Genomic DNA, 56,294 nt, shown 5'->3' on the forward strand with positions numbered 1-56,294 from the left:
AGAAACTCAAGCAGGTACCTCGACCAGCTCACGGCCACCGTAGCCGCTCCCAGGGCGTATTCCAGCACCAGATCCCAACCGATGATCCAGGCCACAAATTCCCCCATGGTAGCGTAGGAATAGGTATAGGCACTGCCGGCAATGGGGATCATGGAAGCAAACTCCGCGTAGCAAAGGCCGGCAAAGGCACAACCCACGGCGGCCAGTACGAACGAAATGGTGACAGCGGGCCCGGCGTGTTCGGCGGCAGCAATGCCCGTCAGCGAGAATAGTCCTGCTCCAATGATAGCTCCAATTCCCAGCGCGACCAGGCTGGTGGCACTCAGTGAACGCTTCAGTTGATTCCCTTCGTCGGACGACTCCCGCATGAGCTTGTCCAGGGGTTTCTTGCTCCAGAGTTGGTTTAACATACACAGAAGTTTAGGGCGGTAGCTTAGGCGGCTAAACGAATAAAGAGTACATGTAAAAAGGGGAAAGTGTGCGCTTTCCCCTTTTATGCGGCCGGTTGGTTAGGCCTTGGCTGTTTTACTTTTTTTGGCGGTTGCCACGGGCTCCACCGAGACCGGAGCAGCCAGCACTTCCTTCTTTTTCTCGCGCTGGAGGGCATCCACTACCAGCGGCGCCGCAATAAACAGCGAAGAGTAGGTACCTACGATCACGCCAATGAGCATCGAGAATGTAAAGCCACGAAGTACCTCCCCACCAAAGATAAAGAGTACGATAAGTACCATGATGGTGGTGGTACCCGTTACGGCCGTACGGCTGAGGGTGCTGTTCAGGGCGTTATTAATGATCGTCGGAATGTTTTCCGTTTTGGCTTTACCATCGTTTAGGTACTCCCGAATCCGGTCAAAAATAACGACGGTATCGTTCATCGAATACCCCATGATGGTCAGAATGGAACCAATGAAAGCCTGATCTACGTCCAGCGAAAAGGGTAACCAGCCGTTGAAGAGCGAAAAGATAGCCAGCAGGATGAATACGTCATTGACCAGCGCGGCTACGGCACCGTAGCTAAACGCCAGGCGACGGAACCGTATGAAGATATAGCCAAAGTTGACGGCCACGGCCAGCAAGACCGCCCAAATGGCCGAGATCATGGTGTCGTAAGCGATGGTAGGCCCTACCTTATCCGTCCGGACGATAGTACCCTGGTTGCCTTGTACTTTCGAAACCGCTTCCATGATTTTGGCTTCGGCCTGGCGGTCGGCGTCCGGCGAAGTTTCGTCAATCAGGTAGGCCGTAGTGATTTTTACTTGGTCGAAGCCACCGTAGGTTTTTACTTCCGGGGTAGTACCCAGGGCTTCCGTGGCTGCCACGCGGACTTCATCCGTATTAACCGTCTTTTCAAAACGAACCACGTAGGACCTTCCTCCTTTGAAATCAATACCCAAGCCAAAGCCTTTGAAGATAAAGGAACCGATCCCGATGACGATAATGACCGACGACACCAGGTAGAACTTGCGACGCTGGGTCACAAAGTCGAAGTTGGTATCCTTGAACCAGTTCTTGGTTAGCTGGGTATAAAAAGTATAGGTCTTTCCTCGTTTGATCTGGGCTTCCAGGATCAGGCGCGTAATGAATATGGCCGTAAACAGCGAGGTAAGTAGCCCGATGATGAGCGTTGTAGCAAAGCCAAGTACCAGGCCGGTACCGAATATGAAGAGGATAATCCCCGTCAGCAGCGTCGTGACGTTGGAGTCAATAATGGCCGAAAGCGCATTCTTGAATCCGTCTCCGACAGCTTGGCTAAACGGCTTCCCAGCCTCCATTTCGGCCTTAATACCTTCGTAGATCAGTACGTTGGCATCGACCGACATCCCGATAGTTAGGACAATACCGGCAATACCCGAGAGGGTAAGTACCGCTCCCAGCGAAGCCATGATCCCCATCAGGAAAAACAAGTTGACAAACAAAGCGATGTCAGCCACCCAACCAGCCCGGCTGTAGTAGGTAACCATGAAGGCTACTACAATGAGCAGACCGATCATGGAAGACAGCAAACCTGCCGTGACGGCTTCCGAACCCAGCGTAGAACCAACCACCGCTTCCTCCACGATATTGGTGGGGGCGGGTAGTTTTCCGGCTTTCAGGACGTTGGCCATATCGCGGGTTTCGTCCACGGTGAAGCTGCCCGAAATGCTCGAGTTACCGTTTGGAATCTCTCCGTTGACCGTCGGGGCGGTATACACCAGGTTATCCAGAATAATGGCTACCGGGCGGCCCACGTTATTGGCCGTTAGCGTACGCCATTTACGGGCTCCTTCGCCGTTCATACGCATTGTTACTTCCGGGCGTCCACGATCGTCGTAGTCGTTGGTGGCGTCTACAATCACATCCCCTTCCAGCGGAGCCTGTCCGTTGGGTTTTTTGATAAAGTACAAAGGCAAGATCTGCTGGCCGTTGGTGGCGTCCATTCCTTTACGATCCCACATAAAGACCAGGTCGCCGGGGAACATTGAACGTACTTCCAGGCGGCGTAGTATTTCACCCGCCCGGGCGGTATCTTTTAGGTAAACGCCCAGTCCCTGGGGCAGAGGCACAAAGAGGTTCGTAAGGGCTGCCGTCTGAGCTGCCAGGGCCGACGTGTCGGCCTGTACCGAGTCACTTTTCTGGGCCAACTGAGCTTCCAGGCTGCTGGTAGCGCTAGAGGCCGCCGTATCCGTGGTAGTTTGAGGGGTCGTAGGGGCGCTCAGTTTGGTAGCGGCTTCCTCGCGCGACAGGTACACTCCCAGTTGGTCAATGGCGGGGGCTACTTCATTAATGGTATATACTTCACAGAATTCCAGCTTAGCGGCTCCCGATAGCAGTCGGCGCACCCGCTCGGGGTTATCTACGCCGGGTAGTTCTACCAGGATCCGGTTGGTACCTGGCAAGCGTTGCAGGTTCGGGTTCGTCACGCCAAACTTATCCACCCGTGCCTGAATGATTTTGAAAGCGCGGTCAATGGACCCTTCCACTTCGTCTTTGAGCAGACGAATGACTTCGGCGTCAGACGAATTACTGTTTATTTTTCCGCGGTTGGCGCTGTTGGAAAATACACTCGCCAGGCGGGTGTTGGGTGCTACTTCTTTGTAAGCATCTACAAACAGGTTCACAAAGCTGCTTTGGCTACTTTTCTGGGCCTCTTCGGCTTTTTTCAGCGCTTGCTGAAATTGGGTACTTCGGGCATTGCCACCCGCCAGGCCCCGCACAATATCGGTAGCCGATACTTCCAGCACCACGTGCATACCACCCTGTAGATCAAGGCCTAGCCCCAGCTCGCGTTCCATTACTTCCTGCAGCGTGTGGCCCAGGTACACCTCTTCGCGCCAGAGCGAGTCGATGTAGCGTTGTTTTTTTGAAAAATCTACCTTGCCACTGGCATCGGTAGCGTAGGCTTCGGCATTTTGCTTGTGGTTGCGCGCCACAAACGTGAAAGACAGGTAGTAGATGCTGATCAAAGCAAGTACTACCGTAAAGGCTATTATTCCGGTTTTATTCCGCATTTTTAAAATAGATAAATAAATTTTACAGAAAATGAAGGAGGAGAGGGCTACGGATACTTAAATCCGGACCCACTTTTTTTCGAGAAAATAATACAAACAGTTTTCTCCTTAAACAGAGCTAAGGAGCATTGATGGCGATATGATGGCCAAAAACCTTACGGAAGTAAGAAAAGAAATGGAAGAATTCGTGGAAACAAGCCGGTACGGTAGTAAGTACCTCAATAGCCCGCCAGCTAGGGGGCGGCAGTACATAGTACTGCTGGGAGAAGTCAAAGGAGGAAGCGGGCGTAACGACGGCATCTAGCGAGAGAGCGCTGACGTTAGCCTGCTCAGATTGTTTTTCGGGGGTAGCGGTACTTTTTTCCGTGGCGGGTACGCTACGGCTTTTTTCAGGAAGCACGGACCATGACTTTCCTCCCACGGCTACTACAAGCAGCAAGGTAGCTAGTAGCCAGCTAAGGGATTGGGTGATAGTTCGTTTTGCTTGTACAGTCATGACAAAGTACTTCCTTTTCAAGCCGCAAAGATTACGCGAAAAAATTAGATAAACAAGTATTTTCCCTAGAACGATGGTATTATTGAAAGAGATATATAGATCATTCGGAGTTTGCTCAAAAAGTACCTTCAAAGTACTTTTAAAAATTAGTATGCTTGCATAATACTATTCAATTTTAGTACATTTGTAGAAAGGGGTTCGAGACACCAAACCATAGCTAAGGGTATGCGCAAAGAAAAAACGATTGATTTTCACATAAAATGGGCCTGGCACGCCATCTCCCGGATGTACAACGCCTACGCCGCGCAGTATGACATGACCATGGCCGTTGGCTACGTGCTCCTCAACATCGATAGTGAGCAAGGTACCCCCGCTACCAAGATTGCCCCGCTGCTGGGTATGGAGCCCCGCAGCCTGGTCCGGATGCTCAAAAATCTGGAAGAACGCGGCCTCATTCGGCGACAGGTCTCGGTCGTTGATAAGCGCTTTGTGCGCATTATCCTGACCGACGAAGGCCGCGTGAAGCGGGAGCAGGCCCGCGAAGGTGTCATTACCTTCAACAACAACCTTCGGTCGAAAATTGACCCCGAAAAGCTGGCGGTATTTCTGGAAGTTATTCAGGATATAAACCACCTGGTAGAAGAAGAAAACCAAAAATTGAAAGCCAGTGAGGGCGTAGAAGAGTTATAGAAGTAGGGAAGGCGAAAACAATAACAGCGGGCCATTCTCTATAAGGCACACCTATACGTAACGATCCTAAAAACCAACCAATTCCTTAACAATGAACCGTACTATTCGAAAAGTAGCCGTACTGGGCTCCGGCATTATGGGCTCGCGCATTGCGTGCCATTTTGCCAATATTGGGGTAAATGTACTTTTGCTGGATATTGTTCCCAAAGAACCCAACGATACCGAACAAGCCAAAGGATGGACCCTGGAGCATCCGGCGGTCCGAAACCGGATTGTCAACGAGTCGTTCCAAAGTACCCTTAAGGCCTCTCCCGCCGCGCTGTATAGGCCCTCGTTTGCGAGTCGGATCAAACTCGGCAACTTTGAGGATAACCTCAAAGAAATAAAAGACTACGACTGGATCATTGAGGTAGTGGTAGAGCGGCTGGACATCAAGAAAAGTCTTTTTGAAAAAGTAGAAGCCCTCCGCAAGCCAGGTACCTTGGTCACCTCCAATACCTCGGGTATTCCCATCAAGCTGATGTCTGAAGGCCGCAGCGACGACTTCCAGAAGCATTTTTGCGGAACGCACTTTTTCAATCCGCCGCGCTACCTGCGCCTGCTGGAGATCATCCCCGGCCCCCAAACCGACCCCGCCGTGGTGGACTTCCTGATGCACTACGGGGATCTGTTCCTGGGCAAAACCACGGTACTTAGCAAGGATACGCCGGGCTTCATTGCCAACCGCCTGGGGATCTACGCCATGGTACAGACCATCCGGGCCGCCGAAGAGATAGGGCTCAGCGTGGAGGAGGTCGATAAGCTGACGGGCCCCGTCGTGGGGCGCCCCAAGTCAGGTACCTTTCGCCTTTCGGACGTTGTGGGGCTGGATACGACCTTTCACGTTGCCAAAAATCTGTACGAGTCGGGCGAGGGCACGGATGAGTCCCGCGAGGCTTTCGTAGCACCGGGCATCATGCAGGAGCTCTTCAATAAGAAGTGGTTGGGCGATAAAACCGGACAAGGTTTTTACAAAAAAGTAAAGGACGAAAAGGGTAAGTCGGTGATTCTGGCGCTGGATTTCAAAACGATGGAGTACCGCCCCTCCGAAAAAGTAAAGTTTGCCACGCTGGACAGTACCAAGGCCATCGACAACCTCAGCAAACGCTTCGGTACCTTGCTGGAAGGAAAAGACAAAGCCGGGGAGTTTTACCGGCAGACCTTCGCCGACAGTTTCCGCTACGCCACCTTCCGGATTCCGGAAATTTCCGACGAGCTCTACCGCATCGACCAGGCCATTAGCGCGGGCTTTGGCTGGCAGCTGGGCCTCTTTGAAACCTGGGACGCCATTGGCCTTAAAAAGATGGTCGGCATCATGGAGGAGCTTGACAAAAAACCGGCCGCTTGGGTATACGACATGCTGGAAGCGGGGCACGAGTCTTTTTATAAGGTTAAAGACGGCAAACGCCAGTACTACGACATCCCGAGCAAGTCGTACCAAGCCATACCGGGCCAGGAAAGCTTTATTATTTTGAGTAATCTATCCAACCAGGTTGTTTGGAAAAACGCGGGCGCTACGCTGTATGACCTCGGCGACGGCATTCTGAACCTCGAGTTCCGCTCCAAGATGAATACCTTCGGGGCGGAGGTAATTGAAGGGGTACAAAAGAGCATCAGCCTGGCCGAAAAAGATTTTCAGGGACTGGTGATCGGCAACGAATCTACCGAGGCCTTTTCGGCGGGTGCCAACCTGGCCATGCTCTTCATGTTTGCGGTGGAGCAGGAGTTTGACGAAGTGAACCTCATGATTGCGCAGTTTCAGCAAACCATGATGCGCGCAAGGTACTCGTCGATCCCGGTGGTGGCGGCTCCGCATACGTTGACGCTCGGTGGTGGTTGCGAGCTCAACCTCCACGCCGACAAGGTAGTAGCCCACGCCGAGACCTACATGGGCCTGGTGGAAGTAGGCGTAGGGCTGATCCCGGCCGGAGGAGGTACTAAGGAAATGGCCGCCCGCTGCTCGGATCTCTACCAATCGGGCGATCCCGAGCTTAACATTCTTCAAAATGCCTTCATGAATATAGCCCAGGCTAAGGTATCTGCCTCGGCGCACGAAGCGCTCAGCATGAACTACCTCCAGGCGAAAGACGCCATCGTGCTCAACCGCAGCCGGCTCATTGCCGAGGCCAAGCAGGCGGCTTTGGAGCTAGCCGAAAATGGGTATACCCAACCGCTCCAACGCTCCGACATCAAAGTACAGGGCAAAACCGGCATTGCGCTCTTTCAGGCGGGTATTGCCCAAATGCGCCTGGCCAACTACATCTCCGACCACGACGCCAAAATCGCTGGCAAGCTGGCTTACGTGATCTGCGGAGGCGACCTCAGCTACCCCCAAACCGTCACGGAACAGTACCTGCTTGACCTCGAGCGGGAAGCGTTCCTGTCGCTATGCGGAGAGAAGAAAACCCTCGAACGGATGCAAGGCCTGCTGACGGGCGGCAAACCGCCGAGAAACTAAAAGCAGGTACTTGATAGCATACTACGCAGTGGGGCGGGTTTTTATACAAAGCCGTGCTCCACTGCTCCTGAACCAGGGCGCGCCCGGAAGAATAGCATCCAGTACCATTTAACGGCTTTTTTTAGTACTTTTGGTAGATCTACGTACTAGAGAATTCCCCCGTCAACAAATTATGATTTCAAAGAAAGCCAAATACGCTCTGAAAGCACTCAAGGTACTAGCCGAGCAGTACAACAAAGGGCCGGTACTTATCTCTTATATTGCGGAGAAGGAAAAAATCCCCAAGAAATTTCTGGAAGCCATTCTGCTTGACCTTCGTAACAACGGGGTACTTCAAAGCCAGAAAGGCAAGGGGGGCGGCTACATGCTTCGGCTTCCACCCGAAGAAGTGAAGTTCTCCAAGATCCTCCGCGTCATTGACGGGCCCATTGCGCCCACGCTGTGCGTATCGCTGTACTTTTACGGAAAATGCGAGGACTGCGTCGATGAAGAAACCTGCAGCCTGCGCTTGGTGATGGAAAAATGGCGCGATGCCAACCTAGCCGTGCTGGACCAAACTACCCTACGCGACCTGATGCAGGCGCGCGGGGAGGAAGTGTAAAAGGCTACTATGGCTTCGAAAAGTACCTGTCTTTCCGCACGTAGAGGCGGGTGTCGTCCAGGGTGTCGGCCAGCAGGTAGTTGGCCGTAAGGTACTTGGCCAAAGCAGGAAAACTCTCGTGGCCCTGCGTGGCCCGATCACTCACCCAAATACTATTCTTCCCCACGGCATCCAGAAATACCGCCGGTTGGGTCCGCTTGAGATCGCTCAGGTACCTGGTTCGGTATACTTCCCGCATGGGATGCTCAAAAATAGACCGCTCCGAGTGGTTTTCGGCCGTACCCTGCGCCAGCTGCGTCTCTACGTAGTACCGGCATTGCCATCCCCACACCACCAGGTAGTCGCCGGGCCGGGTGTAGGTCTTTATTTTTTCACTAACCATATCAGTAGGTAAGGTCGTAGCGCCTTCTGACACGAAAGCATTGAGGCGACGACTCTGGTGAAATGATGCGGCATCTTGAGCGCCGAACCAAACGAGTGGCAGTACCAAAGTACCTACCAGGGGTACTTTGTAGCTTGCCAGCCGCCACCAGCCACAAGCCGCCGCCAAAGCCCAGGGGTAGATGCAGAGGTTGAGGTAGTGGCCAAACGAATTGCCCGACTTCGTAGCGGCGTATACGCTGGCTAGTAAATACACCAATAGCAGCAAGGGTACAAAGCTTTCCCGGCGGGACGATAGCGAGCGCCACCACCCCCAGGTACCCACCAGTACCGGCAGCAACAGCATAGCAGCGTAGGCGCTAAAGTCCGGACTGGTAGCCAGGAGGCTAACCAGCTGGGTTGGCACGTCCAGGAGTCCGTTACTACCCGCGTAGATGGAATTTCCTTTGATATAAAAATCAATGAGATCCTGAAAAACGCCATGATATAAAGTCCAGCCCAGTACCAGCAGCGGAAAAGCGATCCCGCCCGCCAGGAGTGCCAAAGTGGGTCGCCAGGTACCTTGGTGCCGGTAATGCTGGTAGGTGATCCAAAGCCCGCCGAGCACTAAAACAACGGCCTGGGGGACGGCCTGGAGCTTGGCAAAAGGGACCATCCCCGCCAGCAGCCCCAGCCCTAGTGCCACCACCAAAGAAGGGGTACTTTGGCGAGACAACCAAGCCAGCAACCCAAGACAGCCGCCCAGCAAGAGCAGCGGCAGCTGCTCACTGGAGTAGTGTACGAAGTCGGCCTCCTGCGTAAAAGATAGAAAAAACAACGGCGGCAGCAGGGCTACGCGGGCCGTAGCTACCCCAAACCACTGACGCACCGCGCCGAAAAAAAACAGCAGCGCCCCCGCCGAACACAGCAAACCCATAACCCGGGCTGAGGTATAGTTGAGCTCAAAACCCAGCAGCCGGGGCAGTACAAGCAGGTAGTTGTCCAGCGGACCAATGGTAGTGCCATCTACCGAGCGCCAGTAGACCGGGTCCTGGTAGAGGGTGAGGGCGTGGCTGATCATCTGGCTTTCGTCGGGATTCAACTCCCGGTTAAAAACCACCGCGGGAAGCCGCATCATGCCGAAAAGTACCAGCGCGGCTAGTAAGTAGGCCACTGTGGGTACGCGCTTTTCCAAACTACCCCAAAGTACCCCCCCGGCCAGTAGGTAGGCAAGAGCCCAGTACACGATCGGGGTGGCGTCAAAGGTAGGCATACGTCAGGCGATGGTTTCGACCTTTTCTACAAAATCGCGGAAGTGGATCGCCGGAATAAAATGCTGCTGCGTACGGTACTGAAGTACCATGAAAACCAGAAAAAGCGAAATCAGAAACGATTGCAGCATCACGATCAGCAGGGTAGTTCCCAGCGTGGAAGCCCAGCCGGGCGTGGCGTTGCCGATGAGTTTCAGGAAAAGAATGGCAAAAATAATGCTGACCGCCAGGCCGGACATCATGATGGAAAAAATAAGGATGCGAACGGCCGTGGTATCAATGAGCACCGAGATAGCGCTCAGCCCGTGCAGGACCAGCGACACGAAGTTCATTTTGCTTTCGCCGGCCAGGCGTTTGGCGCGTTCCAGCGGTACCGAGTCGTACGGAATCCGGGAGCGTATGATCCCGCCGGGGTAGTTGTTCCAGATCTCGGATACCCGCACCAGGTTTTGCAGGCGCTGCTGGGGTACCAAACTAAAGTTACCAAACGTAATCATCTTGCCCGTCAGTAACTGAAAAATGGCCTTATAAACGATATAAAAAAACTTAAAGGTAAAGTTCTCCTGGCGCTTGCTGCGCTCGGCAAAGATAATCTTGTCGGGAAACTGGCGCGACTTGGCCATGAGCTGGTTGATGCCGCCGGGGGCGTCTTCTCCGTCGGCATCCATCACAATCACCTTGTCCCAGTCGGCCTCCTGGGCCAGGTACGACAGGCCGATGGCAATGGCCTTTTGGTGGCCCAGGTTGCGAAAGAGCCGAAGTACCCGAATGCCGTTGCCGCGGTAGGATGTAAAAGGCCCGGTACGCTCCCGCGACGAGCAGTCATCTACGATGAGTAGGGCCGTTTGGGCTAAGAGGGTAGGTTCAACATCCTCATTGATCTTTTGAATCAATAAATTGAGGGCTTCCCAGTCGTTGAATTGGGGAATAAGAATAACGTACTTCTCCGGCATAAGCGAGGCAAAATGCAAAGTACGGCAAGACCAGCCGATAAGCCGCGTCCTGCCGTACTTTTTATAGGATTCTAAGCGGGCTTACCGGCCAGCCGGGCTACGGTGCCGTCGTGGATCTGGGTGAGGGTTTCTTCCAGGCCGTACTCCCAGTTCCAGCCGGGGTAGTGGCTCTTGAACTTCGAGAGGTCACTCACGTACCAGATGTGGTCGCCGATGCGGTTGGTCTCCGAGTAGGAGTAGCTCATTTTGTTGCCGGTGATCTGCTCGCAGAGCGTAATGGCCTCCAGCATGGAGCAGTTGGCAAAGCGCCCGCCGCCCGCGTTGTAGACCTCGCCGGCGCGCGGGTTCTGGTAGAAATGCCAGAACATGTTCACCAGGTCGTGGCTGTGGATGTTGTCGCGTACCTGCTTGCCCTTGTAGCCAAAAATGGTGTAGTGGTTGCCGGTGATGGCGCACTTCATGAGGTAGGCCAAAAAGCCGTGCAGCTGCGCGCCGGAGTGGTTGGGACCGGTGAGGCAGCCCCCGCGGAACACCCCCGTCTTCATGCCAAAGTACCGGCCGTACTCCTGCACCATGATATCAGCGGCTACTTTGGAAGCGCCAAAGATGGAATGTTTGGTATGGTCGATGCTGTGCTGCTCGTCGATGCCGTTTTCGAAGTAGGGGTGGTTTTCGTCAATTTCCCAGCGGGTTTCGAGCTCCACCAGGGGCAGGTAGTTGGGGTTATCACCGTACACCTTGTTGGTAGAGGTAAAGATAAACACCGCTTCGGGGCAGTGCAGGCGCGTCATTTCCAGCATGTTGAGCGTACCCACGGCGTTCACGCCAAAGTCGGTGAAGGGCTCGCGGGCGGCCCAGTCGTGGCTGGGTTGGGCGGCGGCGTGCACGATCATTTTGATGTCGGCGCCAAATTCCTTGAAGATGGGCTCGAGCTGAGAAACCTCCCGGATGTCGGCGGCGTAGTGTTTGTAGTTGGTAAAAGCCTCCTGGATGCGGTTGCGGTTCCATTCGGTATTGCCGTCAGTACCGAAGAAGTACTGCCGCAGGTTGTTATCAATGCCTACTACCAAGTCAAACTTCTGGGCCAGGAAGGCCACTGATTCGCTCCCGATCAAGCCGGCCGAGCCGGTCACTAGTGCAATCTCCATTGTCAGTAAGTATTAGTATCTATTAATTCCGTAAAGCATTTTCACATGAGCGCGTAAAGTAAATTAAAAAAGTTCAATTTTCCGAAACGCGCTTCGTAAACGGATTTCCCTGGATTTGGGAGTCTTTTGAAGTTTTAGGCAGGGTGATGGCGCAGCGCCTAATCAAATAATTATCCTACTAGACAAAGGCCCCAGTTCTCCTGCCGCCTTTTTATCGGCTTGCTTACAAACCCAAGGGCGGCCGAAGCATAGCACGTGAGAACGTAATATTGGATAATCAGAAAAAAGAAAAGAACGTGGCCAAATGGAGAATGAAGCCAATTAAAGACAACGCCTCCGGTACTAGCCAGAGGTACTTACACCGGCTCTTATCCGAACTGCCGCAATTTTCGGTACAGATGATTTCTTTGGGTTTGCCATGTAGCACCAGGCATTACAGCGAAAAGGTATAGAGTAATTTCTTGGCTAGGGGAAAGCGCCATGTATTAAGTAGTGAGGGGATAAATCTTCTGGACATGATAGTAGATTATTTTAGTGGAACGATTGACGTAATCACAATAGGGCTATTAGGAAAAAAAGGAATTCCCCCCCCAGGGAAAGGGCACTGCACCTTTTCCTGGCCCGAAACGAGATAGTAATATGGAGCCTCTGAAGTAGATACGACCCAACTAGTGTCTTCCTGACAAGCCGAAAATAACCATTCAGGCGAATTGTTTTCAGGATTACGAGCTACAAACAACCCATTACCAGCATGATGAACAATTAACGAATCAATTGTTCGAGAATAGGTTCCCTCGCACCCGCAGTCGGGCTCTGGCTCCTTTTTCTCGCAGGATAGTACCGCCCCCATAGCAGCCACCAGAACAAAGGCAAGCCGGGGAGGGCGAAAGAAGGAGCGTTGGGACTTTCTTAGGCTTTGTTTCATACGTGAGTAGGTTTTTGGGTGAATAAAAAAATAAAGCAAGAAGGCACCAGCCGTACCTGAATCCGAGGATCATGGGTACCCACAGAATGGATGGCCTTAAAGAAGGATGCTGCCGCCAAAGAAGCTTGGCGAGCGGAGAATGGGGTACTGAAAGAAAATAGTAGTGTTTGGGCATAAGGAAAGGATGGTGTGGTGGATGGTACTTTATAGAGAGTTTGGTGTGGGGCTTATTTCTCTCAATAAGGCTAGTAGGCGCATTGTCTACTTTGGTCACAGATAAATCTTTGCCACAGAGAAGTACCTTTCGGTACTCTATACATAGGTCAAGTTTCCCAGCCGCGGGCTAGGGATTTTTCCAACTACGGTAGTCGGGACTTTGGTCAGCGACCGCTTGACATCAAGAAATAATGGAGTGCCGCCCAACGATGGGTGAAAGACGTAGGGTGAAGGCTACCGGCCTGCGGTCGATTCCCATCCCAAGTACCCCTATAAACCAAAACCGCCCCGAAGCCTAAGCGCCGGGGCGGTTTCTACATACATGAATGCTAAAGCGTATAAGCGCTAGGTCAATTACCCTGGGCCATAGTCGTGGTGCCAAACAATTTTTCTTGTATCGCATTCACCCGGTTGTCGATATCAGGATTAGCAGCGTACTGAATGGACCGCTGGCGGGCGGCGGAGTCCGGATGTACACCGTACACGTACTCATTGCCCGACCGCACGTCGATTTGCTCGATACGATTGTATTTTTGGTATTCGCAGGACGACAACAACGCAACACCTGCGAGCAAAGCAGCTATCTTTCTGAGTTTCATTAGGTACTTATCGGATGGATTCGCCACAAAAGTAACGGCCATTTCGGTAACCACCAAACCAGACCGCGCCCTTTTCTTAAATTTTTAACCGTTCTAATTCTTCCTTGACAAAAGTCATCAGCGCCGTAATGTGCTCGCGGGAAAAATCAAACGGGATGTGCGCCGCTTCGTAGATTTTCCCGATGGGGGCCGTGTAGCCCAGTTTCAGCGCGTTCAGGTACCCTTGCAGGCCTTGCTCGGGGTTTTCGCGGAAGTTTTTCCAAACCCCAATGGCCCCCAGCTGCGCAATGCCGTATTCGATGTAGTAGAAAGGTACCTCGTAAATGTGCAATTGCCGCTGCCAAAGGTACTTTTGAAAATGCTCTAGCCCCGACCAATCAATGACGCCGTCCGTGAATTCGCCATAGATGCGTACCCAGGCGCCGGTGCGCTCGGTGGGCGTGTGGGTGGGGTTTTCGTACATCCAGTGCTGAAACTTATCAATGGTCGCTACCCAAGGGAGGGTTTCCAGGATCGACTCCAGGTGCTGGATCTTGGCCCGGCGCAGGTCTTCTTCGTTTGGGAAGAATTCGTCCCAGTAGTCCATCGTCAGCAGCTCCATCGACATGGAGGCCAGCTCGGCTACCTCCGACGGCGGGTGTTTGAAGGAGCTCAGGGCGAGGTCACGCGTCAGGAGCGAGTGCACGGCGTGGCCGCCTTCGTGCAGCAGCGTGATCATGTCGCGCAGGTTGGAGGTGGCATTCATGAAGATGAAAGGTACCCCGATCTCGTCCAGGGGGTAGTTGTAGCCGCCCGGTGCCTTGCCCTTCCGCGATTCCAGGTCCAGGTGGCCCATGACTTTCATGATGCGCAGACTGTCGCCCAGGAAGGGGTCCAGGCGCGTAAAGCAGCGGATGGTTTTATCCAGCAGATCTTCGCCACTCTGAAACGGCTTCAGCGGCGGGCGGCCCTGCGGGTCTACCTTGGTGTCCCAGGGTCGGAGCGGCTCTACGGCTAAAGTACCCTTCCGCTCAAGGGCCAGGTCGTCCAGCACAGGTACTACGGCCTCCCGTACCGCCTCGTGAAAATCGAAGCAGTCTTGCGGCGTGTAGTCGAAGCGCCCCATGGCCGCAAACATGTAGTCGCGGTAGTTGGCAAAACCCGCGTTGCGCGCCACCTGGTCGCGCAGCCCGATGAGCTTATTGAGCAGCTCGTCCAGGGTTTCGTGGTCCTGGTAGCGGCGCTCGCTGATGGCCCGCCAGGCCTCTTCGCGGAGGGCGCGGTCGGTAGACTGCAGCCGGTCGGACGCCTTCTGGAGCGTCATTTCCTCGCCGTCGAGCGTCACCGTCATGGCACCCGCAATGGCCCCGTAGCGGCGCTCCTCGGTTTGGGTTTGGGTCAGAAGCGGAATGTTTTCTTCCCGAAAAATCTCGATGGCCTTCTTCATGCCCCGGATCGTGATGTCGAAGCCCTGGTCGGTGAGCTCGGTCAGGAAGGTACTTTCGTTGGCCTTCTTGTCCAGGGCGTTGCTGTAGGCGGCCAGTTGCGGCTGGATCTCGGTGATAAAAAATTGCAGCGATTGGATCAGCTCCTCGTTGGCGGTGTCGCAGGTTTGGCGGATGTACCGCCAGGCAAAGTTTTCCGACAGGTACGATTCCAGCTCGCTGCGGTCCAGAAACCACTGGCGCAGGTCGTCGGCGTTCTGGATCACGCGGTGGGCCAGGTTTTCGTATAGGGGTTTCAGGTCTTCCCAATCGTTGAGTTCAAAGTTTTCCCCAATAAAAGTACGCGCTTTGCGCTGGGGCAGGGCAGGGGCACCGGGCTCTATCATGCAAGTAGTGTTGTTAGGATCTGGGTAGTTTGGATGATCTTTAAAATAGTAACGTTTTTGGGTGGTCAAAGTTAAGCGCCGCGGCGTATTTATCAAGTACCTCCGACGGACTAAGCCCGATTTCCGGCGGTGTAGGGGTACTTTGAAGTTGTTTATCACAATTTTAAATGACAACTTTCGCCGGCCATTCCTGCTCCGGCCGCCAGGTACCCCCAAAGTACCTGCGAACGAAGTACCGGACAGAAGCAGGATTGAACAACAACCAAACCCTTTGAACAGAATCAACATGGACATCATCAGGTGGGGAATCATCGGCTGCGGCGACGTTACCGAGAAAAAAAGCGGACCGGCTTTTTCCAAAGTACCTCATTCGGAGCTGGTGGCGGTCATGCGCCGCGACGCCGCCAAAGCCGCCGACTACGCCCAGCGCCACGGCGTGCCCAAGTGGTACGACCAGGTGGACGACCTCATCAACGATCCGGACGTCAACGCCATCTACATCGCTACCCCACCCGACGTACATAAAGAGTACACGCTAAAAGCCCTGCGGGCCGGAAAGCCCGTGTACGTAGAAAAACCCATGGCCCGCAACGCCGCCGAGTGCGAAGACATGGTGCAGGCTAGCCGCGACACGGGGGTACCTTTGTTTGTGGCCTACTACCGGCGGTCGTTGCCGTACTTCGTGAAGCTAAAAGAGCTCATCGACACCCAGGCCATCGGCGAAATCCGGCAGGTACATATCACCATTCACAAAACACCCTACCCGGAAGAAGTAGGTGAAAGCCCGCAACCCGGTTGGCGGGTACAGCCGGAGCTCTCGGGCGGTGGGCATTTCCACGACCTGGCCTCGCACCAGTTCGACTACCTCGAGTACGTGCTGGGGCCCATCCAACAAGCCAAGGGCATTGCCCGCAACCAGGCCGGCCTCTACGCCGCCGACGACGTGGTGCAGGCGGTGTTTGCGTTTGAGTCGGGCGTGGTGGGCTCGGGTAGCTGGTGCTTTGCTACCAATGGCGTGGAGCAAAAGGAAGAAGCCGTGCTGCTGGGTACTTTGGGCAAGATCACCTTTTCCTTCTTTGAACGCTTCACCATTAGTGTCGAAACCGAGGCCGGTACCGAAGAATTTCTCCTACCGTACCCGCCGCACGTGCAGCAGCCCCTCATCGAAACCATCGTGGCCGAGCTGCGCGGCGAGGGCCGTTGCCCCAGTACCGGCGAGACGGGCCTGCGCGCCAACCGCGTGCTCGACTGGATCACGGGCTAGGTACCCACAGGGGGTACTTTTTACACGAAAATCTTCCCGCTAGTGGTAGCGGGGGTACTTTGGTTTTAAGTACCTTTGGGAAATAGCTATCTCTGCCCATGCCTAGTACCTTTCCGCCCATTCGGATCGACTTCTTCGCGCTCTTTATTGTGCTGGGCGTGGTGCAGGGCGTTTTTTTGGCATATTTTTTCCTGAGCCAGAGCAAAGGTGCCCAGTTCCCCAACCGCTTTCTGGGTGGGCTGCTCCTATGCATGTCAGTAGTCAGCAGCGACATCTGGCTGGGTTATACCAACTACATGTTTCGGGTACTTTGGCTGGTAGATGCCACGGAGCCGCTCAATTTTCTTTTGGCCGCACTGCCGTATCTCTACTTAAAAACCAGCCTGACGGGACGCTTTACGCGCCGCGATGGGTGGCATTTCCTGCCCGCTTTGCTCTACTTTGTGTACATGTGCGTGTTGATTTACCCGCAAAGCCTGGCATATAAGTACAACGCCAACATCGGCTCCTTTCATCCCGAACTACCCTACATTGACGCTCATACCTACGGGCAACACTGGATGTTTTTTCCCAAGCACCACATAACAACTTTTACTTTTTTTAGCATGGTAACTTACGTGGGATTGAGTGGCTGGGTACTTTACAAGGCGGATCGTGAGCAGCAGCTCTCCTGGCATTGGCGCTTTTTTTTTCATTTTTTGTCGATCCTGGTAGTATATACCGCTACCCGACTGTCGTTTCCGAGCGACCTGGGCGACCACCTCGTGGCCGCGCACATGGGCCTGGTGATCTACGCAACCAGCGTTGGGGTGGTGAGGCAGTCGTCCATTTTTCAAAAGATTTCGTGGGAAGAAAAAGTACCCCGCAAGTACGAAAAGTCATCACTCACGCCGGAGCTTCAGGACCAGGTACTTCGCAAGCTGAAAAAAGTGATGGAAGAAGAAAAACCCTACCTCGACGAAGGCTTTTCGCTTCCGGCGCTGGCCCGGCGGCTGTCGGTCTCGACGCACCATTTGTCGCAGATAATTAATGAGGAGCTCGGGCAGCATTTTTTTGATTTGCTGGCCCACTACCGCATCGGGGAGGCGCAGAAGCTGCTGACGGACCCGGAAAGTACCCACCTCAAGATCGAGGAAATAGCGCAGCGGGTAGGCTATAATTCCAAGTCGGCCTTCAATACGGCCTTTCGGAAAGTGACGGGCCAAACCCCCTCAGGCTACCGCAAACAGGCTACCTTGTAACGTTCGGGCCGATCGGGAAGTACCTCGAACCGACCGGCGCGGTCGTTTGGCGGGCAGGTACCTTTGCATGTTTGTGGCTTCACGTTAAAAATACCTTTATCGCCATGACCGAACGCTCATCTGCTCCGTCACTCCGCCGCCACGACCTCGACTGGCTGCGGGTACTTGCCTTTTCGCTGCTCATTTTTTACCACGTCGGGATGTTTTTCAACTACTGGGAGTGGCACGTCAAAAACAACGAGCTGAGCCGTGCCATCCAGCTCCCGATGCTCTTTACCAACCAGTGGCGCATGTCGCTGCTCTTCATGATTTCGGGGGCGGGCGTGTACTTTGCCCTGGGCAAGCGCAGTGCGGGTACTTTCCTGCGCGAGCGGACGCTGCGGATCTTCCTGCCGCTGGCCTTCGGGATGTTCGTGGTGGTACCGCCGCAGATCTACTTCGAGCGCCTCACGCAGGGCGAAACCTACTCCTACCTGGAGTTTTACCAAACGGTCTTTCAGTTTCAGCCTTACCCTCAGGGTAGTTTTAGCTGGCACCACCTGTGGTACCTGGCGTATATTTTTGTGTACTCGCTGGTGGGGGTACCTTTGCTGCTGTACCTTCGCCGCCGCCCCCAGCTCACGGCGCGCTGGGCGGCGTTTTTCAGTAATCCGCTGTGGCTCATCGGCCTGCCGGTACTTTGGCACTGGCTGGGGCAGGTACTTCTGGGCGACCACTTCCCCACCACCAACGACCTCATTCACGACTGGAACCAGCATTTCCACTACTTCACGCTCTTTGTATCGGGCTTTATTTTGTGTTCGCAGCCGCGCTTCTGGGATACCCTGGTGAAGTGGCGGTGGCTGACGCTGGGCCTGGCGGGGGTACTTACCACGGCGCTGTATGTTTTCTACTGGATACCTGGCCGATCCATTGAAGGCCTGGAAGTCACTTTTTACTTGCTTTTGCGCATCATCAATGCCTGGTGTACGCTCTTGGCTATTTTTGGGCTGGGCTATAGGTACCTGCGCTTTTCCAACGGCTTCCTGACCTACGCCAACGAAGCTGTGTACCCTTTTTACATCCTGCACCAAACCATCATCATAGCCCTGGCGTACCCGCTCATCGACAGTTCGCTTTCCATCGGGGCCAAGTACCTTTACCTGGCCGTGATGACCTTCCTGAGCTGCTGGGTACTTTACCACTTCCTGATTCGGCGGGTCAATGTACTCCGGGTACTTTTTGGTATGAAACCTACCTCCAAACCGCAGCCAGCGGCTGTTACACCAAGCCTGTGAGGGACTTTTACAAAAGGTACTTTAAGCAAAAAACCGGACGCATGGGTACGTCCGGTTTGTTGCTTAAAGTATGGATTTTTTACAAATCGCTGAAATCGAAGCTTTCCAGGAACTTGGTGGTAAAATGGCCCGAGCGGAAGCCGGGGTCGTCCATGAGTTTGATGTGAAACGGAATGGTGGTTTTGATGCCCTCGATCACAAACTCCTGCAGGGCGCGCTTCATGCGGGTCACTACCTCCTCGCGCGACTGCCCGCTCACGATGAGCTTGGCGATCATGGAGTCGTAGTTGGGCGGGATGGTGTAGCCACTGTACACGTGGCTGTCGATGCGCACGCCGTGGCCACCCGGAAAGTGCAGGTTCGTGATTTTGCCGGGGCTGGGGCGGAAGTTATTGGCCGGATCTTCGGCATTGATGCGGCACTCCATGGCATACAGCTTGGGCGTGTAGTTTTGGCCCGAAATAGGCTCCCCGGCGGCCACTTTGATCTGCTCCTTGATCAGGTCAAAATCGGTCACTTCTTCCGTAATGGGGTGCTCTACCTGAATGCGGGTATTCATTTCCATGAAGTAGAAATCGCCGTGCTTGTCAACGAGGAACTCCACCGTACCGGCACCCTCGTAGCCAATGGCCTGTGCCCCTTTGATGGCGGCCTCGCCCATGCGGTTGCGTAGCTCGGGCGTAATGATGGGCGAGGGCGTTTCTTCGACGAGCTTCTGGTGGCGGCGCTGAATGGAGCAGTCGCGCTCGGAGAGGTGGCATACCTTGCCGTACTGGTCGCCGATGATCTGGATCTCGATGTGGCGCGGCTCTTCTACAAACTTTTCGAGGTAGAGGCCGTCGTTGCCAAACGCGGCGGCGGATTCGGTGCGGGCGTCGTTCCAGGCTTTCTCAAAGCCGTCTTCGTTGTGGATGATCCGCATCCCGCGGCCACCGCCACCGGCCGTAGCCTTAATAATGACGGGGTACCCCATCTCGGCGGCCAGTTTTTTGCCCTGCTCCACGGACTCGAGCAGCCCTTCGGAGCCGGGGATCACCGGTACTCCCGCCGAGCGCATGGTAGCTTTGGCCGTGGCTTTATCGCCCATGCCGTTGATCTGCTCGGCCGTAGCGCCAATGAACTTGATGCCGTAGTCGGCGCAGATTTGGGAAAACTCCGCGTTTTCGGAAAGAAATCCGTAGCCGGGATGAATGGCGTCGGCCCCGGTTACTTCGGCGGCCGATATGATGTTAGGAATGTTGAGGTAGGAGAGGCGGCTGGCGGGCGGACCAATGCATACGGCCTCGTCGGCAAAGCGTACGTGCAGGCTGTCGCGGTCGGCCGTGGAGTAAATGGCCACGGTCTTGATGCCCATCTCGCGGCAGGTTCGGATAATGCGTAGCGCTATTTCGCCTCGGTTGGCTATGAGTATCTTTTTAAACATACTTTTCGGAATAAGTGAATAGCGTGAGCCAGGTACGATAGTACGGCCTGGGATCAGGTACCTATCGAAGGGCCTGGGTTAGACCGGCTCTACCAGAAACAACGGCTGGTCAAACTCCACCGGGGTGGCGTTTTCGACGAGTACTTTCACCACGCGGCCCGCAATCTCGGACTCGATTTCGTTGAAGAGCTTCATGGCTTCAATGATACAAACCGGTTTGCCGGGTTTTACTTCGTCACCGATGTTTACCAGCGCGGGAGTCTCGGGGCTGGAGGCCCGGTAGAAAGTACCTATCATCGGCGACTTGATGGTCAGGTACTTGGTTTCGTCCGTCAGGGCTGGCTTAGGCTCAGCGGGAGGGGTAGCCGAGGCCGCGATCGAGGGAGCCGGGCTGGCTATCGACGGGGCTGGGCTGGCCACGGGGGCCGGGGCCGCCACGCCGGGAGTCGCGTTACGCTTCACTTTAATTTTCAGATCCGCCGTTTCGATGTTGACCTCATCCAGGCCCGACTGGGCAATAAAGTCAATAAGTTTCTGAATTTCTTTGGTTTCCATAGGCATTGGTAGTTATAAATCTTAATAAGAAGGCAGCAGGCCGAGGTACCTAAGCACGAAACGGCCTTCCTGCGCTTATTTTACCCGCTCTACGTAGTCGCGGGTGCGGGTATCTACTTTGATCTTCTGGCCTTGTTCAATAAACAAAGGTACCATAATGGAGGCTCCCGTTTCTACTTCCACCGATTTCTTGGGTGAGTTAGCCGTGTCGCCGCGGATGCCGGGCTCGGCGTAGGTTACTTCCAGCTCCACAAAAGCGGGTAGTTCGCAGGTGAGGGGAGCGTCGTTCTCGGTATTGATCAGGATCTCTACTTCCTGGCCTTCCTTCATGAGGTTGGCGTTTTCGATCAGTTTTTCGTCGATCAGAATCTGGTCAAACGTCTCCATGTTCATGAAGTTGTACCCCATCTCATCTTTGTAAAGAAACTGAAACTTATGCCGCTCCACGCGCACGGGCGTGATGGATGCGCCGGAGTTAAAGGTATTATCAAGTACCTTGCCGCTGGTGAGGCTTTTGAGCTTGGTGCGTACGAAGGCGTTGCCTTTGCCGGGCTTGACGTGCTGAAAATCTATGATCTGGTATAGGTCGTGGTTGAAATTGATGACCAATCCGTTGCGTATATCTGCGGTTGAAGCCATTGTTTTTTATAAAAAATGAAACAATTGTTTTTACTAGTAAGAGCGGGTACTGCTAGGTACCTGCCGAGGCGTGTCAGGCCTCAATAGGCCCACTTGACGTAGGCCGTAGCCCACGTAAACCCGCCCCCAAAAGCAGCCAGGATGAGATTATCCCCCTTATGTAGTTGCGATTCGTAGTCCCAGAGGCAGAGCGGAATCGTGGCGGCGGTCGTGTTGCCGTATTTCTGAATGTTAAGCATTACTTTGTCCATACCTACCCCCATGCGGTTGGCGGTAGCCTCAATGATGCGTTTGTTGGCCTGGTGAGGTACCAGCCAGGCTACGTCGCTACCCGAAAGCTGATTCCGCTGCATGATTTCGGCCGAGAGGTCCGCCATGTTCTTGACCGCAAACTTAAACACCTGCGGCCCGTCCTGGTACACGTAGTGCCAGCGCTTATCGATGGTCTCGTGCGTGGGTGGAAAACGGCTCCCGCCCGCCTTTTGGTGCAGGTAAGGCTGCCCCACGCCGTCCGACCGGATGATCGAGTCCAGTACGCCGTAGCCTTCGGTGTCTGCTTCGAGCAGCACCGCCCCGGCCCCGTCCCCAAAGAGCACGCAGGTTTTACGGTCGGTATAGTCCACAATGGCCGACATTTTATCGGCTCCCACAATCACTACTTTTTTGTATTTACCGGTTTCGATAAATTGGGAGCCTACCGTCAGGGCGTACACAAAGCCCGAACAAGCCGCCTGGATGTCGAAGCTCCCGATGTTGCGGATACCCACCATATCACAGATCAGGTTGGCGGTACAGGGAAACACAAAATCAGGGGTAGTGGTAGCGCAAATCAGGAGGTCTATTTCGTCAGGCGTGGTATTGGTTTTGGCCAGCAACCCTTTTACGGCCTCGGCGCCCATGTGGGAGCTCCCCATACCTTCTCCCTTCAGGATGTGCCTTTCCTTGATTCCCGTCCTACTCACGATCCACTCATCGTTTGTATCAACCATTTCCTCGAGTTCGGCGTTGGTCAGGATGTAATCAGGTACGTACCCGTGTACGCCCGTAATAGCGGCTTTTGCTTGGGTCATGGTATCAAATATGGCTTCAAAATCATCGCTGATTTTGTTTGAATGAGGGCAAGTACGGGAGGTACTTTATACGCTAAGTTAATCAATAGGATCACCAACAACTTGTAAATACTATTCACTAACGGATGTTACTACATTATACAACACCCAACTCGTTCAAGATCAGGCCAGAGCCTGGGCTATGTGTAAGTAGGCATTGGCCTGTACCTGCTTGTAGGCCCAGCCAATCATATTTTTTATCGCCGTGGGCGACGAAATCCCGTGCGCGATCATGACGTTCCCGTTTACGCCAATAATCGGACTCCCCCCAATGGATTCATAATTGGTCTTATCGATGAAGTCGTCCTGAATACCCCGCTGTTTGGTGATCTCGTACAAGGATTCTCCCAGTTTAAAAAGGATGTTTCCCGTAAAGCCGTCGGTCACAATCACATCGGCTTTGTTGGTAAAGAGGTCTTTCCCTTCGATATTTCCGATAAAATGAATTCGTTTGTTGGCTTTAAGGTGGGGATAAGTAGCCTGCGCCACCAGGGAGCCCTTCTGCTCCTCTTCGCCGATGTTCATCAGGGCTACGCGGGGGCGTTCGATCTGAAAAGTATACTGGGCGTAGAGCGAACCGATTTCGCCAAACTGCGCCAGTACCTCGGGTTTGCAGTCGGCATTGGCCCCAATGTCAAGCATGATGGCGATGCTGCCGTCGAGTTGAGGTACGTAGCCCGCAATGGCTGGGCGCAGGATACCCTCAATGGCTTTGATGCTAAACAAAGCTCCCACGTGCATCGCACCCGTGTTGCCGGCGCTACAAAAAATGTCAATTGCTTTTTCTTTCAAAAGCTTAAACCCAACTCCAATGCTGGAATTGGGTTTCTGCGAGAGCGCCTTGGTGGGGTGCTCGCCCATTTCAATGACCTCTTCGGCGTGGACAACCTCAACCACCGAAGATTCAAAATTATGCTCCTTAAATATTTCCCGGATACTATCTTCCCGACCGATCAGCACGATCTGTGCATCGGATGGCAGTTCAGAAGCGGCCAAAAGTACCCCTTCTACTATTGCTCGCGGGGCAAAATCACCCCCCATAGCATCTACTGCAATTTTCATTTACACTCTTTTTAGGGACTAAAATAAAAAAATCGTGGGTGTAAAATTAGCAGTTGTGCCGTAGTAAAAAAGAATTTCGCAACAACTTTTGTGCCGCTGCTGCGAAAGTTCCGGTGAGGGTAGTACGAGATCAGACCGTCTTGGCGTAGTTTTCTACCACCACTTTCCCTCTGTAATAAAGGTTTCCTTCGTGAACGTGCGCGCGGTGATACTGGTGAATCTCACCCGTAGCGGTATCCACGGCCAGTTGCTTGCCCGTCAGGAAGTCGTGGGATCTGCGTTTGTCGCGGCGGGTCTTCGAATGTCTTCGTTTCGGATGTGCCATGATACTAGGTAATCAAAATAGTTATAGTTCTAAAATTATTCTCCTTTCAATTTTTTCAATGCCTCCCAGCGAGGATCTACGGGGGCGTCTTCCGGGGAGGCCTCGGCTTCCTGGTTGCCCGCAGGGGTACCTGAGCTATAAACCAAAGTACCTTCCTCGTCGGTGGCTTCCACTGGGTCGGTCAGGGACCGCTGGCTCGGATGCAGCTTTTTCATGGGCAGCGACAGCACAATGAAATCAAAGATGTAGCGGGCCACGTTGATCTGCGCCGTGCTACGCCGGATGATTTCAATCTCCTCGGTCAGCTCTTCGTCGTGGTCCCCAAATTTCAGGATCATCCGTTGAGTGAGCTCAATCGGCTCATCAAAAGCTTCCAGACTCCGATCACAGATCAACCCGATACTTCCCTGGATGTGGAAGTTCATTTGAATCATCGTAGCGGATTTGTCCAGTGTCAGGTGAGTTCTAAAATGCCCATTCTGAACAATATCCTGCTGCATTTCCTCAAAAAACGCATCCCCCGATTCAAATTCGTAGACATACTGTTTGTCCTCCAAACCGTAGATGTCTATTTGATATTTGCTAAGCTCTTTCACGTACGTTCTGCAAAAAGGACTGCAAAGATAAGGTCTTTTCAGATTAATTAAAAAGGCTGACTGTGAATTTATTGTAGCAGCCGCCCCGGCCCGTCGGAATTACTTTACTTTCTGGGCCGGATTGCCAAAGACGGTACCTTTCGCGGGTACGTTTTCGATCACCACCGAGCCAGCCCCGATCCGGGCGTTTTTGCCTACCTCAATGCCTGCTACCAAAATGGCCCCCGGGCCAATGAAGGCGTTGTCGCCCACTTTGACGCGGTCGTTCAGAATGGCTCCCGCACCGATATTGACGTAGTCGCCTACTTCCACGAAGGCTTCCAGGATGGCACCCGTCTGCAATTGGCAGTGGTGGCCCAGCCGGGCGCTGGGAGCTATTACAGTCCGGGCCGCTACCAGGTTGCCGTGCCCCAGGGTAGCCATGGCGGATACCACCGCCGTATTATGGATGGCATTGACGGGCATGATCTTACGCCGTTCGATGAGCATTTCGACGAGCCGCTGGCGTACGCTGCGCTCGCCAATGGCGATGAAGGCTTCGCACTTGGCACCAAGGAGCTTCAGAAAACCGCCGTCGTCGGTATCGCCCAGGATGGTCACGTCGCCAATTTCCTGTCCGTGTAATTCCGCGTTGTCGTCCAGAAAACCGTATACCAGTACTTCGTTACGCTGAAAAATATCGAAGGCCTGCCGTCCCAGGCTACCTGCGCCAAATATCAAAACCGGATTTTCCATGAGTTACTCGTAATAAATAGTAGATAGGACCGACCTAAGGAAAGCGTAGGCCGGTCCCGGAAATAATAAGACTGCAAAAGTACGGAATCTTTTAGAGGAACGTAACCCGGAACACAAAGGGGCTGGAATAGGGCGAGATATTATCCCGGATATCGTAAGGATTGCGCTGGTTGTTGTAGTTGAGATTGTAGAGGAGCGTCATGTGCACGCCCCGCGTGTATTTTCCGCCCAGGGGCTGCGAGTAGGAGGCCCCCAGCATGGGCGAGCCGAGCCAGGTACGTTCGTAGCGGCTCTCGATGGGGTTTACAAACTCTACGTTCAGGGCTTCGTACTCGGCCTGGAGGTTGATCATGGGCAGGATGGAGTACATCAGAAAGGTGCGTCCGCCGTAGTAGTGGCTGTTGTAGTTGAAAAGCCGGGACCGAAACCACATGTAGGTTACGCCCACGCCTCCCACCAGCCGCTCGGTGATCTGCAGGCCCGCCATCGGCGAAAGGTTCACGTTGGTAACGGTACCGAAGCCCAGGCCGAAGCTTCCACCCAGCCGCAGGCGCTCGCTCATGGGCATGGTACCTTCCGGATGAACCGGCCGGGAGTCGGGCTCCGGCAGGGGAGCCGTGGTGCGGCGGTTGGGGTCGGTACGGAGGGTGTCTTTCTTATAGTATTCGTCGGTTTGGGCCCGTACCAGGGCTGACGCCAGGCCGATAAAAGTGAGTGTGAGGAGGAAAAACCTTTTCATTTCAAAAACGATTGTTATTTTTACTGATAAGTACTAACGAACCAGGTACTTGTTTTGATTTATTCCTATCCTCTTATTTTGAACCCTTCCTTGTCCTCCATGCACTACCGTCTGTCTGCACCCGATCCGAGTTCTCATTTTCTTGAAATTACCTACACCATTCCGCACGTAAAAAGTACCTTTCTGGAAGTGCAACTGCCCGCCTGGCGGCCCGGCCGCTACGAAATCCAGAACTTTGCCAAAAATATACAACAGTTATCAATGACCAACGCCCAGGGCGAGCCCCTGTTCTTTGAGAAAATCACCAAAGACCGCTGGCGGGTAGCCTGCGAAGGCCAGCCCGAAGTAGTGGTAAGGTATACCTTTTTTGCCAATATCCAGAATGCCGGCAGCAGCTACGTAGACGAAGACCTCTGGTACCTCAACTTCATCAACCTGTGCCTCTACACCGAAGGGCGCATGCAGGAGCCCTGCACCGTGGAGCTGACCCTGCCGGACGACTATCGCCTGGCCTGCGGACTGCCCTCGGTGGAGCCGCGTATCCTGCTGGCCAAGGACTACTACCAGCTGGTCGATAGCCCGCTGCTGGCCTCGGCTACGCTACAGCACGAAACGTATACGGTAGGAGAGGTACTTTTTCACGTGTGGATGCACGGCAACCTCAGCCCTAACTGGAAACGAATCTGCGCCGATTTCCGCCGGTTTTCCGCCGAGCAGATGGCCACCATGCGGGAATTCCCCGAGCAAGACTACCACTTTATTAACCTGATTCTGCCCACGGCCTTTTACCACGGCGTGGAGCACCACAACTCCACCATGATTGTGTTGGGACCCGAGGACGAGGGCGAAGGCCTTTATACCGACTTGCTGGGCGTGAGCTCCCACGAGCTTTTTCACGCCTGGAACATCATCCGGATTCGCCCCAAGGAGCTGCTTCCCTACGACTTCACGCGCGAAAACTACTTCCCGACCTGCTTCGTGGCCGAAGGCTGCACCACCTACTACGGCGACCTGTTCCTGCGGCGGGCGGGCGTCTTCGAAGACGACGCTTACCTCAAAGAGCTGCAGGTATACATGAAGCGGCACTTCGAGCACAGCGCGCAGGCCGCTCAATCCCTGGTGGAGTCGTCCTTTGACCTCTGGCTCGATGGCTACGAGAAAGGCATCCCCAACCGCAAGGTATCCGTGTACCACAAGGGCGCCCTGGTGGCCCTGATCCTGGACCTGCACCTGCGCCGGAAATTCGATCACGAGCGCTCTCTCGACGATATCATGCGGGGACTTTGGCAGCGCTTCGGGAAGCCCTTCGTGGGCTACACGCTCGAAGATTACCAGCATATAGTACAAGAGATTGCCGAAGAACCCCTGGAATGGTACTGGCAGGAATGTATCCTGGGGCATGGGCCCCTCGAAACGCGGCTCAACGAAGCCCTGGCGTGGGTAGGGTTGCAAATGACGACCTTCAGCAACGGCAACATCCAGCTCAACCTCCTGGACGACCCCCGGGCCGCGCGGCAGCGGGAGCGCTGGCTGGCGTCGGTGCAACTCGCTGTGGAAAAAAACCAAGAATGAATAACCCAGCTACCTTAGCCAACAGAGGTATGAAACAAACACGGAGTTTTCTCCTGATCGTCACGGTGGCGCTCCTTTCGGCCTGCCAGTCGAGCCGTACGATCACTTTCCTGCACATCAACGATGTGTACGAAATTGCGCCGCTCGACAACGGCCGGGCCGGAGGCATGGCGCGCGTGGCCTACCTGAACCAAAAGCTCAAAAAGAAAAACCCCGCCGGTACCTACTTTGTACACGCCGGAGATTTCCTGAGCCCCTCGGTCATAGGTACTTTGCAGCACGAAGGGCAGCGGATTCGGGGGCGGCAGATGGTGGAGGTCATGAACGCGGCGGGCGTGGACTACGTCACCTTCGGCAATCATGAGTTTGACTACGACGAGCAGGTACCTACCGTACTTACCCAGCGTCTGGAGGAGTCCCGGTTTCAATGGGTTATTGCCAACATGAAGCAGCGCCAAGGTACCTCCGCGGTGCCTTTCCGTAAGGATGGGGCCGAGCTGCCCAGCTCGGTGATCCTGTCCAACGGCAAAATCCGGGTGGGGCTGTTTGGGGTATGTTTGCCCGTCAGCAAGGATTTTCTGGAAGTAACGGATTTCATCGAGGCCGCCCGCCGCGAGTACCAGGACCTCCAAGGCCGCTGCGACGTGGTGGTGGCGCTCACGCACCTGGACGTGGCGGATGACAAACGCCTGGCCGAACAACTACCCGGACTGGCCCTCATCATGGGTGGCCACGACCACGACCACCTGCATGAGCAGGTGGGTAAGGTACCTATTTATAAAGCCGACGCGAACGCCAAGACCGTTTACGTACATCGCCTGCGCTTCAACCGCCGAAAGCAATGGCGGCGCACGCAGTCCGAGCTGGTCACGATCGACGCCGCCGTACCCGAAGAGCCGCGCACGGCGGCCGTCGTGGACAAGTGGCAGCAGATTGCCGCGCAGAGCTTCCGGGAGCTGGGGTTTGCTCCCAACGAGGTCGTTTATACCACCCAGGTACCCTGGGACGGCCGCGAAAAAACGGTACGGACGGAGCACCTGGCCCTGACCGACGCCCTCGCGCAGAGTATCTTCGAGGCTTTTCCGGACAGTGACCTGGCGCTTTTCAACGGCGGCTCGGTGCGCGTAGACGACGTGCTGGAAGGTACCATTACCCAGTACGACCTGATCCGTATCCTGCCCTTCGGCGGGGGTACTTCGCAGGTAACCATGACCGGAGACCTGCTGCACCAGGTACTTGAGGCGGGTCGCCTCAGTCGGGGCAAGGGGGCCTTCCTGCACCTCCACCAGGCCCGCTACGACGAGCCTACCCAAACCTGGTACCTGGCCAACCAGCCGCTCGACCGCCAAAGTACCTATAAAGTAGCCCTGCCCGACTTCCTGATGACCGGCAAAGAGTTTGGCATGGGCTTTCTGCTCCCCACGCACCCCGGCGTAAAAGCACTATTTTCCCCCGAACCCACCGACTACCGCACGGACATCCGGAAAGTGTTCATGGCTTTTTTGAAGAAACAGGGGTAGTTGTGAGGGAGGAAGTACCTCCCGCGTACTAGCTCCCGAGTACCCCACGCCGACCGAAAAAACGTTTGCTTCTTTTCCGGTCGGCGTTTGAAGCCTTCAGTGGTTGCCGATCCAATTTAAAATATAGTCGACGTTTTCTTGCCAGGTAGGTAGCCCCAGCACGTAGTGGTTTCGTCCCTCAAACTTTTTGAACTCGGTCACGGAGCCCGCGTGCCGGTAACGTTTGAAGTTGGCGTAGTTGAGCTCCGCGGGCATGATGTAGTCTTCGCTGCCCGCCACAAACAGCAGCGGCACGTGGGGTTTCTTGAAGTCGATCTTCGCCTCCGCGCTCAGGCCACCGCGCAGCGCCCGCCGCGATTCCGGAATCACCGACGCCTCGTAGGAGGACCGCTGCTCTTCCAGCGACATACCGTTGGTAAAGGCATACTGCCATTCTTTGAAAGACATCACGTAAGGTTTTCGGGCCGACTTAAAGAAGCCCAGCGGATTCCAGGTGGCTTTGTAAAAAGAAAACGAAAAGGAAAAAACGCCCTGCGGAGGTACTGAGTGAATAGCCACTCCCGCTGCGGCCAGGCCGCGCTGTACCAGGAGCTGCGTGATGAGCCCGCCCAGCGAATGCCCGATCACGATGGGCTTCTCGGGTAGTTGGCGGATGATGTCCGCGTAGTAGTCTACCACTTGCGTGAGCCCCAGTGCGGCTACCGCCAGATCGGGATTTTTACGAAGCTCGGCGGGTATCCCGTCCTTATGGGGCCAGGCGGGGGCGAGGGCCGTGTAGCCCTGGCTTTCAAAGTAGGTTTTCCAGGAGTCCCAGCCGCGATGGCTTACAAAGGCACCCGTAACAAACAAGACGGTTTTTGAATGGATCGTTTTCATCGTCGTATCCAGTTTAGTGGTTGAAGAAAATACTTGGTTTTGAATGACTTTGCAAAGTTCCGGCAGGTACCTTGCAAAAACTTTAACCCAAGTTAAAATCGCTCAACGCTGCGAAAGTCTTTTCCGGATACGGCTGAGGGAGGGCCCCTGAATGCCCAGGTACGACGAAATATGGTAGAGTGGAATGGTCTGCAAAATACGCGGGTGCTGGGCTACCAGTTCGAGGTAGCGTTCTTCCGGCGTTTTGAACAAAAAGCCCTCGTTTTTGTCCATCACCAGGTTGAAGGCGTATTCGGCGATCATGCGGCCAAAGCGCTCCCACGGGTGCGACACCTCATAAAGGTACCTTAGCTGCTCGATCCCGATCAGCAAGACCCGCGCGTCGGTCATGGCCTGGGTGTAGTACTTGCAGGGCGTTTGGGTCACGAAGCTTTTGAAGGACGTAATGACCTGGTTTTCGGAGAAAAAGAAAATATTCTTGTCGTCTCCGCTTGGGTCGTCGGTGTAGTAGATCCTGAAGACGCCATCCAGCACAAAGCCCAGGTTACGGCAGATGTTGCGCTGCTCGTTGTAGAACTCCCCCTTCCGGTACACCTTAGGCTGCCAATAGGTACTTGACAAGGCAAAGGCCGCCTCGTCGATCTGGGCAAAGTCCCGCAAAGCCCGGCTAAGTACCTCGATGTCGGTCATGGTGTTTTGCTTTTTGGAGAGGTACTTTTTGTGAAGCTTGAATTTAGTACAATTTCATTTACTCAAAATGTGAGAACAGTTTAGTCTGAAAGATAGTAATGCAACATACTCGTGTTAAAAAAGTGCAAGTAAAAAGAGTGGGTACCAGCAACATCCCCCTGGACACGGCCGACTACTACGCTGTATGGCGTTGAAACGGTGGACGCGCCTGGTCGGCCAGGGGCTTCGAAGTCGAGTTTCTGTAGAAAAACGTATGGGATTTCGGGAGGGGGGGACTTTCAGCTATTCGTTTTTGGGAAAAATGGAAATTGCCAAAATGCCAAAGGGTGGGCCTTACTCTCGCATTTTCGGGCTTAAAATTACTTTTTAGAAGCCATTACCCTAATTATCAATGACTTAGCAAAAAAACAAACCAAATAGAGTACAATTTTTTTCGTAAAATTGATCTATCATGGATCAATATATGGGTGACGAAGTTATTTCGTTTTACACTAAAATCTAATTTATGCAAGAGCTTTAAAATATTTTCACTTAAAGGCTTGTGTTTCACATTATTAATCCATATTTTTCGACAAAAGTGCAAAAAAATGGCAAATGTTGTCGAAAAATCTGGCATATCTCCGAAAAAACCAGCACCTGACTCAAGAGGTATTGGCTCATAAGCTTGATATTAATCGTACAACGTATGCTAGTTACGAAAAGGGAACCTCCGAACCTAGCGCTAGTTTACTGATCAAAATTGCTGACTTTTTCAAAGTAGATATAGACGATTTAGTCCGTGCAAATCTTGACTTGCCTATTTTTCAACAACCTCGCCAGATCGCTAGACTTCTGGATAGTAACGTTCGAGTTATAACAATTACCCTTGATAATCAGCAACGTGAAAACATTCAATATGTTCCCGAAGCTACTGTCTCTAATTATCTAGTCAATCATAATAATCCAGAATTCATCAGACAACTACCACATTTTCAGATACCTAGGGTAGGTGAGGGCATTTATCGAGCCTTTGATATTCAAGATGATTCGATGCCTCCTTTAAATAATGGGAGTATAATAATTGGCCGATTTGTAGAGCGTGAGCATGACCTCAAGAGTGGAAACCGCTACGTGCTATTAATTAAAGAAAAAGGTATCCAATTTAAGAAAATTATCCATGATGAAGGAAAGCGAGCTCGACAGACTAGTCTTCGTCTTATCTTGGCCTCAGATAACCCAGGTTTTATGCCGTATACTATTGATTTAAACGACATTCTTGAAGCATGGGAAATGATAGCATTTATAGGATTTTCCGATGCTTATCAAGATAGGGTGTATTTACTTAACGAACGGCTACAACTTTTAGAACAAAAATTAAACCAAATAGTAGTACCTCAAAGAGATACTACTTAGTAAAAAGGTTTTTATTTTATATATCCGTCACCACTTGCAATTAAGTATAGATAAGCTAATGGCATAGTTTTTGCGGTTCAAAAAAGGGGGATCTTTTGCGTTAATTCCTTATAATTTGGAAATTACATAAGCCGATGAATTATGAAAATGGAATTAGATCAAGGCATAAAAGAGCTATCTGAGTTGATACAAAAGAATAACCTGGTTATTTTTGCCGGTTCTGGGGTGTCAGTTGACTCTGGATTACCATCTTGGGATAATTTACTTTTGAACTTTATGGAAATGGCTAAGGATCTCCCTTTAAGTTCAAGGGATAAAAAAGATCTTACAGAATTAATTGATGATGCCCAAAAACAACATAATGAAAATAAATTTGATCCTATTAAAGTCGCTACAGTTATTAAAGATAAAATAAGAGGATGCAATCTAAATGAGTACCCATTAGCTAGCGCTAAATATCAATACTGGCTCTCCTCTGTTTTTATGAATAAAAAGCCAAATAGTAATCATGATTTAATTGTACAAACTAATTATCCTTGTATTCTCACTTCTAATTATGATTTGTTGTTTGAAGAAGCCGCAAATAATAATAATTTTCAAGATTTAGCAGAAAGAACCTATTCTTATACAGACGAATTAAAAATAATGTCCTCTATCTATAGCTCTACCCCTTGCGTAATACATGTTCATGGCTCAATTGTTAATCTTTCAATTGATCAAATTATCTTCACAAAAGATGATTATAACAAACTAATCTTGAAAAAATATAATGGCTTTGCCTTTGCTCTTCGAATGATATTTACTAGATACTCGACACTTTTTGTGGGATATGGTGCGAGCGATCCTCACCTAGAAGAAGTAATGGAAGAAATAGCAGACTATTTTCCTTTGCATGGAGAAGATAAACATCCGCTTCCTTATTCATATTTAGTAGTTTTGAGATCTAAAGCTGGTGCTATACTTGAAAAATGGAAGAATCGCGTGAGAACAAATTTAATCCTTATTGATGATTATAGTCAGTATAATCAGTTATTAAGTACGCTTAAAAACCTAAAACCTAGAAACTAATAAATTTAAATCAACTATGAAAGAAGCATTAAAAGCTATAACGCCACAAGAGAAGCTACATCAGATTGAAAGAATGCATTCGAAATTAGTCGGATTAATAAAAAAAGATTCTGTGTTTTATGATGCAGATTACAATGGCGCAACTCTTAAGGCTGTACTAAATAGTCTTAAATCTACATTAGTTTGCTTCAGTGAAACTTTACATGAAACTAAAGAGTATATTAATTACTTAAAATCTATTGAACAGACGATTACAATTTTAGACAATCCTCTCCCTCTTTCTGAAAAAGACCATATTCTCAAAGAGTCTTTTAATTTAATGAATGGAGAATTTATTATATATCGTAGAGAATTGAAGGAGAAAATTACAAAGTACTGTGAAATAGAATATCAAAATATTTGTGCTCCGCTATATCATTTAGACACGAAATATTTTAAAGGTGTTGCCATGGAATAAGAACATGTTTAAAAATTAATTGTAGTTCGAATTCAAATTCGATTGAGAATAATTTGGCGATTGCCCCATAGTATCCATGCTTCGACACTTTCCGTGGTTCTCTCAAAGTCTTTCGAGTGCTTGCGGAAGAAACGGGTCGCCGGTACGATTCAGCCAGCCAAATGTTCATTCGCTGACCCAATGCCTAACGGGTATGAAGCCTTGTTCGGTCGGCGGGCGTGAGGCTATCTCGACCACCAGCCCAGCAATGCAGTCTTCTACCCAGCCCTTGAAAGTCTTACGATAGGCTTCATCAACCAAAATTTTTGCATCCGGTCGAGGTAGCCCAGGCAGTGCTCTACCGCAGCGGCCGCCGCCAGCAGGTGCGCCTTCTGACCATCGGCGATGTTAGCCGCGTGCACAACTACGCCCCAGCATAGTCTAATTGTGTCAACAATCATGTGTCTTTTGCGTCCGCTGGGCGGCTCCGCGTTAACCTATTTGTTGCCATCCTTGCCAAGTTCACGATCTATAAAGGGAGTAAGCTTAACTGGCTTACTGTCAATACATAGAAAATTAGGCATATCTTTTTTGCCTTGGTGCTTCCGCTCTATTTTGTTCAGCTCGCCGTTCAAACGTTCCAGCGTGCCGTAGAAGCACCACTAACGGAAGCAGTAGACGATTTGCCATCGAAGCTGGGGCGTTTCAAATTACGCCCGCGCAGCGGACCGCATTGGATGCCTATGCGAAAGATTTTCAGAATACAGTCAACCATCTTCCTTAAATTGTATTTACGCTTAAGCTTGTCATTCAGAAGTTGTTCTATAATTTGCCACAGCGCCGGCAGACCGGCGGGCATCGGAAAGCTCATTGAATTGGGTTTGCATCTGCTTCGAAGGTTAGCCACTCAAAAGTAGGTACGCCGATGCCCTATTTAAAATTTAAACATATTCTAAAATATATCATATAATTCTTTACAGCTTTATTGCATAGCTCTATAAAAAAAAGCTGATTATAACCTCAATCCGCCTTAGAGGTATGCCTTTTAGAAATCTATAAGTATGGATTAAGTACAAAATCAACCTGTTAGAAGTACAATATTTGAACTCATTTAGTCTAGTTGTCCTGGCTAAATGGTAGCCATGCAATAAAGCCGATCCCGATTGTTAAGAGATCAATCAGCACCGTAAGAGTTGGCGGGTTATAAATAAAAAGCAGTACCGAGTTTCTAGTCCCCGGTACTGCGCTCTAATTCCTTCTGTAAAATTCTTCTTCTATTATGTTCTTCTAATTCTTACTTCTCTTCTTTTTTTACTTCTTCTTCTTCATTCTTTTCCTCGTTTTTCGTGGGTTTAATTTTGTTCTGATACCACGTGTAGAAAACGAGTGCAGCCGTGAAGATGTGTTCCAAGTCATGTAAAATGTCCGCAAGCTTGGCAACAACATCAAGTAGGCTGTCTAACGACAGATGCTTGGTAGTTTTTCCATACCGTACTAAACTTAGAGAAAATATTAAAAGTTCCTCTAAGACAAAATATTATCTTGATAAGACGCTGAAATCTGATATTATTAGCAAGATAAGCGCAGGTGTGAATTCCAAAAAAAGTTTATAAGGCGCGACCAAGATAGGGAGCGGTGATGGATAGGTCAAATTTGACAGTTATTTACCAATTGTTTACGCCAAAAAAGAGGCAGCTACGGTTTTATGCGTAACTGCCTCATAATCAGGGTGGTGATGGACGGAATCGAACCGCCGACACAAGGATTTTCAGTCCTTTGCTCTACCGACTGAGCTACATCACCGTTCAGTTGGTTTCTTTTGGGACTGCAAAAATAGGATTCGCTTCTGGCTTTGCAAATTATTTTCTCAAAATCTTTTTTAATTTTTGTCGGTCCGCGCCCCGGTACCCCCAATCCGCCCGCGTCTGCCTACCTTTATCCAGCAGAATAATCCGTACCGACCCTTGCGCGGAAACCTTTTTTTTCGGTACTTGCCCTAGTATGCTTGCATACTATTTGTAGATACTAAACCGAGCCGATAAAGTACCCTTACCAAGCACCTACCAAGTACCTATGGAAGTGATACAGCAGATTTTGTTTATCGTAGCGCTGGGCCTGACGGCCTGGATCATCGCCCGGCGGGTGCAGGTCATCAAGCGGACTATCCAGCTGGGCCGTCCTGACGACCGCACCGATCGCCCCGCCGAGCGGCTGGGTATGATGCTGCGCGTGGCTTTTGGCCAAAAGAAAATGTTTGAGCGTCCGCTGATCGGTATCATGCACTTTATGCTCTACGCGGGCTTTTTGCTCATCAACATCGAGATCCTGGAGATTATCCTGGACGGAGCCCTGGGTCAGCACCGGCTTTTTGCCCCGGCGCTGGGCGGCTTTTATTCGTTCCTGATTGGCTTCTTCGAGTTTTTGGCCGTGGGGGTACTGGTGGTGTGCGTGGTCTTTTTGCTGCGCCGCAACGGCACGCGCGTGGAGCGTTTTCAGCCGCCCCGCCACCGCGAAATGCACGGCTGGCCCTTCCTGGACGGCAACTTGATCCTGATCTTCGAGATTGTGCTCATGGTAGCCATCCTGACCATGAACGCCGCCGACTCCGCGCTCCAGGACATGGGCAGCGCCCACTACCGCCGCACCGGCGACTTCGCCTTTAGCCAATTCCTGAAGCCGCTTTTTGCGGGCTGGAACGAAAGTACCCTGATCGTCTACGAGCGCGTGGCCTGGTGGATTCACATCCTGGGGATCTTCGCTTTTGGCGTGTACGTGACCTACTCCAAGCACCTGCACATTGCGCTGGGTTTCCCCAACACCTACTTTGCCCGGCTCATCCCGCGCGGCAAAATACACAACATGCCCGAGATCACGAAGGAGGTGAAAATCATGCTGGGCGTGGAGCAGCCCGCGGCCGACGCGCCCCCCGCCGAGATCGGGCGCTTCGGGGCCAAAGACGTCATGGACCTGAGCTGGAAAAACCTCATGGATGCCTACTCCTGCACCGAATGCGGGCGCTGCACGGCGGCCTGCCCGGCCAACATCACGGGCAAGAAACTCTCGCCCCGGAAGATCATGATGGACACCCGCGACCGCCTCGAAGAGGCCGGCCGCAACATGCAGGCCAACGGGGGTACTTTCGTGGACGACGGCAAAAGCCTGCTGGGCGACTACATCCTGGAAGAAGAAATACTGGCCTGTACTACCTGCAATGCCTGTGTGCAGGAGTGCCCGGTGCTGATCAACCCGCTGGATATTATCCTGCAACTACGCCGCTACCAGGTCATGGACGAAGCCAAAGCGCCCGCCGCCTGGAATGCCATGTTCAGCAACCTGGAGACGAGCCAGGCCCCCTGGAAGTTCTCGCCCGGGGACCGGTTCAACTGGGCGAATGGGTTGAAGTAGTTTGGAGGTACTTTTGGCAGAGGGGTAAGGGCATGGGGTGGCTCGGTGAGGGTACTTTAGAATTTCATTCTGTGAGGAATTAAACTAGATACGATCATGGACGGACTGATTATTTTCGGGCTGATAGCGCTGGTGCTGGCGGGCGTAGGTACCTTTATCTGGACGAAGGAAGCGACCTACCTGCTGGCCAATTTTCCCAAAGACCCGGCCCAGATCCGCGACCGGAAGGGCCTGGCGCGCTGGGCAGGTACCTTTCTGTGGGTGCTGGCGGGCGTATTTCTGCTGGAAGGGTACCTGGTGTGGAAATTCCACCAAACCAAGTACGAGCTCGTCCCGCTCGTGGTGCTGATCCCCGTCGTGAGCCTCGTTACGGTGATCTTCCTGGTGCTGGGGCAGCGTTTTGTAAACTAACATTGTACACGATTTTATCCATTCGCAGGAAAGTACCTGCTCAATGCTATGGCCGAAACGACCTTTAAAGTACCTACCATGGCCGAAATGGCCGCCGCCGGCGAAACGCCCGAAGTGCTCTTCTGGGTGGGCTGCGCGGGCTCCTTCGACGACCGCTACAAAAAAGTGACCGTCGCTTTTGTGAAAATACTGAATAAGGTGGGGATCAAATTTGCGGTACTGGGTACCGAAGAAGGCTGCACCGGCGACCCCGCCCGGCGCGCGGGCAACGAGTTCCTGTTTCAGATGCAGGCCATGGCCAACATCCAGGTACTGGACATGTACCAGGTCAAAAAAATCGTGACGGCCTGCCCGCACTGCTTCAATACGCTCAAGCACGAGTACCCCGAGCTGGGAGGTACCTACGAGGTACTTCACCACTCCACCTACCTGCAACAGCTCATCAACGAGGGCCGCGTGGGCATCAAGGGCGGGGGTACTTTCAAAGGCCGCCGCATTACCTTCCACGACTCCTGCTACCTGGGCCGCGCCAACAACATATACGAAGCGCCGCGCGAGGTACTGGAAGCCCTCGACGCCGAGCTGGTAGAAATGAAGCGCTCGCGCGTGAAGGGCCTCTGCTGCGGAGCGGGCGGCGCGCAGATGTTCAAGGAACCCGAGCCCGGCAAAAAAGACGTGAACATCGAGCGCATCGAGGAGGCCCTGGGTACCGGGGCCGACACCATCGCGGTGGCCTGCCCGTTCTGCATGGTGATGATGACCGACGGTGTCAAAAACAAAGAAAAGGAGGACTCCGTAAAGGTACTTGACCTGGCCGAGCTCATCGCGCAGGCCGAGGGACTGTAGGGGTACTTTGGTACTTTATTAGAAGTAGGCTCAAACCATTTCCTGCTCCAGAAGGTACCCCTATTTAAAACTCATCAGATAGCCCGTGAGGTCGGCCAGGGCCTGCTCGTCGAGGCCCAGGGCGGTGGGCTCGGGCATGAGCGAGTTGGGCAAAGGCTCCCGGCTCTTGATGTCGGCGGCTTTGAGGGTATGGCGCTGCCCGGCGGCGTCTTTGAGCACCACGGTAGCGCCGTCGCTGAGCAGGAAGCCAAAGTACGTCTGCCCCTGGTGGGTGGTTATAGTATAGGCTTCGTAGCCAAACACCAAACTGGCCGACGGGTTCACGATGGCATCCAGCAAGCCCAGTTTATCGAATTTTTGGTGAATGGTCGTGAGATCGGGGCCAATGTCCGCGCCGGCTTCGCCGTGGCGGTGGCAGGTAGCGCAGCGAGTACCGAAAAGTACCTTGCCGCGCTCGGCGTCGGCCTGCATCCGGGCTATAAAATCGACCTTAAGTACCTTGCCCGCCCGCGGAAAAAACTGGCTGGCCAGTACGCGTACGTTCTGGTCGGGATTTTTGAAAATGAGCTCCGATATGGCCTCGGAGATGTTCCCAGGTAGTTGGCCCTGCACTTTCAGGTCCAGGAGCAAGTTGCCACCCTGGGCGTCGGTGGCCAGGCGTCGAGCGGCTTCGATGCGCGCTTCCACGGGCAGGTTTTTGTCTACTACCCGTTTTTTTAATTCCAACAGCTGTAAGTAAGCGGGTGTAAGTACCTGGGCGGTGGCCTGCTGCCAGTCCAGGAGCTCGGCCCAGTCGTTGGTTTGGCGGAAGCCAAGCCACCACTGCGCCTGGGCCGCCACATCCGCCAGCGACGACTTCGACAAGCTGACCATGGCTTCCGCCGCTTTTTTATCCCGAATGAACGCCAGCGCCGTGAGCGCCTTTCGGCGTTCGGCTTCAGGTACCTGCACCGAGCCCGCCCGTACTTTTAGTTCGTCCACGGCCTGCACGGGATGCAGACGCCAGGCCAGCTGCGCCCGCGGTGCCGACCAGCCCTCGGGCTCGGTGGGGTACATGGCTTGTGCCAGGGCATATACCGGCCCTTCCCGGCCCTCGGCGGCGTTGCCCAGGGCGTCGAGCAGCCAGGGGTCCTGGCCGTCGAAGCGTTTGATGAGCGTCGCGAAAGTACCCTTGGCTTCCGCAAAAGGTACCTCACGCAGGGCCACGGCTACTTCGTGCCGGATGGCGGCATCGGGGTCGGTGGCCATTTTTTCCAGGTACCCCCGCTCGGCTTCCACCGACCGTAGCGCCCGGAAGGCGGTGAGGCGCAGGTTGGCGTCGGGGGCGGCCAGCAGCTTCACGACCTCCGCTTTTCCGGGCTCGCCCAGCTGCGCCATCAGCCACACGGCCCGCGCCCGGTGGTAGGGGTTTTTGGCCGCAAGTACCTGCTTCAGGGCGGGGAGCACGGCCGCTCCTTTCTTTTTTAATCCCTCAAAACCCAGCGCCCGCACGTTCACCGCCGGGCTCTTCAGGGCGTCGATCAGGCCCGCCGTGGTAGTCAGGTCCAGCTTGGGGGTACTTAGTTTTTTTCCTTTGGGCGTAATGCGGTAGATGCGCCCGTAGCCTTTGGTATCCTGCATGGCGTGCCCACCCACGATGGGGTCGTACCAGTCGGCCAGGTACCAGGCCCCGTCGGGCCCCACGGCGATGTCGGACGGGCGGAACCACTTGCGCGTGTCCTGGTCGGTCTCGAACCACTCGTAGCGCTCCGACGCCTGCGGAAAGGAGCTGATGAGGTCGCGCCGCGTGAGCTTAAAGCCCGCCCCCTGCTTTTGGGGCTGATACCCAAAAACGACGTTACGCCCCGCTTCGCAGCTCAGCAAAGTACCCCGGTACTGCGGCCCCAGCGCGTCGCCTTCGTAGAAGACAATCCCCGTGGGGGAGCCCGCGCCGGTGTTATCTCCGGCGGGCATCACGCCCGGATCTTCCTGGTGCCAGTGGGCCGTAAACATATCCTGGCCGGGACGGCGGTCGGCCTGCCAGTAGCGGGTACCGTCCTGGGCAAAGTACCCCGCGTTGCCGTTTTCGGGCAGGTACGACACCCGGCAGGTAATCACCTGGTCGTCGTTGTCGTTTTGCCACATGTTGCCGTAGCTGTCCAGGCATACTTCGTAGCTATTGCGGAAATTGTGCCCAAGTACCTTCAGGCCCGTCCCGTCGGGGTTGATGCGTAGCGCCAGGCCACCTACCCACACCCGCCCGTCGTCGGATTTTTGGTTGCCCTGGTTTTCTTTGTTGTAAGGGGTACCTCCGGTGTACAAACTACCACTGCGGAGGGTCCAGCCGCTGCGGTCGGTCACGATATGCGGCCCGGCGTTGCCGACGTTGAAGAACCAGCGGCCGTCGGGGCCCGCCACCAATGAATGCAGCGAGTGGTCGTGGTCGTAGCCACCGAAGCCCGTCAAAAGTACCTCGCGTGAATCTGGTTTGTCATCCCCGTCGTCGTCGGTGTACACGATCAGGTTTGGCGCGCAGGAAACAATCACCTTATTGCCTATGACGGCAATGCCCAGCGGGGCCGTCAGGAGCGAATCCTGCACAAATACCTTGGCCGTTTCGGCCTTGCCGTCCCCGTCTTTATCTTCCAGGATCATGATGCGGTCGCCCTGGGTTCGGTGGCTGAGGCGCTCTTCGGGCTTGGTCTTGAAGTCGCGGTAGTTGACGGCCTCCGTGATCCACACCCGTCCGTGGGCGTCGATGTCCATGTTGGTAGGGTTATGAAAGAGCGGCGCTTCGGCCCAGAGGGTAGCTTCGAGGTCCTCGGGCAGGTAGAGGCGGGCGGGGTCCTCGGCGGGGTTGGTGAGGCTTACGCCCAAAAAACCTACGGCCGTAGTGAGTACTACCCGCAAAAACCAACGATGAGAAAGGGTGCGCGTCATTATTTTTTTGGATTAATAACCAATGAAGAAGAGGTACCTGTAGCAAGGTACCTGGGCAATAAAGTACCTTAGCGAAACGAAAAGAGCGTTTCCAGGTACTGGCGGTTTTGCTGGTAGCACTCCACCACGTCGGCCCCCTTGGGCGTAGCGCCCTCGATGTGCATCCAGCCCTGGTACCCTACCTTATTCACGAGCTCGGCAATGCGGGGCCAGTCCAGGGTACCTTCGCCCAGGCGGGAGCCGTTTTCTTTCATATGCAGCTCGCAAATCATTTCTTTGCCCAGCAGCGGCAGCTCCTGGTAGGGGTCATAGCCCGCGTCGGCGGCGTTCCGGAAGTCGTAGTACACTTTTACGGCCGGAGAACCCACGGCCTCGATGAGGGCCAGGTGCTCGGGCCCGCTCAGGTAGGACTCGATCCCCAGCGTGATGCCCTGCTTCTCGGCGTGGGGCGCTACTTTTTTCAGGCGCTCAATCACTACCTTCTTGCCCGCGTCGTCGTTACGGAGGTCATTTTCTGAGAAAAACGCCAGCAGAACTACCTGCACGTCCAGCGCTTTGGCGGCGTCTACGCTGTTCCAGACCCAGGCTTCGGTCCGGGCTTCCGACTTATAAGGTACCCGGTTGAGCTCGCCGATGGCCAGACTGGCTATTTTTACGCCCGTGCGCAGGGACGCCTCCCGGATGGCCCGCAGCGTATCCGGATTGGACAGCCCCACGGCGTCTTTGCCCGTATTGTAGCTTACCTGCACGCCCTGAAGGCCGATCTGCCGTGCCCGATCGAAGGCTTCGGGATTCAGGCCCTTGCCCAGCGACCAGTCGCAGGCGCCCAGCTGCCAGCGGGCCGCCGGTACCGGCCGCGCCCAAACGTGATTCAGGCCCGCTACGCCCCCTACCAGTAGGGCCGCTTTTCGGAGCGCCTCTCGTCGTGTTAGCATACTTTTTTTAGTTTCTAAGTACCTTTCAGGAATCGTTTGACGAAAAAAGAATTTATGTCAACGGATTTTGTACAAAAGGTACCTTGGGCGGACTTTTACTGTCTTGGAAGAGGCGGAGTTTGAGTACCCTCCGGCCTGGCCCGAACCCAATCGGACTTTTTCCGGTTTTTGAATAGAAACCGGGGTACTTTGGTTCTTTTTTGATTAACCCTTTATTGCCTACGTGCTATGTATCTTCCTTTTGACGAAATTGATTTTAACGCGCGGGTCTGGGTTTACCAGGCCAACCGCTCCCTTACCGACGAAGAGGTCGGTGTCATAAGCCAAACGCTCAAAGCCGCGCTCGACGGCTGGGAGGCGCACAACAAGCCTTTGCTGGCTTCGGCCAAGGTGTTTCACCACCGCTTTGTGGTGGTAGCCGTGGACGAATCACACGAACTACCCAGCGGCTGCTCCATTGACAAGTCGGTGCATTGGCTCCAGGAAATAGGGCAGCGGATGGGTATCGACTTTTTCGACCGCTCCGTAGCCTACCTCGAACCCAGCGGCGAGGTACGTACGCTCGCCATCCAGGAGGTGAAACAGGCCATCGCCGAAGAGCAGATCACGTCAGGTACTACGGTGTTTGATAACCTGGTGGCTACCAAGGCGCAATGGATGACCCACTGGAAAGTACCTGCGTTACAAACCTGGATGAAACGGTATTTCAAGCAACAGACGGCCTGAGGCTTTGAAAGGTAATCTTTCGGGCTTAGCTTTGTTGCACACGTTTGATGAGGTATATGACTATTTTACGCGTTGCGGCCGGGCTGTGGCTGGCGGTGTGGCTGCTCGGCTGCGATACCAACACCCATTATAAAGCCTACGAAGACATCGACGACGGGCTTTGGTACATCAAGGATGCCGCTACGTTTCGGGTGGAGATTAGTGACACTACCCAGCGGTACAACGTATACTACCTGCTGCGCAACGGCCTGCAGTACCCCTACTACAACCTCTACCTGAACCGGAGGGTCACCGGGCCAGATAGCGCCGTGCTGTCGTCCCGGCTTGACGAGCTGTTTCTGTCTGACGCCACTACGGGCAAGCCGTACGGCAACGGGCTGGGGGATTTATTTGATCACAAGATCCTCTTCATGAGGAACTACCGCTTTCCTAAAGCAGGTACCTATACCTTCACCTTTACGCAGTCGATGCGGCAAAATCCGCTTCCCTTTATTTTGGGCGTAGGCGTGAGTGTAGAAAAGGTGGAGGCGAGTGCTTCGACAAGCCCTTAGAGCTACTACGATGGATTCTTTCTTACCCTTCTTCCCGCTAAACCTGGTGGTATACCCCCAGGAAAACCTGAACCTCCATATTTTTGAACCACGCTACCAGCAGCTGATCACCGAATGTATGGAGACGGATCAACCGTTTGGGATACCTACTTTTCTGAATAGTAAACTGCCCGGCTATGGCACCGAAGTGACCGTAACTACCCTGCACAAGCGCTACGACGACGGGCAGATGGATATTTCTACCCAGGGGCAGCGGGTATTCAGGATCGAGACGTTCGAGAATCCGGTGGCGGGGAAGCTCTATGCGGGTGGTGAAGTAACTTACTTCGACGGAGAGGCGGATCTGCAAAAACCCCTGCCGGAGCTCCTCGAGCTGCTCGCTACCTTTTATGATTTGTTAACGACGCCGGTGGAGTATAACCCGGAGGTACCCCTCTTTTCGTTTCAGATAGCCCATAAAGTAGGCCTTCCGCTGGACGAGGAATACCACCTGCTAACCATCGCTCTCGAAAGCGAGCGGCAGCTCCTGCTGATTCAGCATTTGCGAAAAATCATTCCGGTGGTGAAGGAAATAGCGCGTACCAAGGACCGCATCCGCATGAACGGTCATTTCAAAAACCTGGACCCGCTCACTTTTTAGGCGCTCACTCCTCCGATCCACCGGCTGGTCCGGCGGTGCCTCCGCCTTCCTGCGGGGGCCGTGGCTTGCGTCGGCGCGCCGGGCGGCGTTTCTTTTTCTCGGCGGTAGCCACCGCTGCTTCCTCGTTTCGTGGCGCTTCCGGTACTACTACTACTGTGGGTGCGGGTGCCGGTCTGGGCGCTTCGCGGCGGCGCGGCGGCTGTTGCCGCGGACGCCTGGGCTCTTCGTACTGCGGGGTACCTCGCTCCTGGGCTTTTTCTTCGGCCACTTCCCGCTCGGGCTCGCCCAGCAGAAAACCAATGGGCTCCGTACGGGGATTGGCGTCCAGGATCACTTTAATAATGGCGATCAGCGGTAGCGCCAGAATTAAGCCCGACAGTCCCCACAGCTGCCCGCCCAACAGTAAAGCGACGATAGCCGCCAGCGGATTGATACTCACTTTGGAGCCCACGATGTTGGGCGTAATGAAGTTGCCCTCCAGAAATTGCACGAAGGCCATCACCCCGATCACCCCCACGGCGGCCCAGGGCGATTCTTCGGTAACGAGGCTCATGAGGGCGGGAAGAATGGAGCCGATCAGGATGCCGATGTAGGGGATCAGGATCAAAAAGGCGGCCAGAAAGCCAAAAAATACGGCATAGTCAATCCCCAGGATAAGCAGCCCAATGGTATTGAGCACGCCCACAATCCCGATGACCAGAATGAGACCCGCCAGGTACCCCTGGATGACGTCGTAGATTTTTTTCAGTACATTATCCAGCCTGAACCGGGGTACGCTCTGGAACGCTTTGTGCACAAACCGCCGGAAAAAATCGCGGTAAAGCAAGAAAAAGAAAACGTAGATCGGTACCAGCGTGGCGGTAGTGAGGGTGCCCGTGGTACTTACGAGCAGGTTGAGCATGATGGTGCGGCTTTCGGAGAGGGCGTTGAGCAGGTACTTTTTGCCCTCGCTCACCTGTTCGCTGCGGCTTACGTTGAGGTAGCGCTCGCCCATGCTGAGGAGTTGCTCCAGAAAGGCTTCGGCCTTTTCGGTGATGCGCGGAATTTCCTCGGCGAAAGAACCGACCTGCCGCGACACAAGGTAGACTAAACCAACGATGACGACCAGAAAAAGCAAGAGGCTCAGGAAAATCGCTATCACACGGGGTACCCGCCAGCGCTCCAGACGATCACAAACGGGATGCAGTAAAATGGAGAAAAGTACCGAAAAAGTCAGCGGAATGAGGGTTTCGCGTAGCGAAGAAAGAATAAATACCCCGGCGATGAGAATGATGAGAATGCTGGCCCATTTTGTGTATAAGGGCAATTGACTACCTTTGTTTGGGACGGAACCCGCCGATATGCTCATGTCGAAGCTCTTGTATATATGGTTTATTGTAAAGACAGCTCTGTGCGGTTGTCAGCCTGACCATCGGCTTCATGGCTTCGATAAGGTACGTTCGCAGTACAAAGTTAGCAAAGTGGGGCGGTTTTCAGCAATGGTCGGTGAAAGTTCGGGTCTGGCGCGCTCCAGCCGGGAGGGAGCCTTCTGGACTCACAACGACAGCGGCGGCCTGCCCGAGCTCTACGAACTGGACTCCAGGGGTACTTTACTCCGGACGCTGCCCGTCCCCAATGCCCAAAATGTAGATTGGGAAGACCTGGCCCAGAGCCCCGACGGACGGCTGTACATTGGCGATATGGGCAACAACGCCAACCAGCGCCGCTCGCTCACCATCTATACCTACTCGCCGGAGCAGCAGGCCACGGAGGCGGTGATGACCTACCGCTACGCCGACCAGACGCAGTTTCCGCCCCCGCCCGACCAGCAGCATTTCGACTGCGAAGCGCTCTTTTACTTTCAGCAAAACCTGTATTTATTTACCAAAACCCGCAGCAAGAGCAACCCGCTGGTAAAAACCTACACCCTGCCGGCCCGGCCGGGGGAGTACGCCCTGTTGCCCACCGACAGCCTCTACCTGAAAGCCCAGGTGACGGGTGCCGACATAAGCCCCGACGGAAGTACCTTCGCGCTGCTCACGTACGGCAAAATTCTCCTGTTTGAGATTCAAGACCAGGCTATCAACTTTAAGAAGCCGCTCGGGTGCATTCGGTTTTTTAAAAAACAAACGGAAGGAATCGTGTTCCTGAATAACAAGGACTTACTGGTTACGAACGAGCAAGGTCAGTTCTTTAAGCTAGTGCGTCGTTGATATTAAATTTGTGTTAAGTCTGGCTTTATTTACCTCATGGCACCTACACATGCGCTAATTTCGTCCTTTGTTTTTAACACCAATCCGTCAACACTATGAGTGCCGCTAAAACCACCCAAGTAGCCCAGAAAGTACTTGTGGTTGATGATGATCCCGATATTGTTGAACTCCTGGAATACAACCTCCAGAAAGAAGGCTACGCCGTAGAAACGGCTTCTAACGGAAAAAAAGCCCTGGAGGTAGGTGCCTGGTTTATGCCGGACCTAATCTTGCTCGACATCATGATGCCCCAAATGGACGGCATCGAGACGGGCCGTATGCTGCGCAAAAACGCCGATCTGAAGAATACCTACATTTTGTTTTTGACGGCCCGCTCGGAAGAGTACTCCGAAGTGGCGGCTTTTGAAATAGGAGCGGATGATTACATCACCAAGCCCATCAAGCCCCGCGCGCTGATGAGCCGCATCAACGCGCTGTTCCGGCGGGAAGCCCAGAAGTCGGACCCCGGCGACGAGGTACTGATTGCGGGGCTGTCCATCAACCGAAAAAACTACACGGTTACGCAGGGCGAAAAATCCTTTATCCTGCCCAAAAAAGAGTTTGAGCTGCTTTTCTTTTTGGCCCAAAGCCCCGAAAAAGTCTTTAGCCGGGAAGAACTACTGCAGAAGATCTGGGGAGCGGACATCTACGTACTTGAACGCACCGTAGACGTCCACATCCGGAAGCTGCGGGAAAAACTCGGCGAGGGCTACATCAAAACTCTCAAGGGAGTAGGGTACATGTTTACCGACCAGGCCGAGTAGGCAGGTACTTAGGTACTTACTTGCTTAGTACTTGCCGTCGCCCGCCTGGTAGGCGTCGTATTCTTCCAGGATCTTAATGATGTCCGATTCGGTCCTGAAATCCAGCTGTTGTTCTTTGATGGCGTATTCCATGGTCCGTTTGCGGTCGCTCAGGATTTTGAGCATCCCCTTGCGGTCGTTTTTCTTGATGGGATACATGGTGCCTCCTTTTAAGACATACAGCTTTTCGCTGGGCTCAAACCGCCGCGTAACCGTGGCCGAGTTGTAGGGCTTTTCGTCGCGCATCCGGTTCTCGTAGCGTTTGAGCAGCTTGGTGTTGCCGTCATGAAGTACCCGGTAAAAGCTAGCGTCGGTCTGGCGATCTACCTTGGGAAAACCGCGCCGAAAGATGTACAGGTCATCATCCGTCGGAATCGAAAATTCCAGCGTCTCCGCCGCGCCCAGCCGGTACATTTTGCCTTGCTGCTCGTATTCTACTTCGTCCTTATAGGCATCGTAGCGCATCTTCACGCCGTCATATACTTTTCCGTTTTGGGCCCGAATGGTCCCCAGGTACCATTTATCCTTGAGGTAAGGGGAGCCCTCCACGTCGGTGTACTGTTGCTCGGTCACGGCGCGTCCGTTTATGTCGGTCAGGTACTGAGCCTGCACCAGCGGAGCCAGCAGTACCAGGAACAAAAGGGTACTTGGTATTTTTTTCATACGTTCTAGTGTCGGTTAGTGATGGTTAAAATAGGTACCTTACGCCTTAAAAAAGCGGGGCATTGGCCTCCCAAACTTACCAGTATTCCGGCGTATTTTTTCGGAAGCCTGTCATTTTGGTGTAATATTGCTAAAAAATTGTTCCAATCGTTTTGTACCTGAACGAGCAACTTAGCCACATTCGACAAAGCCTGGCCGGGCTGGCACCCGAACTCTACCTGGTGGGTTTATTTCTGGGGTTTCTTTTGGCCGAGCTTCTGCTCCTGCCTCGCCAGCAGGATAAAGAAAAAATGGCGGGCTGGCTACAGGCGGCGGCGCTGGCCGGGGCCGTAGGATTGCTGGGGCTGCTGGCCCTCCAATGGCAGGAAGAACCCGCTTTTCGCTTTCAGCCGCTGCTTTATCTGGATAAAAAAGCCGTTCTCTTCAAGGTACTTATAACGGTAGCCTGGCTGTTTGCGCTCGTGCACCTGCGGGTACTTCGCTACCGGTTTCCAGCCGAGCAAAGTACCCTGCTGATCGCCATCGTGCTGGGGCTTTTTTTGCTTTGCATGGCTACCCACTGGCTTACCATCTACTTGGCCCTGGAGCTGGTTTCGCTGGGTTCTTACCTGCTGGTTTCGCTCTCGCCAGACCGCAAGTCGGCCGAAGGGGGCCTAAAGTACCTGCTGTTTGGGGCCGTCAGCTCGGCCATCATGCTGTACGGCATCTCGCTCCTCTACGGCCTCACGGGCACGCTTGACATCACCGATCCGGCGCTACGCACCGGGCTGCTGGAAAATTCGCCCTGGGTGATGCAGGTAGCCATGCTCATGGCGCTGGGCGGCTTGTTTTTCAAGCTCTCCCTGGTACCTTTTCACGTCTGGACGCCCGACGTGTACGAAGCCGCGCCCACGCCCCTGGTGGCTTTTTTGTCGGTAGCGCCCAAGGCCGCCTCCCTGCTGGTGCTGATGCGGCTGGTGAGCGTGCTGCCCGCCGAGGTACTTTCTACACTGGGCGGTATTGCGCTTATCAGTATTACGGTGGGCAACGTGGCCGCCCTCTGGCAGCAGAATGCCCGCCGCCTGCTGGCCTACTCTACCATCGCGCAGGCAGGGTACCTGCTGGTGGGCCTGGTGGCCTACTCGCAGCTGGGCTTCGAAGCGGCTACGTTCTACGTGGCCGCCTACCTGATCCTGAACCTGGCCGCGTTTTTTCTCCTCGACCTGCTGGTGCCGCGCTCCGACACGCAGCTGGACTCGTACGCCGGTCTGGGGCGGCAAAGTACCCTCGTAGGCGCGGCCATCACGGTGGTGATGGTGGCCCTGGCGGGGTTGCCGCCTACGGTGGGGTTTACGGCCAAATGGCTGGTGTTTTCGGCGCTATGGGACAGCTATGAGCAGGCGGGCGAGCCCTGGCTGCTGTGGTTGCTGATCGGAGGGCTGCTCAATGCCGCCATCTCGCTGGTGTACTACCTGAAGGTACCTTACCTGCTTTTTTTTCGTCCGGCTCAGGGTACTTGGCAACCCGCTTCCTACTGGCCCAACCAGATCATGGCGGGCGGACTGCTGGCGCTGATCGTGTGGCTGTTTTTCCAGCCCGCCGGGCTGCTGCACTGGATCGGGGTACTTTAAAGGGGTACTTTTCTTTTCCATAAAGTACCTCTCAAATGTATTTGTGCTCAAAGGTACTTTACCGCACGGGTTCTACCCGGTACCCTTGTTTCCGTAGCAGCGCAATGACCCCCTCTTCGCCGCCCAGGTGCGCCGCGCCTACGGCAAAAAAGGTAGGCTTGGCCTGCATCATTTGGGCCATCAGGGGTATCCAGCGGCGGTTGCGCGCAAAGAGCAGCGTCTCCTGCTGTCCTTCCAGCTCGAAGGTACTTTCCAGGGTCAGGTTGAAGAGCCCGGCTACGTCCTGCTGCTTGTAGAGCTTCACCATTGCGCCAAATTCCTGCCGGGCCTGGGGCAGGCTATCAATGAATTGCACCAGCATGTAGGCTTGCTTTTCGTAAGGGATACTGTCAAAAACGGCCATTTGCTCGGCCACCGTCTCCAGGCCTACAACCTCGGCCTGCTGCTGCTTGGCCAGGCCCACAAGCGCCATTTCGTACGACTGCGGCTGGCAAGCCAGCACACGGTTGAAGAGGATACTCATCAGCATGAACGGCTTGGCGCGGTCGAAGGTACTGATGTTCATCCCGACCGAATCTTTAAAAAACCGGTGCAGATGCTGGTACTGCGGCTCGGGGAGTAGCTGGCTGAGCTTGTTGTCGTTGCGCATGAGCATGCCCTGGGCCATGGCGGTCATCAGGCCCGGATCATCCATGTCGATCTCCAGAGCTACCTGCTCGGTTTGCTTTAGGCAACTTTTCAAGGTGTCGCTCAGCGAGAAATCCTGGGGGCAGATCAGGTGAATGGTGCCGAAAAGGTAGGAGGGGGTACTTGTAGTCGGGCCTCGTCCGTTCGAAATTTTCCAGAGCAGGGCGGGCTCGGTAGGTACCTGGGCCCTGCTGCTGGCAGGGAAAAGCCCTCCGGCCAGCAGCAGTAAGCCAACTAATTTTTTGATCATGGGGGTACTTGGTAAGGACATATAGAACAAAGCTAGTAAGAGTAAAGGTACTTGTAAAGTGCGTAATCCCGGAGCCGTAGCGGTCTTTAATTTCTCTGTGTACGCCTGAGTAACCTTATTGTACTAAACGGACCGTCTTTAATCAAATCTTTTCCGGGCTATTGTCGTTTAAGGGCCAAAGGGAATTTGTATCTTTGTCTACCAATCGACGAACTAAATGCCCCTTGCCTAAGTTTTAGGAGTACCGAAAGGTACGAAGTTTACGTAGCAAGCTGACTACCAATTTTATACCATAACATCTTCTTATGAGCGACGCTATTAAGCATGAGTGCGGAATTGCACTCATCCGTCTGCGCAAACCTTATCAATACTACATTGATAAGTACGAAACGCCCCTCTACGCGGTACACAAATTATCGGTGCTGATGGAAAAGCAGGTGAATCGAGGGCAGGACGGAGCCGGAGTAGCTAATATCAAGATCGAAGTTCCGGCGGGTAAGCGCTATATCAGCCGGTACCGGTCCGTAGAGCCTCAACCCGTTGCGGACATCTTCCGCAAGATTCACAAGAAATTTCGTAAAGCCCTAAAAGACAACCGCGACGGCGCTACCGACGCGAAGTGGCTGCAGGAAAACGTGGCCTTCACCGGCGAAGTGTGGCTCGGGCATCTGCGCTACGGTACACACGGGACCAACGAAATCGAAAACTGCCACCCGATGCTCCGGCAAAACAACTGGCGGAGCCGCAACCTGGTGATGGCGGGGAACTTCAACATGACCAACGTAGACGAGCTCTTCGGAAAGCTGGTATCGCTGGGGCAGCACCCCAAAGAGAAGGTGGATACCGTGACGGTGATGGAAAAAATCGGACACTTCCTGGACGAAGAAAACCAGCGGGTGTTTGATCGCTTCAAGGGAATCTTTGATAACCCCACGCTCTCGGATATTATCGAAGAAAATATTGACCTGCAGCGGGTACTTTACCGCTCCTGCCGCGACTTTGACGGCGGCTACGCCATGTGCGGGCTTACGGGTTTCGGTTCAGCTTTTGTGATGCGTGACCCGGCGGGTATCCGGCCCGCGTTCTACTACTCCGACGACGAGGTGGTGGTGGTAGCATCGGAGAAGCAGGCCATCAAAGCGGCTTTCAACGTTGAGTACAACCAGATCCAGGAGATTACCCCCGGCAGTGCGCTCATCATTGATAAAGAAGGCGAGTTTAACGAGCTTTCCATTTTGCCTCAGCAGGAAAAACGGTCGTGTAGCTTCGAGCGCATCTATTTTTCCCGGGGTACCGATCCGGATATTTACAACGAACGAAAAAAACTCGGGAAGTTGCTGATTCCCCAGATTCTGGAGGAAATCGACTACGACCTGGAAAATACGGTGTTCTCCTACATTCCGAATACCGCCGAGACGTCCTTCTTCGGGATGATCGAAGGCTTGGAAGAGTACCTGGCCAAAAAGCGCAAGCGGGCCATCATGGAAGGGATTCTGTTTGAGGAAGAGCTGGACCGGGTACTTTCGTTCCGGCCCCGGATCGAGAAGCTGGTTACCAAAGACGTGAAGTCACGTACTTTTATTACGGCCGACGAACTCCGCGACGACATGGTGTCCAGCGTGTACGATACTACCTTTGAGGTAGTACGCAAGGGCATCGATACGGTGGTCGTGATCGACGACTCCATTGTGCGGGGTACTACGCTGGAAAAAAGTATCCTGAAAATGCTGGACCGGCTCGGACCCAAAAAGATCGTGATCGTGTCTTCGGCGCCGCAGATTCGCTTCCCCGATTGCTACGGGATCGACATGTCAAAAATGAAGGACTTTGTGGCTTTTCGGGCCATGCTCAAGCTGCTGGAAGAGCGGCAGATGGGGTACCTGCGCGAAGAGGTGTACGCCCAGTGCGCCGCAACCCTGGCTACCCGCAACGCCTACACCACCAACTACGTGAAAGCGCTGTACGAATCCTTTACAGACCAGGAGGTTTCGCAAAAAATTGCGGAGATCATCCGGCCGGACGACTTACAAGCCGAGCTGTCGGTTATTTTCCAAACCGTTGATAACCTGCATAAAGCCTGCCCCGACCACCTGGGCGACTGGTACTTTACGGGCAACTACCCCACGCCGGGCGGAAACAAGGTCGTGAACAAAGCCTACGTCAACTTCCACGAAGGCAAGCTCGTTAGAGCCTACTAGGGTTATAGATTTTTAAGCATCAACAAAAAAAGCAGAGGAGCCCATCGCTCCTCTGCTTTTTTTGTGAGGTTTGTAAGTACCTTACTCCAGCACCCGGATCACCACCCGGCGGTTTCGGGCCCGGCCCTCCTCGGTATTGTTAGGCGCTACCGGCCGGGCATCGCCAAATCCGATGGCCGAGATGCGTTCTTCCTCCGTGCCGCGGCTTATCAGGTACTGCCTTACGGCCCGGGCTCGGCCCTCGGACAACCGCTGGTTCACCTCCTCGCTGCCGGTATTGTCGGTATGGCCTTCCACAATAAATCGTAAGGCCGAATAGCGTTTGATCAAATCGCCAATGGCGTTTAGGGAACGATACGAAGCCTCGTCGATGACGTCGGTATCAGTGGCAAACCGAATCGGTACCGTCAGGAGCGAATCCAGGCGCTGCTGGAGGGCCAGCCGGTCGGCCTGGGACTGGCCGCTGGGGCAGCCATCGTTTTCGCGGGTACCAGGTACCTCCGGACAGCGGTCTATGCCATCGTGTACGCCGTCGCCGTCCGTATCGGGACAGCCGCCGTTTTCGTAAGTACCCGGTTTGTCGGGACACAGATCGCTCGGGTCAGGAATACCGTCGCCGTCGGTGTCGGGGCAGCCGCCGAAGCGTACCAGGCCAGGTACATCAGGGCAGGCATCAAATTGATCGTATACGCCGTCGCCATCGCGGTCGGGGCAGCCCCGCAACGTACCCGCCACGGTGGGGCATTCGTCCAGCCGGTCAATAAATCCGTCACCGTCCGTATCGGGACAGCCGCGGGTAGCCACCGGCCCAGCCTCCTGAGGGCAACGGTCTACATAATCGGGTATACCGTCCCCATCGGAGTCGGGGCAGCCAAAAAACTGGCTGGTACCGGGCACATCCGGACAGCGATCGCGGTCGTCGGGAATACCGTCGCCATCGCTATCTTTGGGCTTGCGGGTAAAGCGGTGCGTGAGGCTGAGCGCGAGAAAGCTAAACTTATCGTTGGGTGTATCGCTATACGAGGTACCTTCCTCTGGGTTGGTAAGGCGCCGCCCCGACGTAGCGTCCAGCTTGTCGGTACGGGCAAAGTAGAAGCGATAATCCAGTCCGAGCTGCCAGGTACGTGCCAATTGGTAATCAAACGCTACGCCCAGAGGAATGGTGCGCTCGGCCGTTCGGGTTACGCCCAGCCGCCCCCTGGGATTCCCCCAGCGTAAAAACAGCGGATTGCGGCCACTTACGTCACTATTGGTAAAACGTACCCGTTGGTTGGTTGTGAGGTCGTAGGCGTTGGAGCGAAAGTACATCATGCCAATTCCTCCGTACACGCTGATGTGCAGTTTTTCGTCGTCATAACGGCTAAACTGTTCCGTCAGGTCCCACTTGGCCAGCAGGTCAATGGCGCGGTAGTCGGCCACGAAATAGGAGTTAAAAAATTCGGTTTTTTCCCCGCCCAGTTTTCCGGTCGAAAAGTCAAGGCCCATGGTGAAGGCGCGTTGTACTTTCTGGTTTAGGCTGAAGCCCGCCATTCCCCGCATATCCTGCTCGCCCAGCTCGCCAAAAAACTGCGTTAGGCCGCCTCGTACCGTTATAGAATAAGGTGTGAGCTGCCGACTGGTCAGCGTTTTGGCAGCCGTGGGCTCGTCGGACTGCATACTGATCCGGCCCTGAGCCATGGCCGCTACGGATACAAAACACAGATAGCTCGCTAGTAAAATAAAACGCATCATAGTGTATGGGATCTCGCGGTATGAATAGCAAAGATAAAAATCTGTGCCTAACTCCCCCAATTTCACCCAATAAAATCAGGCAGTTAGCGAACTTTCCCTCCGGGGCTTGGTTTAAGAAAAGCGAATACCTATTAGTTTTGCGTCCCATCTTTGATCTAATACTTTCTCAATGACCGTAGTACCCTATAAGGATAAAGATAGCCGTAAGCGCGAGCAGGTGGCGGAAATGTTCGATAATATTTCTCCTAAGTACGACCTCCTCAACCACCTCCTGAGCGGGGGGATCGATATTTACTGGCGCAAACGCGCCGTGCGGCTGCTGCGGAAGGCCCAGCCCAAAAAGATCCTTGACATCGCCACGGGTACCGGCGACTTCGCCATTGAGGCCTTGTCTTTAAACCCCGACAAGATCATCGGCGTGGATATTTCGGAAGGAATGCTGGCCGTGGGCCGCGAAAAAATCCAAAAGCTAGGCAAGCAGGACATCATCGAGCTCCGCACCGGCGACTCGGAAAGTTTGCCCTTTACAGACAATTATTTCGACGCCGTTATCGTTTCGTTTGGAGTACGGAATTTCGAGAATCTGGCCGCCGGGCTCCGTGACATGTACCGCGTCCTGCGGCCCGAAGGTACCTGCGTGGTGGTAGAGTTTTCCAAGCCCCGCTCGTTTCCGTTCAAGCAGCTGTACAGCTTTTATTTCCGGTACATTTTGCCTACCATTGGCAAGGCCATTTCCCGGGACAGCTCGGCTTACAAGTACCTGCCCGAGTCGGTGCAGGCCTTTCCGGACGGCGCCGATTTCCTGGCTATTTATGAAAAAGCGGGTTTTAAAAAAACTAAATGCATACCACTTACCTTCGGGATTTGCTCCATTTACATTGGCCAAAAGTAGTTGTTGGGATTGGCCTGGCTTTTCTTACCATCCAGGAGAGTAAGGCGCAGGGGACGGGCTACGTGCGTCGGCACCTGGAGTTTTACGACGACAAACCCATTCACTATGGATTCCTGTTTGCCATGCCCGTTACCCGCTTCAACATCCAGCGGAGCGACCAGTACCTGCAAGGCAGCGATTCGCTGTACCTGATCCAGTCGCCGCGAAAAGCGGCTTTTCGGGTCGGGGTGATTGCCAACGCCTACCTTAGCGAGCATTTCGATCTCCGTACTACCCCCGGCATTTCGTTGTACGCGCGCTCGGTCGATTACCGCTTTACCGGCGGAAGTACCCGGCCCGAAACCCGGGAGTCCACCTGGATCGAAATCCCGGTACTGCTCAAGTACAAGTCTACCCGCCGGGTGAATACCCGCATGTACCTGCTGGCCGGCATGACGCTGGGCATCGAGACCAACGTGAAGCGCAGCCGCGCCAATGGCCCTTCTGGAAGTCGGCTTGATACCCAAACGACGGACCTCACGCTGGACTACGGCGTCGGCTTCGAGCAGTTTTTTGAGTTCTTTAAGTTTTCTCCAGAACTGCGCTTTTCGCACGGCATGGTCAATTTGCTCCGTCCCACGGACAGCACCTCCGGCCTGGGGCTAAACCGACTCACGTCGCACGCCGTGACGCTCTACATCAATTTTGAGTAAGTACCTCTGGAAATCAGTTGCTTCCATTTTTTTTGCTATTTTTTTGATAAAATAGTTGCACAGAACAAATCACTCCTCCATATTTGCAGTCCCAAACGACAACAAAAAGGGGTTCTTAGCTCAGCTGGTTCAGAGCACCTGCCTTACAAGCAGGGGGTCGGGGGTTCGAATCCCTCAGGACCCACATTCAAAAAGCACTTACGATCCTTCGTAAGTGCTTTTCTTTTATACGCTTGTCCCAAGTACCTTAGCTCCCCCTCACTCGAGCGAATTCAGGAACCGAATCAGACCAGCCACGTCCAGGATATGATCCACGACGGTATGCAGAATGGCGTACTGGGGCATGTACCCGGCCTGGGCGGTTTCGGGGAGCTGCGCCACGGTGACGCCCCCGGCCTTTTTGATGGCGGTGAGGCCGTTGGTACCGTCCGAATTGGCCCCTGACAGCAAAATGCCGACCAAGGCAGGCCCGTATACTTCGGCGGCGGACTCAAAGGTGACGTCCAGCGAGGGGCGGCTGAAATTGACTTT

General features: G+C 53.8%; 51 protein-coding genes and 2 tRNA genes (1 of these 53 running past the window's edge). 24 read left to right on the top strand and 29 right to left on the bottom strand.

Annotation, left to right across the window (positions count from 1 at the left end; genetic code table 11):
- The 3 genes from HNQ92_RS00005 to HNQ92_RS00015 all read right to left on the bottom strand — a co-directional run.
- Positions 1-410, bottom strand: a 410-nt coding sequence (locus HNQ92_RS00005; RefSeq protein ID WP_184169193.1) for an amino acid permease, incomplete at its 3' end; no start/stop codon positions are given.
- 99 nt (positions 411-509) lie between these two features.
- A complete protein-coding gene (gene secDF / locus HNQ92_RS00010) occupies positions 510-3,488 on the bottom strand; it encodes a protein translocase subunit SecDF (protein ID WP_184169195.1) in 2,979 nt (992 codons plus the stop codon).
- Positions 3,489-3,606: 118 nt separating this feature from the next.
- Positions 3,607-3,984: a hypothetical protein gene (locus tag HNQ92_RS00015; RefSeq protein WP_184169197.1), complete on the bottom strand. Its 378-nt coding sequence runs from the start codon at positions 3,982-3,984 to the stop codon at positions 3,607-3,609.
- Positions 3,985-4,209: 225 nt separating this feature from the next.
- Between HNQ92_RS00015 and HNQ92_RS00020 the strand changes: the two genes are divergently transcribed.
- The 3 genes from HNQ92_RS00020 to HNQ92_RS00030 all read left to right on the top strand — a co-directional run bounded on the left by HNQ92_RS00020 (position 4,210) and on the right by HNQ92_RS00030 (position 7,772).
- Complete coding sequence (locus tag HNQ92_RS00020) at positions 4,210-4,674, top strand: MarR family winged helix-turn-helix transcriptional regulator (RefSeq protein WP_184169199.1); 465 nt, start codon at positions 4,210-4,212, stop codon at positions 4,672-4,674.
- A gap of 91 nt (positions 4,675-4,765) precedes the next feature.
- Positions 4,766-7,171, top strand: a complete 2,406-nt coding sequence (locus tag HNQ92_RS00025) for a 3-hydroxyacyl-CoA dehydrogenase/enoyl-CoA hydratase family protein (RefSeq protein WP_184169201.1) — start codon at positions 4,766-4,768, stop codon at positions 7,169-7,171.
- A 172-nt stretch (positions 7,172-7,343) separates the two neighbouring features.
- A complete protein-coding gene (locus HNQ92_RS00030) occupies positions 7,344-7,772 on the top strand; it encodes an RrF2 family transcriptional regulator (RefSeq protein WP_184169203.1) in 429 nt (142 codons plus the stop codon).
- A 7-nt stretch (positions 7,773-7,779) separates the two neighbouring features.
- Here the strand turns inward: HNQ92_RS00030 and HNQ92_RS00035 are convergent, their stop codons facing one another.
- The 6 genes from HNQ92_RS00035 to HNQ92_RS00060 all read right to left on the bottom strand — a co-directional run bounded on the left by HNQ92_RS00035 (position 7,780) and on the right by HNQ92_RS00060 (position 15,054).
- Positions 7,780-9,405, bottom strand: a complete 1,626-nt coding sequence (locus HNQ92_RS00035; RefSeq protein WP_184169205.1) for a hypothetical protein — start codon at positions 9,403-9,405, stop codon at positions 7,780-7,782.
- A 3-nt stretch (positions 9,406-9,408) separates the two neighbouring features.
- Positions 9,409-10,356: a glycosyltransferase gene (locus HNQ92_RS00040; protein WP_184169207.1), complete on the bottom strand. Its 948-nt coding sequence runs from the start codon at positions 10,354-10,356 to the stop codon at positions 9,409-9,411.
- A gap of 71 nt (positions 10,357-10,427) precedes the next feature.
- Positions 10,428-11,504, bottom strand: coding sequence for an NAD-dependent epimerase/dehydratase family protein (locus HNQ92_RS00045; protein ID WP_184169209.1), 1,077 nt, complete (start codon positions 11,502-11,504; stop codon positions 10,428-10,430).
- Positions 11,505-12,030: 526 nt separating this feature from the next.
- Complete coding sequence (locus tag HNQ92_RS00050; RefSeq protein ID WP_184169211.1) at positions 12,031-12,429, bottom strand: hypothetical protein; 399 nt, start codon at positions 12,427-12,429, stop codon at positions 12,031-12,033.
- A 566-nt stretch (positions 12,430-12,995) separates the two neighbouring features.
- Entirely contained in the window at positions 12,996-13,244 is a 249-nt protein-coding gene (locus HNQ92_RS00055; RefSeq protein ID WP_184169213.1) for a hypothetical protein, read from the bottom strand.
- Positions 13,245-13,320: 76 nt separating this feature from the next.
- Positions 13,321-15,054 carry a M3 family oligoendopeptidase gene (locus HNQ92_RS00060; protein ID WP_184169215.1) on the bottom strand — a complete coding sequence of 578 codons (1,734 nt, stop codon included), beginning with the start codon at positions 15,052-15,054 and terminating at the stop codon, positions 13,321-13,323.
- Positions 15,055-15,340: 286 nt separating this feature from the next.
- Here HNQ92_RS00060 and HNQ92_RS00065 point away from each other — a divergent pair, with 286 nt between their 5' ends.
- The 3 genes from HNQ92_RS00065 to HNQ92_RS00075 all read left to right on the top strand — a co-directional run bounded on the left by HNQ92_RS00065 (position 15,341) and on the right by HNQ92_RS00075 (position 18,836).
- Positions 15,341-16,318 (top strand): Gfo/Idh/MocA family protein, encoded by a 978-nt coding sequence (locus HNQ92_RS00065; RefSeq protein WP_184171709.1) that lies wholly within the window; start codon positions 15,341-15,343, stop codon positions 16,316-16,318.
- 98 nt (positions 16,319-16,416) lie between these two features.
- The gene (locus HNQ92_RS00070; protein ID WP_221307346.1) at positions 16,417-17,559 is read left to right on the top strand and encodes a helix-turn-helix domain-containing protein; all 1,143 of its coding nucleotides are present in this window, start codon (positions 16,417-16,419) and stop codon (positions 17,557-17,559) included.
- A 104-nt stretch (positions 17,560-17,663) separates the two neighbouring features.
- Positions 17,664-18,836 carry an acyltransferase family protein gene (locus HNQ92_RS00075; RefSeq protein ID WP_184169217.1) on the top strand — a complete coding sequence of 391 codons (1,173 nt, stop codon included), beginning with the start codon at positions 17,664-17,666 and terminating at the stop codon, positions 18,834-18,836.
- Between the two features lie 79 nt (positions 18,837-18,915).
- Here HNQ92_RS00075 and accC read toward each other — a convergent pair whose 3' ends face one another.
- From accC to HNQ92_RS00120, 9 genes are all read right to left on the bottom strand, one after another.
- Positions 18,916-20,259: an acetyl-CoA carboxylase biotin carboxylase subunit gene (gene accC / locus HNQ92_RS00080; protein ID WP_184169219.1), complete on the bottom strand. Its 1,344-nt coding sequence runs from the start codon at positions 20,257-20,259 to the stop codon at positions 18,916-18,918.
- A 78-nt stretch (positions 20,260-20,337) separates the two neighbouring features.
- Complete coding sequence (gene accB / locus HNQ92_RS00085; protein WP_184169221.1) at positions 20,338-20,814, bottom strand: acetyl-CoA carboxylase biotin carboxyl carrier protein; 477 nt, start codon at positions 20,812-20,814, stop codon at positions 20,338-20,340.
- Between the two features lie 75 nt (positions 20,815-20,889).
- On the bottom strand, positions 20,890-21,453 hold the full coding sequence (gene efp / locus HNQ92_RS00090; protein ID WP_184169223.1) for an elongation factor P: 564 nt from the start codon (positions 21,451-21,453) through the stop codon (positions 20,890-20,892).
- Positions 21,454-21,533: 80 nt separating this feature from the next.
- A complete protein-coding gene (locus HNQ92_RS00095) occupies positions 21,534-22,523 on the bottom strand; it encodes a beta-ketoacyl-ACP synthase III (RefSeq protein ID WP_184169225.1) in 990 nt (329 codons plus the stop codon).
- A gap of 162 nt (positions 22,524-22,685) precedes the next feature.
- A complete protein-coding gene (gene plsX / locus HNQ92_RS00100; RefSeq protein WP_184169227.1) occupies positions 22,686-23,624 on the bottom strand; it encodes a phosphate acyltransferase PlsX in 939 nt (312 codons plus the stop codon).
- Positions 23,625-23,754: 130 nt separating this feature from the next.
- Positions 23,755-23,949, bottom strand: coding sequence for a 50S ribosomal protein L32 (gene rpmF / locus HNQ92_RS00105; protein WP_184169229.1), 195 nt, complete (start codon positions 23,947-23,949; stop codon positions 23,755-23,757).
- 35 nt (positions 23,950-23,984) lie between these two features.
- Positions 23,985-24,545, bottom strand: a complete 561-nt coding sequence (locus HNQ92_RS00110) for a YceD family protein (protein WP_343062831.1) — start codon at positions 24,543-24,545, stop codon at positions 23,985-23,987.
- Positions 24,546-24,644: 99 nt separating this feature from the next.
- The gene (locus HNQ92_RS00115) at positions 24,645-25,280 is read right to left on the bottom strand and encodes an acetyltransferase (RefSeq protein WP_184169231.1); all 636 of its coding nucleotides are present in this window, start codon (positions 25,278-25,280) and stop codon (positions 24,645-24,647) included.
- A gap of 91 nt (positions 25,281-25,371) precedes the next feature.
- The gene (locus tag HNQ92_RS00120) at positions 25,372-26,019 is read right to left on the bottom strand and encodes a hypothetical protein (protein WP_184169233.1); all 648 of its coding nucleotides are present in this window, start codon (positions 26,017-26,019) and stop codon (positions 25,372-25,374) included.
- A 99-nt stretch (positions 26,020-26,118) separates the two neighbouring features.
- Here HNQ92_RS00120 and HNQ92_RS00125 point away from each other — a divergent pair, with 99 nt between their 5' ends.
- Both HNQ92_RS00125 and HNQ92_RS00130 read left to right on the top strand, forming a co-directional pair.
- A complete protein-coding gene (locus tag HNQ92_RS00125; RefSeq protein WP_184169235.1) occupies positions 26,119-27,591 on the top strand; it encodes a M61 family metallopeptidase in 1,473 nt (490 codons plus the stop codon).
- 29 nt (positions 27,592-27,620) lie between these two features.
- The gene (locus HNQ92_RS00130) at positions 27,621-29,111 is read left to right on the top strand and encodes a bifunctional metallophosphatase/5'-nucleotidase (protein ID WP_184169237.1); all 1,491 of its coding nucleotides are present in this window, start codon (positions 27,621-27,623) and stop codon (positions 29,109-29,111) included.
- A gap of 96 nt (positions 29,112-29,207) precedes the next feature.
- Here the strand turns inward: HNQ92_RS00130 and HNQ92_RS00135 are convergent, their stop codons facing one another.
- Together HNQ92_RS00135 and HNQ92_RS00140 are read right to left on the bottom strand one after the other, a co-directional pair.
- Complete coding sequence (locus HNQ92_RS00135) at positions 29,208-29,987, bottom strand: alpha/beta hydrolase (RefSeq protein ID WP_184169239.1); 780 nt, start codon at positions 29,985-29,987, stop codon at positions 29,208-29,210.
- Positions 29,988-30,089: 102 nt separating this feature from the next.
- Entirely contained in the window at positions 30,090-30,677 is a 588-nt protein-coding gene (locus tag HNQ92_RS00140; RefSeq protein WP_184169241.1) for a Crp/Fnr family transcriptional regulator, read from the bottom strand.
- Between the two features lie 594 nt (positions 30,678-31,271).
- Between HNQ92_RS00140 and HNQ92_RS00145 the strand changes: the two genes are divergently transcribed.
- From HNQ92_RS00145 to HNQ92_RS00155, 3 genes are all read left to right on the top strand, one after another.
- Complete coding sequence (locus HNQ92_RS00145) at positions 31,272-32,069, top strand: LexA family transcriptional regulator (protein WP_184169243.1); 798 nt, start codon at positions 31,272-31,274, stop codon at positions 32,067-32,069.
- Positions 32,070-32,210: 141 nt separating this feature from the next.
- Positions 32,211-33,137: an SIR2 family protein gene (locus tag HNQ92_RS00150; RefSeq protein WP_184169245.1), complete on the top strand. Its 927-nt coding sequence runs from the start codon at positions 32,211-32,213 to the stop codon at positions 33,135-33,137.
- 16 nt (positions 33,138-33,153) lie between these two features.
- Positions 33,154-33,594: a hypothetical protein gene (locus HNQ92_RS00155; protein ID WP_184169247.1), complete on the top strand. Its 441-nt coding sequence runs from the start codon at positions 33,154-33,156 to the stop codon at positions 33,592-33,594.
- Positions 33,595-33,851: 257 nt separating this feature from the next.
- Here the strand turns inward: HNQ92_RS00155 and HNQ92_RS00160 are convergent, their stop codons facing one another.
- Both HNQ92_RS00160 and HNQ92_RS00165 read right to left on the bottom strand, forming a co-directional pair.
- Complete coding sequence (locus HNQ92_RS00160) at positions 33,852-34,034, bottom strand: hypothetical protein (protein ID WP_184169249.1); 183 nt, start codon at positions 34,032-34,034, stop codon at positions 33,852-33,854.
- Between the two features lie 1,269 nt (positions 34,035-35,303).
- Positions 35,304-35,376 (bottom strand) — tRNA-Phe (locus HNQ92_RS00165).
- Between the two features lie 270 nt (positions 35,377-35,646).
- Between HNQ92_RS00165 and HNQ92_RS00170 the strand changes: the two genes are divergently transcribed.
- The 3 genes from HNQ92_RS00170 to HNQ92_RS00180 all read left to right on the top strand — a co-directional run bounded on the left by HNQ92_RS00170 (position 35,647) and on the right by HNQ92_RS00180 (position 38,235).
- Positions 35,647-36,978, top strand: coding sequence for a 4Fe-4S dicluster domain-containing protein (locus HNQ92_RS00170; RefSeq protein ID WP_184169251.1), 1,332 nt, complete (start codon positions 35,647-35,649; stop codon positions 36,976-36,978).
- Between the two features lie 96 nt (positions 36,979-37,074).
- Positions 37,075-37,389 (top strand): DUF3784 domain-containing protein, encoded by a 315-nt coding sequence (locus tag HNQ92_RS00175; protein WP_184169253.1) that lies wholly within the window; start codon positions 37,075-37,077, stop codon positions 37,387-37,389.
- A 48-nt stretch (positions 37,390-37,437) separates the two neighbouring features.
- On the top strand, positions 37,438-38,235 hold the full coding sequence (locus HNQ92_RS00180; RefSeq protein WP_184169255.1) for a (Fe-S)-binding protein: 798 nt from the start codon (positions 37,438-37,440) through the stop codon (positions 38,233-38,235).
- A gap of 60 nt (positions 38,236-38,295) precedes the next feature.
- On the opposite strand, the gene HNQ92_RS00185 is transcribed toward HNQ92_RS00180, so the two are convergent.
- Together HNQ92_RS00185 and HNQ92_RS00190 are read right to left on the bottom strand one after the other, a co-directional pair.
- Positions 38,296-41,154, bottom strand: coding sequence for a PVC-type heme-binding CxxCH protein (locus tag HNQ92_RS00185; protein ID WP_184169257.1), 2,859 nt, complete (start codon positions 41,152-41,154; stop codon positions 38,296-38,298).
- Between the two features lie 68 nt (positions 41,155-41,222).
- Positions 41,223-42,089, bottom strand: a complete 867-nt coding sequence (locus HNQ92_RS00190; RefSeq protein ID WP_184169259.1) for a sugar phosphate isomerase/epimerase family protein — start codon at positions 42,087-42,089, stop codon at positions 41,223-41,225.
- Between the two features lie 228 nt (positions 42,090-42,317).
- Between HNQ92_RS00190 and HNQ92_RS00195 the strand changes: the two genes are divergently transcribed.
- The 3 genes from HNQ92_RS00195 to HNQ92_RS00205 are packed head-to-tail and all read left to right on the top strand — an operon-like array spanning position 42,318 to position 44,006.
- Positions 42,318-42,815 carry a hypothetical protein gene (locus HNQ92_RS00195; protein ID WP_184169261.1) on the top strand — a complete coding sequence of 166 codons (498 nt, stop codon included), beginning with the start codon at positions 42,318-42,320 and terminating at the stop codon, positions 42,813-42,815.
- A gap of 56 nt (positions 42,816-42,871) precedes the next feature.
- Complete coding sequence (locus tag HNQ92_RS00200) at positions 42,872-43,366, top strand: gliding motility lipoprotein GldH (RefSeq protein ID WP_184169263.1); 495 nt, start codon at positions 42,872-42,874, stop codon at positions 43,364-43,366.
- Between the two features lie 10 nt (positions 43,367-43,376).
- Positions 43,377-44,006 carry an LON peptidase substrate-binding domain-containing protein gene (locus tag HNQ92_RS00205; protein WP_184169265.1) on the top strand — a complete coding sequence of 210 codons (630 nt, stop codon included), beginning with the start codon at positions 43,377-43,379 and terminating at the stop codon, positions 44,004-44,006.
- Between the two features lie 4 nt (positions 44,007-44,010).
- Here the strand turns inward: HNQ92_RS00205 and HNQ92_RS00210 are convergent, their stop codons facing one another.
- Complete coding sequence (locus tag HNQ92_RS00210; RefSeq protein ID WP_246439355.1) at positions 44,011-45,312, bottom strand: AI-2E family transporter; 1,302 nt, start codon at positions 45,310-45,312, stop codon at positions 44,011-44,013.
- 172 nt (positions 45,313-45,484) lie between these two features.
- Between HNQ92_RS00210 and HNQ92_RS00215 the strand changes: the two genes are divergently transcribed.
- Positions 45,485-46,198 carry an SdiA-regulated/phytase-like domain-containing protein gene (locus HNQ92_RS00215; RefSeq protein WP_246439356.1) on the top strand — a complete coding sequence of 238 codons (714 nt, stop codon included), beginning with the start codon at positions 45,485-45,487 and terminating at the stop codon, positions 46,196-46,198.
- A gap of 95 nt (positions 46,199-46,293) precedes the next feature.
- Positions 46,294-47,001 carry a response regulator transcription factor gene (locus HNQ92_RS00220; RefSeq protein ID WP_184169269.1) on the top strand — a complete coding sequence of 236 codons (708 nt, stop codon included), beginning with the start codon at positions 46,294-46,296 and terminating at the stop codon, positions 46,999-47,001.
- A gap of 24 nt (positions 47,002-47,025) precedes the next feature.
- Here the strand turns inward: HNQ92_RS00220 and HNQ92_RS00225 are convergent, their stop codons facing one another.
- Positions 47,026-47,703, bottom strand: coding sequence for a hypothetical protein (locus HNQ92_RS00225; RefSeq protein WP_184169271.1), 678 nt, complete (start codon positions 47,701-47,703; stop codon positions 47,026-47,028).
- 152 nt (positions 47,704-47,855) lie between these two features.
- Here HNQ92_RS00225 and HNQ92_RS00230 point away from each other — a divergent pair, with 152 nt between their 5' ends.
- Positions 47,856-49,313: an NADH-quinone oxidoreductase subunit N gene (locus tag HNQ92_RS00230; RefSeq protein WP_184169273.1), complete on the top strand. Its 1,458-nt coding sequence runs from the start codon at positions 47,856-47,858 to the stop codon at positions 49,311-49,313.
- 58 nt (positions 49,314-49,371) lie between these two features.
- On the opposite strand, the gene HNQ92_RS00235 is transcribed toward HNQ92_RS00230, so the two are convergent.
- Positions 49,372-50,250, bottom strand: a complete 879-nt coding sequence (locus HNQ92_RS00235; protein ID WP_184169275.1) for a TraB/GumN family protein — start codon at positions 50,248-50,250, stop codon at positions 49,372-49,374.
- A 305-nt stretch (positions 50,251-50,555) separates the two neighbouring features.
- Here HNQ92_RS00235 and HNQ92_RS00240 point away from each other — a divergent pair, with 305 nt between their 5' ends.
- Positions 50,556-52,448 carry an amidophosphoribosyltransferase gene (locus tag HNQ92_RS00240; protein ID WP_184169277.1) on the top strand — a complete coding sequence of 631 codons (1,893 nt, stop codon included), beginning with the start codon at positions 50,556-50,558 and terminating at the stop codon, positions 52,446-52,448.
- An 81-nt stretch (positions 52,449-52,529) separates the two neighbouring features.
- Here the strand turns inward: HNQ92_RS00240 and HNQ92_RS00245 are convergent, their stop codons facing one another.
- Positions 52,530-54,179 (bottom strand): OmpA family protein, encoded by a 1,650-nt coding sequence (locus HNQ92_RS00245; RefSeq protein WP_184169279.1) that lies wholly within the window; start codon positions 54,177-54,179, stop codon positions 52,530-52,532.
- 169 nt (positions 54,180-54,348) lie between these two features.
- Here HNQ92_RS00245 and ubiE point away from each other — a divergent pair, with 169 nt between their 5' ends.
- From ubiE to HNQ92_RS00260, 3 genes are all read left to right on the top strand, one after another.
- Positions 54,349-55,071 (top strand): bifunctional demethylmenaquinone methyltransferase/2-methoxy-6-polyprenyl-1,4-benzoquinol methylase UbiE, encoded by a 723-nt coding sequence (gene ubiE, locus HNQ92_RS00250; protein WP_184169281.1) that lies wholly within the window; start codon positions 54,349-54,351, stop codon positions 55,069-55,071.
- Positions 55,020-55,763: a type IX secretion/gliding motility protein PorT/SprT gene (gene porT, locus HNQ92_RS00255; protein WP_184169283.1), complete on the top strand. Its 744-nt coding sequence runs from the start codon at positions 55,020-55,022 to the stop codon at positions 55,761-55,763. Before ubiE ends, porT begins: the two co-directional genes overlap by 52 nt.
- Positions 55,764-55,872: 109 nt before the next feature.
- Positions 55,873-55,947, top strand: a tRNA-Val gene (locus HNQ92_RS00260).
- 74 nt (positions 55,948-56,021) lie between these two features.
- On the opposite strand, the gene HNQ92_RS00265 is transcribed toward HNQ92_RS00260, so the two are convergent.
- A protein-coding gene (locus tag HNQ92_RS00265; RefSeq protein WP_184169285.1) for a chemotaxis protein CheB crosses the window boundary here: on the bottom strand, positions 56,022-56,294 show its 3' end. 309 nt of this gene lie beyond the right edge of the window; 273 of the gene's 582 nt are visible here — the last part of the coding sequence; its start codon lies off the right edge, out of view — the gene reads right to left on this strand; its stop codon occupies positions 56,022-56,024.

Source organism: Rhabdobacter roseus, assembly GCF_014202275.1.
Classification (GTDB): domain Bacteria; phylum Bacteroidota; class Bacteroidia; order Cytophagales; family Spirosomataceae; genus Rhabdobacter; species Rhabdobacter roseus.

What these genes read in the sequence shown, in the direction of transcription:
- HNQ92_RS00045 (WP_184169209.1), bottom strand. Translation starts at nt 11,504, where the DNA reads ATGGAGATTGCACTAGTGACCGGCTCGGCCGGCTTGATCGGGAGCGAA.
- HNQ92_RS00150 (WP_184169245.1), top strand. Translation starts at nt 32,211, where the DNA reads ATGAAAATGGAATTAGATCAAGGCATAAAAGAGCTATCTGAGTTGATA.
- accB (WP_184169221.1), bottom strand. Translation starts at nt 20,814, where the DNA reads ATGGAAACCAAAGAAATTCAGAAACTTATTGACTTTATTGCCCAGTCG.
- HNQ92_RS00055 (WP_184169213.1), bottom strand. Translation starts at nt 13,244, where the DNA reads ATGAAACTCAGAAAGATAGCTGCTTTGCTCGCAGGTGTTGCGTTGTTG.
- HNQ92_RS00065 (WP_184171709.1), top strand. Translation starts at nt 15,341, where the DNA reads ATGGACATCATCAGGTGGGGAATCATCGGCTGCGGCGACGTTACCGAG.
- porT (WP_184169283.1), top strand. Translation starts at nt 55,020, where the DNA reads ATGCATACCACTTACCTTCGGGATTTGCTCCATTTACATTGGCCAAAA.
- HNQ92_RS00125 (WP_184169235.1), top strand. Translation starts at nt 26,119, where the DNA reads ATGCACTACCGTCTGTCTGCACCCGATCCGAGTTCTCATTTTCTTGAA.
- efp (WP_184169223.1), bottom strand. Translation starts at nt 21,453, where the DNA reads ATGGCTTCAACCGCAGATATACGCAACGGATTGGTCATCAATTTCAAC.
- HNQ92_RS00195 (WP_184169261.1), top strand. Translation starts at nt 42,318, where the DNA reads ATGTATCTTCCTTTTGACGAAATTGATTTTAACGCGCGGGTCTGGGTT.
- HNQ92_RS00205 (WP_184169265.1), top strand. Translation starts at nt 43,377, where the DNA reads ATGGATTCTTTCTTACCCTTCTTCCCGCTAAACCTGGTGGTATACCCC.
- rpmF (WP_184169229.1), bottom strand. Translation starts at nt 23,949, where the DNA reads ATGGCACATCCGAAACGAAGACATTCGAAGACCCGCCGCGACAAACGC.
- HNQ92_RS00225 (WP_184169271.1), bottom strand. Translation starts at nt 47,703, where the DNA reads ATGAAAAAAATACCAAGTACCCTTTTGTTCCTGGTACTGCTGGCTCCG.
- HNQ92_RS00130 (WP_184169237.1), top strand. Translation starts at nt 27,621, where the DNA reads ATGAAACAAACACGGAGTTTTCTCCTGATCGTCACGGTGGCGCTCCTT.
- HNQ92_RS00070 (WP_221307346.1), top strand. Translation starts at nt 16,417, where the DNA reads ATGCCTAGTACCTTTCCGCCCATTCGGATCGACTTCTTCGCGCTCTTT.
- HNQ92_RS00140 (WP_184169241.1), bottom strand. Translation starts at nt 30,677, where the DNA reads ATGACCGACATCGAGGTACTTAGCCGGGCTTTGCGGGACTTTGCCCAG.
- HNQ92_RS00235 (WP_184169275.1), bottom strand. Translation starts at nt 50,250, where the DNA reads ATGATCAAAAAATTAGTTGGCTTACTGCTGCTGGCCGGAGGGCTTTTC.
- ubiE (WP_184169281.1), top strand. Translation starts at nt 54,349, where the DNA reads ATGACCGTAGTACCCTATAAGGATAAAGATAGCCGTAAGCGCGAGCAG.
- HNQ92_RS00220 (WP_184169269.1), top strand. Translation starts at nt 46,294, where the DNA reads ATGAGTGCCGCTAAAACCACCCAAGTAGCCCAGAAAGTACTTGTGGTT.
- HNQ92_RS00145 (WP_184169243.1), top strand. Translation starts at nt 31,272, where the DNA reads ATGTTGTCGAAAAATCTGGCATATCTCCGAAAAAACCAGCACCTGACT.
- HNQ92_RS00030 (WP_184169203.1), top strand. Translation starts at nt 7,344, where the DNA reads ATGATTTCAAAGAAAGCCAAATACGCTCTGAAAGCACTCAAGGTACTA.
- HNQ92_RS00060 (WP_184169215.1), bottom strand. Translation starts at nt 15,054, where the DNA reads ATGATAGAGCCCGGTGCCCCTGCCCTGCCCCAGCGCAAAGCGCGTACT.
- HNQ92_RS00245 (WP_184169279.1), bottom strand. Translation starts at nt 54,179, where the DNA reads ATGATGCGTTTTATTTTACTAGCGAGCTATCTGTGTTTTGTATCCGTA.
- HNQ92_RS00155 (WP_184169247.1), top strand. Translation starts at nt 33,154, where the DNA reads ATGAAAGAAGCATTAAAAGCTATAACGCCACAAGAGAAGCTACATCAG.
- HNQ92_RS00025 (WP_184169201.1), top strand. Translation starts at nt 4,766, where the DNA reads ATGAACCGTACTATTCGAAAAGTAGCCGTACTGGGCTCCGGCATTATG.
- HNQ92_RS00135 (WP_184169239.1), bottom strand. Translation starts at nt 29,987, where the DNA reads ATGAAAACGATCCATTCAAAAACCGTCTTGTTTGTTACGGGTGCCTTT.
- HNQ92_RS00115 (WP_184169231.1), bottom strand. Translation starts at nt 25,280, where the DNA reads ATGGAAAATCCGGTTTTGATATTTGGCGCAGGTAGCCTGGGACGGCAG.
- HNQ92_RS00020 (WP_184169199.1), top strand. Translation starts at nt 4,210, where the DNA reads ATGCGCAAAGAAAAAACGATTGATTTTCACATAAAATGGGCCTGGCAC.
- HNQ92_RS00170 (WP_184169251.1), top strand. Translation starts at nt 35,647, where the DNA reads ATGGAAGTGATACAGCAGATTTTGTTTATCGTAGCGCTGGGCCTGACG.
- plsX (WP_184169227.1), bottom strand. Translation starts at nt 23,624, where the DNA reads ATGAAAATTGCAGTAGATGCTATGGGGGGTGATTTTGCCCCGCGAGCA.
- HNQ92_RS00035 (WP_184169205.1), bottom strand. Translation starts at nt 9,405, where the DNA reads ATGCCTACCTTTGACGCCACCCCGATCGTGTACTGGGCTCTTGCCTAC.
- HNQ92_RS00185 (WP_184169257.1), bottom strand. Translation starts at nt 41,154, where the DNA reads ATGACGCGCACCCTTTCTCATCGTTGGTTTTTGCGGGTAGTACTCACT.
- HNQ92_RS00175 (WP_184169253.1), top strand. Translation starts at nt 37,075, where the DNA reads ATGGACGGACTGATTATTTTCGGGCTGATAGCGCTGGTGCTGGCGGGC.
- secDF (WP_184169195.1), bottom strand. Translation starts at nt 3,488, where the DNA reads ATGCGGAATAAAACCGGAATAATAGCCTTTACGGTAGTACTTGCTTTG.
- HNQ92_RS00190 (WP_184169259.1), bottom strand. Translation starts at nt 42,089, where the DNA reads ATGCTAACACGACGAGAGGCGCTCCGAAAAGCGGCCCTACTGGTAGGG.
- HNQ92_RS00215 (WP_246439356.1), top strand. Translation starts at nt 45,485, where the DNA reads ATGGTCGGTGAAAGTTCGGGTCTGGCGCGCTCCAGCCGGGAGGGAGCC.
- HNQ92_RS00040 (WP_184169207.1), bottom strand. Translation starts at nt 10,356, where the DNA reads ATGCCGGAGAAGTACGTTATTCTTATTCCCCAATTCAACGACTGGGAA.
- HNQ92_RS00160 (WP_184169249.1), bottom strand. Translation starts at nt 34,034, where the DNA reads ATGATTGTTGACACAATTAGACTATGCTGGGGCGTAGTTGTGCACGCG.
- HNQ92_RS00095 (WP_184169225.1), bottom strand. Translation starts at nt 22,523, where the DNA reads ATGACCCAAGCAAAAGCCGCTATTACGGGCGTACACGGGTACGTACCT.
- HNQ92_RS00200 (WP_184169263.1), top strand. Translation starts at nt 42,872, where the DNA reads ATGACTATTTTACGCGTTGCGGCCGGGCTGTGGCTGGCGGTGTGGCTG.
- HNQ92_RS00180 (WP_184169255.1), top strand. Translation starts at nt 37,438, where the DNA reads ATGGCCGAAACGACCTTTAAAGTACCTACCATGGCCGAAATGGCCGCC.
- HNQ92_RS00075 (WP_184169217.1), top strand. Translation starts at nt 17,664, where the DNA reads ATGACCGAACGCTCATCTGCTCCGTCACTCCGCCGCCACGACCTCGAC.
- HNQ92_RS00120 (WP_184169233.1), bottom strand. Translation starts at nt 26,019, where the DNA reads ATGAAAAGGTTTTTCCTCCTCACACTCACTTTTATCGGCCTGGCGTCA.
- HNQ92_RS00050 (WP_184169211.1), bottom strand. Translation starts at nt 12,429, where the DNA reads ATGAAACAAAGCCTAAGAAAGTCCCAACGCTCCTTCTTTCGCCCTCCC.
- accC (WP_184169219.1), bottom strand. Translation starts at nt 20,259, where the DNA reads ATGTTTAAAAAGATACTCATAGCCAACCGAGGCGAAATAGCGCTACGC.
- HNQ92_RS00015 (WP_184169197.1), bottom strand. Translation starts at nt 3,984, where the DNA reads ATGACTGTACAAGCAAAACGAACTATCACCCAATCCCTTAGCTGGCTA.
- HNQ92_RS00240 (WP_184169277.1), top strand. Translation starts at nt 50,556, where the DNA reads ATGAGCGACGCTATTAAGCATGAGTGCGGAATTGCACTCATCCGTCTG.